The sequence below is a fragment of the Cryomorphaceae bacterium genome (assembly GCA_007695365.1).
In the GTDB taxonomy this organism is placed as follows: Bacteria; Bacteroidota; Bacteroidia; order Flavobacteriales_D; family SKUL01; genus SKUL01.
The window spans coordinates 1-46,838 of record REDV01000096.1 but is presented as its reverse complement, the minus strand read 5'-3'; the positions used below and the strand labels follow the sequence as shown (position 1 = coordinate 46,838).

The 46,838-nt window shown below is 49.6% G+C and carries 41 protein-coding genes and 2 tRNA genes; 19 read left to right on the top strand and 24 right to left on the bottom strand.

The genetic code is table 11. From position 1 onward, the window contains the following. Window positions 1-8: 8 nt before the first annotated feature. The 3 genes from EA392_10320 to EA392_10310 are packed head-to-tail and all read left to right on the top strand — an operon-like array spanning window position 9 to window position 5,257. Window positions 9-2,648 carry a T9SS C-terminal target domain-containing protein gene (locus tag EA392_10320; protein ID TVR38363.1) on the top strand — a complete coding sequence of 880 codons (2,640 nt, stop codon included), beginning with the start codon at window positions 9-11 and terminating at the stop codon, window positions 2,646-2,648. A 2-nt stretch (window positions 2,649-2,650) separates the two neighbouring features. After that, complete coding sequence (locus EA392_10315; protein ID TVR38362.1) at window positions 2,651-3,946, top strand: T9SS C-terminal target domain-containing protein; 1,296 nt, start codon at window positions 2,651-2,653, stop codon at window positions 3,944-3,946. Window positions 3,947-3,949: 3 nt separating this feature from the next. Next, the gene (locus EA392_10310) at window positions 3,950-5,257 is read left to right on the top strand and encodes a T9SS C-terminal target domain-containing protein (GenBank protein ID TVR38361.1); all 1,308 of its coding nucleotides are present in this window, start codon (window positions 3,950-3,952) and stop codon (window positions 5,255-5,257) included. A gap of 83 nt (window positions 5,258-5,340) precedes the next feature. Here the strand turns inward: EA392_10310 and radA are convergent, their stop codons facing one another. From radA to EA392_10290, 4 genes are read right to left on the bottom strand one after another with little or no spacing between them, the layout of a single operon-like run. After that, window positions 5,341-6,690 (bottom strand): DNA repair protein RadA, encoded by a 1,350-nt coding sequence (gene radA, locus EA392_10305; protein ID TVR38360.1) that lies wholly within the window; start codon window positions 6,688-6,690, stop codon window positions 5,341-5,343. Continuing rightward, entirely contained in the window at window positions 6,683-7,198 is a 516-nt protein-coding gene (locus tag EA392_10300; GenBank protein TVR38359.1) for a D-glycero-beta-D-manno-heptose 1-phosphate adenylyltransferase, read from the bottom strand. Before EA392_10300 ends, radA begins: the two co-directional genes overlap by 8 nt. Window position 7,199: 1 nt before the next feature. Then, window positions 7,200-8,201 (bottom strand): UPF0104 family protein, encoded by a 1,002-nt coding sequence (locus tag EA392_10295; protein ID TVR38358.1) that lies wholly within the window; start codon window positions 8,199-8,201, stop codon window positions 7,200-7,202. Next, window positions 8,198-9,037, bottom strand: a complete 840-nt coding sequence (locus EA392_10290) for a pantoate--beta-alanine ligase (GenBank protein ID TVR38357.1) — start codon at window positions 9,035-9,037, stop codon at window positions 8,198-8,200. Before EA392_10290 ends, EA392_10295 begins: the two co-directional genes overlap by 4 nt. 107 nt (window positions 9,038-9,144) lie before the next feature. On the opposite strand from EA392_10290, the gene EA392_10285 reads away from it, so the two are divergent. Genes EA392_10285 through glmS form a run of 3 tightly spaced genes read left to right on the top strand, consistent with a single transcriptional unit; the run spans window position 9,145 to window position 13,192 of the window. Continuing rightward, window positions 9,145-9,972, top strand: coding sequence for a glycogen synthase (locus EA392_10285; GenBank protein TVR38356.1), 828 nt, complete (start codon window positions 9,145-9,147; stop codon window positions 9,970-9,972). Between the two features lie 3 nt (window positions 9,973-9,975). After that, a complete protein-coding gene (locus tag EA392_10280) occupies window positions 9,976-11,334 on the top strand; it encodes a DUF4270 family protein (GenBank protein TVR38355.1) in 1,359 nt (452 codons plus the stop codon). A gap of 7 nt (window positions 11,335-11,341) precedes the next feature. Further along, the gene (glmS, locus tag EA392_10275) at window positions 11,342-13,192 is read left to right on the top strand and encodes a glutamine--fructose-6-phosphate transaminase (isomerizing) (GenBank protein ID TVR38354.1); all 1,851 of its coding nucleotides are present in this window, start codon (window positions 11,342-11,344) and stop codon (window positions 13,190-13,192) included. Here glmS and EA392_10270 read toward each other — a convergent pair. The 3 genes from EA392_10270 to EA392_10260 form a co-directional block, all read right to left on the bottom strand. Further along, complete coding sequence (locus EA392_10270) at window positions 13,179-14,795, bottom strand: PDZ domain-containing protein (GenBank protein TVR38353.1); 1,617 nt, start codon at window positions 14,793-14,795, stop codon at window positions 13,179-13,181. The two genes, glmS and EA392_10270, sit on opposite strands and share 14 nt — an antisense overlap. 8 nt (window positions 14,796-14,803) lie before the next feature. Further along, entirely contained in the window at window positions 14,804-15,253 is a 450-nt protein-coding gene (locus EA392_10265) for a CMP deaminase (GenBank protein TVR38352.1), read from the bottom strand. Between the two features lie 48 nt (window positions 15,254-15,301). Continuing rightward, window positions 15,302-15,384: transfer RNA gene (locus EA392_10260), tRNA-Leu, on the bottom strand. A 126-nt stretch (window positions 15,385-15,510) separates the two neighbouring features. Here EA392_10260 and EA392_10255 point away from each other — a divergent pair. Genes EA392_10255 through EA392_10245 form a run of 3 tightly spaced genes read left to right on the top strand, consistent with a single transcriptional unit; the run spans window position 15,511 to window position 17,705 of the window. After that, window positions 15,511-16,446: a ribose-phosphate pyrophosphokinase gene (locus EA392_10255; protein TVR38365.1), complete on the top strand. Its 936-nt coding sequence runs from the start codon at window positions 15,511-15,513 to the stop codon at window positions 16,444-16,446. A gap of 15 nt (window positions 16,447-16,461) precedes the next feature. Further along, entirely contained in the window at window positions 16,462-17,103 is a 642-nt protein-coding gene (locus EA392_10250) for a 50S ribosomal protein L25/general stress protein Ctc (protein TVR38351.1), read from the top strand. 17 nt (window positions 17,104-17,120) lie between these two features. Next, a complete protein-coding gene (locus tag EA392_10245; protein ID TVR38350.1) occupies window positions 17,121-17,705 on the top strand; it encodes an aminoacyl-tRNA hydrolase in 585 nt (194 codons plus the stop codon). Between the two features lie 156 nt (window positions 17,706-17,861). On the opposite strand, the gene EA392_10240 is transcribed toward EA392_10245, so the two are convergent. After that, on the bottom strand, window positions 17,862-18,791 hold the full coding sequence (locus EA392_10240; protein TVR38364.1) for a sugar kinase: 930 nt from the start codon (window positions 18,789-18,791) through the stop codon (window positions 17,862-17,864). A gap of 142 nt (window positions 18,792-18,933) precedes the next feature. Between EA392_10240 and EA392_10235 the strand changes: the two genes are divergently transcribed. The 3 genes from EA392_10235 to EA392_10225 all read left to right on the top strand — a co-directional run bounded on the left by EA392_10235 (window position 18,934) and on the right by EA392_10225 (window position 23,926). Next, window positions 18,934-19,010: transfer RNA gene (locus EA392_10235), tRNA-Asn, on the top strand. 481 nt (window positions 19,011-19,491) lie between these two features. Then, the gene (locus EA392_10230) at window positions 19,492-23,166 is read left to right on the top strand and encodes a sensor histidine kinase (GenBank protein TVR38349.1); all 3,675 of its coding nucleotides are present in this window, start codon (window positions 19,492-19,494) and stop codon (window positions 23,164-23,166) included. Continuing rightward, the gene (locus EA392_10225; GenBank protein TVR38348.1) at window positions 23,138-23,926 is read left to right on the top strand and encodes an FkbM family methyltransferase; all 789 of its coding nucleotides are present in this window, start codon (window positions 23,138-23,140) and stop codon (window positions 23,924-23,926) included. Before EA392_10230 ends, EA392_10225 begins: the two co-directional genes overlap by 29 nt. On the opposite strand, the gene EA392_10220 is transcribed toward EA392_10225, so the two are convergent. Then, window positions 23,907-24,845: a hypothetical protein gene (locus tag EA392_10220; protein TVR38347.1), complete on the bottom strand. Its 939-nt coding sequence runs from the start codon at window positions 24,843-24,845 to the stop codon at window positions 23,907-23,909. The genes EA392_10225 and EA392_10220 overlap by 20 nt on opposite strands. Before the next feature lie 103 nt (window positions 24,846-24,948). Here EA392_10220 and EA392_10215 point away from each other — a divergent pair, with 103 nt between their 5' ends. From EA392_10215 to EA392_10205, 3 genes are read left to right on the top strand one after another with little or no spacing between them, the layout of a single operon-like run. Beyond that, window positions 24,949-25,626 (top strand): ComF family protein, encoded by a 678-nt coding sequence (locus EA392_10215; GenBank protein ID TVR38346.1) that lies wholly within the window; start codon window positions 24,949-24,951, stop codon window positions 25,624-25,626. Window positions 25,627-25,675: 49 nt separating this feature from the next. Beyond that, window positions 25,676-26,140: a GAF domain-containing protein gene (locus tag EA392_10210; protein TVR38345.1), complete on the top strand. Its 465-nt coding sequence runs from the start codon at window positions 25,676-25,678 to the stop codon at window positions 26,138-26,140. Beyond that, window positions 26,140-27,789: a hypothetical protein gene (locus EA392_10205; GenBank protein ID TVR38344.1), complete on the top strand. Its 1,650-nt coding sequence runs from the start codon at window positions 26,140-26,142 to the stop codon at window positions 27,787-27,789. Before EA392_10210 ends, EA392_10205 begins: the two co-directional genes overlap by 1 nt. Before the next feature lie 172 nt (window positions 27,790-27,961). On the opposite strand, the gene EA392_10200 is transcribed toward EA392_10205, so the two are convergent. Continuing rightward, on the bottom strand, window positions 27,962-28,741 hold the full coding sequence (locus tag EA392_10200) for an amidohydrolase (protein TVR38343.1): 780 nt from the start codon (window positions 28,739-28,741) through the stop codon (window positions 27,962-27,964). After that, window positions 28,738-29,886 carry an aminotransferase class I/II-fold pyridoxal phosphate-dependent enzyme gene (locus tag EA392_10195; GenBank protein TVR38342.1) on the bottom strand — a complete coding sequence of 383 codons (1,149 nt, stop codon included), beginning with the start codon at window positions 29,884-29,886 and terminating at the stop codon, window positions 28,738-28,740. The genes EA392_10200 and EA392_10195 overlap by 4 nt, the downstream gene beginning before the upstream one ends. Window positions 29,887-29,987: 101 nt before the next feature. On the opposite strand from EA392_10195, the gene EA392_10190 reads away from it, so the two are divergent. Beyond that, window positions 29,988-30,683, top strand: coding sequence for a hypothetical protein (locus EA392_10190; protein TVR38341.1), 696 nt, complete (start codon window positions 29,988-29,990; stop codon window positions 30,681-30,683). A gap of 124 nt (window positions 30,684-30,807) precedes the next feature. Further along, window positions 30,808-32,988, top strand: coding sequence for a catalase/peroxidase HPI (gene katG, locus EA392_10185; protein ID TVR38340.1), 2,181 nt, complete (start codon window positions 30,808-30,810; stop codon window positions 32,986-32,988). A 180-nt stretch (window positions 32,989-33,168) separates the two neighbouring features. Here the strand turns inward: katG and EA392_10180 are convergent, their stop codons facing one another. Genes EA392_10180 through EA392_10170 form a run of 3 tightly spaced genes read right to left on the bottom strand, consistent with a single transcriptional unit; the run spans window position 33,169 to window position 36,622 of the window. Continuing rightward, entirely contained in the window at window positions 33,169-33,915 is a 747-nt protein-coding gene (locus EA392_10180) for a succinate dehydrogenase/fumarate reductase iron-sulfur subunit (GenBank protein TVR38339.1), read from the bottom strand. 12 nt (window positions 33,916-33,927) lie between these two features. Next, window positions 33,928-35,931, bottom strand: a complete 2,004-nt coding sequence (locus tag EA392_10175) for a fumarate reductase/succinate dehydrogenase flavoprotein subunit (GenBank protein ID TVR38338.1) — start codon at window positions 35,929-35,931, stop codon at window positions 33,928-33,930. Between the two features lie 16 nt (window positions 35,932-35,947). Next, the gene (locus EA392_10170) at window positions 35,948-36,622 is read right to left on the bottom strand and encodes a succinate dehydrogenase (protein TVR38337.1); all 675 of its coding nucleotides are present in this window, start codon (window positions 36,620-36,622) and stop codon (window positions 35,948-35,950) included. 155 nt (window positions 36,623-36,777) lie between these two features. Here EA392_10170 and EA392_10165 point away from each other — a divergent pair, with 155 nt between their 5' ends. Next, the gene (locus tag EA392_10165; protein ID TVR38336.1) at window positions 36,778-38,067 is read left to right on the top strand and encodes a M24 family metallopeptidase; all 1,290 of its coding nucleotides are present in this window, start codon (window positions 36,778-36,780) and stop codon (window positions 38,065-38,067) included. Here EA392_10165 and EA392_10160 read toward each other — a convergent pair. The 6 genes from EA392_10160 to EA392_10135 form a co-directional block, all read right to left on the bottom strand. Beyond that, window positions 38,064-38,327: a T9SS C-terminal target domain-containing protein gene (locus EA392_10160; protein TVR38335.1), complete on the bottom strand. Its 264-nt coding sequence runs from the start codon at window positions 38,325-38,327 to the stop codon at window positions 38,064-38,066. The two genes, EA392_10165 and EA392_10160, sit on opposite strands and share 4 nt — an antisense overlap. Before the next feature lie 304 nt (window positions 38,328-38,631). Next, complete coding sequence (gene ric, locus EA392_10155; GenBank protein ID TVR38334.1) at window positions 38,632-39,348, bottom strand: iron-sulfur cluster repair di-iron protein; 717 nt, start codon at window positions 39,346-39,348, stop codon at window positions 38,632-38,634. 12 nt (window positions 39,349-39,360) lie between these two features. After that, entirely contained in the window at window positions 39,361-40,269 is a 909-nt protein-coding gene (locus EA392_10150) for a tryptophan 2,3-dioxygenase (protein TVR38333.1), read from the bottom strand. Further along, window positions 40,266-40,706 (bottom strand): hypothetical protein, encoded by a 441-nt coding sequence (locus tag EA392_10145; protein ID TVR38332.1) that lies wholly within the window; start codon window positions 40,704-40,706, stop codon window positions 40,266-40,268. Before EA392_10145 ends, EA392_10150 begins: the two co-directional genes overlap by 4 nt. Beyond that, a complete protein-coding gene (locus tag EA392_10140; protein ID TVR38331.1) occupies window positions 40,703-41,095 on the bottom strand; it encodes a group III truncated hemoglobin in 393 nt (130 codons plus the stop codon). The genes EA392_10145 and EA392_10140 overlap by 4 nt, the downstream gene beginning before the upstream one ends. A gap of 39 nt (window positions 41,096-41,134) precedes the next feature. Next, entirely contained in the window at window positions 41,135-41,569 is a 435-nt protein-coding gene (locus tag EA392_10135; GenBank protein ID TVR38330.1) for an Rrf2 family transcriptional regulator, read from the bottom strand. Window positions 41,570-41,643: 74 nt separating this feature from the next. Here EA392_10135 and EA392_10130 point away from each other — a divergent pair, with 74 nt between their 5' ends. Continuing rightward, window positions 41,644-42,195, top strand: coding sequence for a 5-formyltetrahydrofolate cyclo-ligase (locus EA392_10130; protein TVR38329.1), 552 nt, complete (start codon window positions 41,644-41,646; stop codon window positions 42,193-42,195). A 204-nt stretch (window positions 42,196-42,399) separates the two neighbouring features. Here the strand turns inward: EA392_10130 and EA392_10125 are convergent, their stop codons facing one another. From EA392_10125 to EA392_10110, 4 genes are all read right to left on the bottom strand, one after another. Further along, complete coding sequence (locus EA392_10125; GenBank protein ID TVR38328.1) at window positions 42,400-43,332, bottom strand: alpha/beta hydrolase; 933 nt, start codon at window positions 43,330-43,332, stop codon at window positions 42,400-42,402. Between the two features lie 63 nt (window positions 43,333-43,395). Beyond that, the gene (locus tag EA392_10120) at window positions 43,396-44,295 is read right to left on the bottom strand and encodes a pirin family protein (GenBank protein TVR38327.1); all 900 of its coding nucleotides are present in this window, start codon (window positions 44,293-44,295) and stop codon (window positions 43,396-43,398) included. 82 nt (window positions 44,296-44,377) lie between these two features. Next, window positions 44,378-45,097 (bottom strand): hypothetical protein, encoded by a 720-nt coding sequence (locus EA392_10115; protein ID TVR38326.1) that lies wholly within the window; start codon window positions 45,095-45,097, stop codon window positions 44,378-44,380. 46 nt (window positions 45,098-45,143) lie between these two features. Next, window positions 45,144-46,478: a class A beta-lactamase-related serine hydrolase gene (locus tag EA392_10110; protein ID TVR38325.1), complete on the bottom strand. Its 1,335-nt coding sequence runs from the start codon at window positions 46,476-46,478 to the stop codon at window positions 45,144-45,146. Between the last annotated feature and the right edge of the window lie 360 nt (window positions 46,479-46,838).

The window sequence follows — 46,838 nt, the reverse complement described above, 5'->3', positions numbered from 1 at the left end:
CCACGAATATGGCGCTAGATAATGACGGAGATATTGTGGTATCCGGGCAGTGTGAAATCAATGACTCGACTACGACGTACTATACGGTGAAGTATGTGGAAATGAATGTTGTAAACCCCTATTCCACGTTAACATCCCTTTCCAGTAAGCACATAAAACCAAATAATGGCCAACTTATAACTACTGATTTTAGCGAGGCTTCTGATGTACTGTTTATTAATGACTGTGACTACCCAAAAAATTATGTGTTATCAGACCGGATTTCTTACGTCTTTAGAAATTCTGATGAGAGCGTATATCAATTTTTGCTCGATGGCACCTCAGACACAACAATGTCTATCAATGCAACAGACACCCTTGTTCGAGTTGACATGAAACCGAAGAACCCGAGTCAGTCGAGGAAAATTGTACCATTTAATCAGAAGCGATACTACGAAAGCTATTTCCTTTCTCATTTCGACGAGAAAAGAATTCACTCTTATGAACAAGTTGTCGTATTTGGACTCTGGCGTGATATTGATATGCACATCACTAATGAAGAACCAGGGATGGGCATTTCACTTGTTTGCAAGCCCCAGTTCAAACCAGATGATATAGCATGGTATTACGAAGGTGCGGATTCAGTTGAAATAGTTACACCACACTCGATAATCGTACATACACAAACTGGAAAATTTGGATACGAAGCTAATTTTGCCAGAGAGGTATCAACTAACGGTACGCACAATCAGCTTTCTTGGAAACCAGAGTTTTCAATGTCTGGAAATTATGTAGTCCTTGGTTTAAGTTCGTATGACGTATCAAAGCCACTAATTCTCAGCCTTTCAAAAAGCAATACTTACTCAACTTCAAGCTCCAGCAACGGAAATCTAGAATGGAGCACCTTTTATGGTGGTTCAGACTCGGAGCAATTTAATGTTGTTGCCACTGACGGCATGGGCAATGCATTCATTGGTGGAGAGACCCAAAGTGATAATTTTCCAGTTACCCCTGGGGTTGTGCAATTCGAGTATGAGCTAAACTTGGACGCGTGCATAGTCAAGTTTGATCATGAAACTTTGAACAACGAATGGGCTACTTTTTACGGTGGTACAGGCGTTGACCGAATTAATGGTCTTGCCATTACTTCTGACGATGAAATCATTATGTGCGGCTTCACCAGCTCCTCAGATTTCCCGGTTGAAAATGAATTACAGCCGTATGTGGGGAGTAGTGGGTTTGTAGGAAAGCTCAATTCAACAGGCTCAATAAGAGAATGGGCAACGCCTTTCGGACCTTTTAGCTTCAATACATTTACATCAGTAGCTGTAGACAACGAAAACAACATATACTGCGTGGGGTATTGGATAGGTCAAATAAATGGCTTGAATATTCAGATTTACCCACAAACAGGCACAGATAGTTACACCAATAAAGCCGGTAGTATCCTGAAACTATCCAGTAGCGGCACTCCCCTCTGGTCCACAACTTTTGGACATAGAGCTTATTGCAGGCTTACAGACATTGCTATTGATCAAAACAATAACAAATACATCACAGGTGCAACACGTTTTGAACCCGAAAACCCTGAGCATACTGAGCCAACGATAGGAGTGAACCCCAATTTCATTTCCAATGCACAGTCAGTTTTTAGCGATGGTTTTATCGCAAAGTTCGGAAGTGATGATAATTTGGCTTGGTCCTCATGGTATTGCGGGAACAATTTAGACCAGGGTGAGGGTATAGCTGTAAACAATGATGGTTCAAAAGTTTGTATTGTCGGTGCTACTACAAGCGTCTCTGGATTACCACTACTCAACGCGTTGCCAAATAATTCTTCATACGGAGGTGATGACGGCCAAACCCCTATCGGAAGCACTGATCATCATGGTGATGGATTTATAGCGGAATTTTCTGAAAACGGCACATTCCTTTTCGGCTCATATCTGGGAGGCTCTAATAATGACGCTTGTTTAGCTGTTGCATACGATTGGGCTGATCAAATTTACATAACCGGTTATACTTTAAGCACCAATGTTCAATGGCTAACCAATACTACCGGGGGCATAACAGGGCTGTTTTCTCAAAGTACTAACCAGGGTTTAGCTGACGCATTCATCGTTGCACTGAATCCCTCACGAAACTTGGTTTGGGGAAGTTTTTTTGGTGGAGCCTCATTCGACTACGGGTATGGATTGGCCACCACATCCTCAGAAAAATTGTTCCTTGTAGGGCGAACTTTTAGTTTCGGAGGTCCTGCGTCTCAGCCCTTTCCCTTGTCAAATTATACCCCATCGGCGAATCCTTATTTTCAAAATCAGTTGAACTTAATCAATGAATATGAAGGAGAGAAAAGCGATGGATTTGTTTCTCGGTTTAGTTTATTGCCACTGGCAGCTGTGGTGCGCGTTCGCGAGATTGAGGGTTCAGCCCAGCTCAAAGTCTATCCCAACCCAAATAACGGCCAGTTTATGATTGACCTTGAATTGCTGAATACAGCACCAGGCCAATTGAGTATATACTCCATTGACGGTCGGCTGGTTTTTCAAAGGCAGTTGGGACACAGCAGTCAAAACCATATTGACACCTCGGGTTTACCTTCGGGCACGTACATATTGTCTTTACAACATGAAGAAAACAGGTACTTTGCCAAATTCATAAAGCTCTGAACATGTGGCTTATTAAAAGAATTCTTGTTCTGTGCTTGGCTGGATATATACCTGTGATCGGTTACTGTCAAGATTTTGAGATAATTTATAAAGAAGTAACAACAGTCACGCACGGATTACGACATGCTGTTGTATTGAATGACAGTACCATAATAGCTTTAGGAGGGCATGGATGGGGTTCCGGAAGTATTATTAAATCTACTGATTACGGCCAAAGCTGGGTCAAAACCGACGTACTCCATAACTTGTTTCAATCCACATTTGTAAATGACAGCGTGGGGTATGCCGTTGGTGAAGGAGCGACGGTGATGAAAACCGTTGATGGCGGTGAGAGTTGGGTTTACCAGAACACCAGCATCATTTCGCCTGCTTTCCAAAACAGAGCCGTGGCCTTTGCCGATGAGAACGTAGGGTTTGTAGGGCCCGCCAACGGGCCCGGATTTGCTTTTCTGTACACTTATGATGGTGGAGAGACCTGGCAGAATGCTGAAGCAGGTGCTGTTTATGGTCGTGGCAAAATTCAAGTAGTGGACGATTCTACGGTATATTCTGCAGGTTTTGGGCCACAGATATACAGATCAGACAACTTAGGGCAAAGTTGGGGTGCAATTCTAATGCCAGAGGACTCAGGAGGCGCATGGGATTTGCATTTTTTCGACAGGGACACAGGCCTGGTGTTAATGCGCCAATTCGACATGAACTGCGGGAACAATCACTATTTGGCTAAAACGGTGGATGCAGGAATTACCTGGACAAGTCAATATTTCCCTTGTTCCTACTTCAGTAATCTCTCTTTTCCTTCTAGAAATGTAGGGTATGCCACTGGTGCCATTTCTGCAAGTGGTACCAGGTTCATGTGGCGCACATTTGATGGGGGCGAGAGCTGGCATGAGTTTGAATATCCCGTTGGAGAAAATGCAAGCTCGGGCTGTATAGCTATGGCCATAGCATGCGTGGATGCTGATACATGCTACATGCCCACCAATTGTGGCAACATTGTCAAAATGACCAACGCCACTGAGGGCGCATTAAGCGCGCCGCGGCAGCCGCGAGAGTCAGCCCAGCTCAAAGTCTATCCCAACCCAAACAACGGCCAGTTTATGATTGACCTTGACTTGCTGAATACAGATACAGGCCAGTTGAATATATACTCCATTGACGGTCGGCTGGTTTTTCAAAAGCAGTTGGGACACAGCAGTCAAAACCATATTGACACCTCGGGTTTACCTTCGGGCACGTACATATTGTCTTTACAACATGAAGAAAACAGGTACTTTGCCAAATTCATAAAGCTCTAATTCATGAAGGTGTTTTGGCGTACATTGATGTTATCCGTCCTGATCTATTTACAAATAGATGGTCATGGGCAGGTTTTTCAGGTAATTGGAAGCGACCTTACCAACGTTTCACACCCTCTAAGACACGCTTACATACAGAATGACAGCACTATAGTTGCAGTTGGAGGCTATGGTTGGGGCACCGGGTCAATTATTAAATCAACCGATTACGGTGAAAGCTGGTCTAAAACGGAAGTTCTTCACAACCTCTTCCAAATTACCTTTGTAAACGATAGCTTGGGATATGCTGTTGGTGAGGGAGCGACAATAATGAAAACCTCAGACGCTGGAGAAAATTGGATTTATCAGAACACAAACGTTATTTCTCCTGCTTTCCAACTCAGAACCGTAGCCTTTGCCAACCAAGATACAGGTTTTGTAGGTACAGCGAATGGGCCTGGCTTTGCTTACCTCTACACCTATAATGGTGGCGAAACTTGGATGAATGTAGAAGACGAAGGTTCTGTGTACGGTCGAGCGCGAATACAGGTGGTTAATGACTCAACCGTATATTCATTAGGGTATGGAAATGAGGCTCCTTTGTATAGGTCAAATAATATGGGGCAATATTGGGAGGAGGTTGGTTTTCTGGAGGGTATAGGTGACCCACGGGATATGTATTTCTTTGATAGGGATACTGGTATCGCGGTAATCCGCGAATTCGAAGCAAACTGTGGGAGTAATTTTTACTTTTTAAGTACGAGCGATGCTGGAGTTAGCTGGGACAGCCAATACTATAGTTGCACTTTCGTACGAGGACTATGCTTTCCTAGCAGAATGGTGGGTTTTGCTTTAGGGCTAGCGAACACAACTATAGACGTTCATAACATGTGGTGGACGGTTGACGGGGGTGAAAATTGGGATACCTTCGAATACTCTCTTAATGATGGCATAGGAGGGCTTGCTCTTTCCATTTCATGTGTAGATTCCGATACATGTTATATGCCTACTAATAATGGTAGAATTATCAAAATGACCAATGCTTCGGAGGTTAATGTGAGCACAGCGAAACATTCTAACTTAAGTAACTTTAAAATCCACCCCAACCCGACCGCCGCGCACCTCACCCTCAGCGGCAGCGCCCTACTGCCCGGCAGTGAGCTGAAGGTCTATAACCTGGCCGGGCAACAGGTGTACAGCGAGGTGTTGCAAAACGCACATGAATCCCACATATTGGATGCCCGCCGCTTTGGCCCTGCCGGCATGTACCTGCTGCACCTTAACACCCCCGGCCACACGCCCGTGGTAAAAAAGGTGGTGGTGCAGGAGTAGGGGTAAAAACTGGCTGAATATAGGAGGCAGCGCTTACTGCTATCTTAACCGAGTTAATCAATACAGCCTAAAACAGTCAAAAATTAACCAAACAACAACCTAAAAACCTCATCCACCCGGCCTACTTCTACCACCTGAATATCGGTTTTGGCGAGCGTAGCCTTGTGGTGGCGCGATACGATAATCTGCTCAAAGCCCAGTTTGCCCGCTTCGGCAATACGCTGATCCAGCCGACTTACGGTGCGTACCTCGCCGGTGAGCCCTACTTCGGCCGCCAAGCAAATTTTACGCGGCACCTCGATATTGCTGTTGGAAGACAGTACCGCGGCCACAATGGCAAGGTCGAGCGCAGGGTCCTCCACCCGAAGGCCGCCGGCAATGTTTACAAACACATCTTTCATGGCAAGTTTAAACCCACAGCGCTTTTCGAGCACGGCCAGCAACATGTTGAGGCGTCGTGTGTCAAAACCGGTGGCTGAGCGCTGCGGCGTTCCAAAGGCAGCCGTGCTTACCAGGGCCTGTACCTCTATCAGCAGGGGGCGCGCTCCTTCAACCGTGGCCGCCACGGTAGTACCACTCAATCCATCATCGTGCTGGCCAATGAGTATCTCTGAGGGATTGTGCACCTCGCGCAAACCGCCGGGCGTCATTTCAAAAATGCCCAGCTCGTGCGTGGAGCCAAAGCGGTTCTTTACCGAGCGCAACATGCGGTACACAAAATGACGGTCGCCCTCAAACTGCAACACGGTATCTACCATGTGCTCCAGCACTTTCGGCCCGGCAATGTTGCCGTCTTTGGTGATGTGCCCCACCAAAAAGAGCGGTAAATCCAGTTCCTTGGCAATGGCAATCAGCTCGGCGGTACACTGGCGTATTTGCGACACGCTGCCTGCCGACGACTCTATCAGCCGTGAATGCAGCGTCTGTACCGAGTCAATAATCACCACCTCCGGTTGCATTTCTTCAATGACTTCCAGAATGTTTTGGGTCAGCGTTTCGGCCAGTATGTAACACTGCTCGTTTTGAATGCCAATGCGTTTGGCGCGCTGTTGAATCTGCATTTCGCTCTCCTCACCCGACACATACAACACCTTGCGCTGGGAGTCGAGCGCCACCTGGAGCATCAGGGTTGATTTTCCGATTCCGGGCTCGCCGCCGATCAGCGTAACCGCTCCCGGCATCAGGCCACCGCCCAGCACGCGGTTCAACTCCACGCCGGGCAACTGAATGCGCGGCACATCCTGCACAGTATCCCGACCCAATTGAACGGGTTTTCGGGCCGCCTTTGCAATACCGGCCAACGGGGCACTTTTGGGTTGGAGCAGTTCCTCAACCATCGTATTCCACGATCCGCAACCCGGACATTTTCCCAACCATTTAGGCGACTCATATCCGCACGAGCTACAAAAAAACGCTGTTTTTACCTTAGCCATGCTGTTTGATTTTCCGGATGATACCGGTGCTGGAGTAGCCGTCCAATAAAGGTATGGTCAGTACGTCGCCACCGTTGTTTCGCACCACGTCTGAGCCAACCAGGAAGCGGGGCGATGATGGGTCGGTGCAATGCGGGTCGTAATCGCCGCCCTTTACCAATATATCGGGTCGCAAAGCCTCGATAAGGCGGATGGGGGTGTCTTCATCAAAAGCACACACTGCATCAACCGAGGCCAGCGCCGCCACCAATGCCATGCGGGCCGCGCAGGGCACGATGGGGCGTTCAGGACCTTTCTGAAGGCGTTGCACTGAGGCATCGGAGTTGATGCCCACCACCAGTTTGTCGCCGCATTCAGCTGCACGGGCAAGGTAATCTGCGTGACCCGGGTGAAGCAAATCAAACACACCATTGGTGAACACCACACGCTTGTGAAGGGTGCGCCATTGGTCAACGCGCTCAAGCAGCGAATCGAAATCGAGTATTTTTTTTGCGATAGACCTGTGCATGCTATCTGCTTTTGGCTGTGCGTGTTTTGGGTGTGAGGTAGAGCGATACCAGCCCCAAAGATACAATCATCAGCGACTGCGAAAACCACATAATCCACCCAAGGGCAAAGCCAAAGGCCCCTGCAACGCCGTAGAGCATCAATGCCTTTTGCACGGCCACCGGGTAGGCGCCAATACCGCCGGGAAAGAGAACTATGGCAAAACTACCGAGCACAAATCCGGCAAAAACGCCGTTTACCGACACGTTGGATGTTTCGGGTAGCGTGAAAAAGCACACCCAATACATGGCGATGTACAGGCTCCATATTAGCAAGGTGTGAAAAATAAACCACCCTTTGTTGCGCATGGTGAAAATGGTTTTGAGTCCGGCATAAAATCCCAGTGCCAGCAGGTAGAGCTTGCGCACAATAGCGAACCGCGATCTCCTTCCGAAGCGAAAAAGCAACCATACCATGAAGATTCCGAACGCGGCTCCCACCCAAAACAGCAAACCGAGTTTGGCTTTGAGGCCGCCCTGCAAGGTGTCCAGGTGCTCGCCGAGCAGTTCAAATTGAAGGTAAAAGGTTAATGCGGTAATGCCCAGCAGCACAAACATATCTATTACTCGCTCGGCAAAGATGGTTCCGAAGGTGCGCTCAAAGGCAATGCCCTCACTGCGCGACAAGGCAAGTGCGCGGCTCGCCTCACCCGCTCGTGGCAGCACCATGTTCATCAGGTAGCCCACCATCACTGCGTAAAAACTGTGCTTAAACTGAGGTGTTTTTCCCAAAGGTTGCAGCAGGTATTTCCAACGATACGCCCTGCTGGCGTGGCTCAGCGCGCCCAACGCAATAGCCAGCGCAAACCACTCATAGCGCGCGTAGCGCAGCGCATTAAAGAGGTCTTTTTTCTCTTCGGGGCCCAGTTGCCGGTAAATCAGCACGCACAACAAAATTCCCACTCCGGCGGGTACGGCAAATTTGATCCAGTTGGTCCAGCGGTGCGATGAAGTTGCTTTGCTCAAAACAGTTGCAGGTTATCAATTAGGCGCACATTACCGAGGCGCGCGGCAACCAGGGCTACAGCGTGCGGTGCACCATTAAAATCGCGAATGGGTCGGAGCGTTTCGGGATGGGCGATGTCAAAATACTCAGGCTGCATGCCGTTTTGTTCCAGTAGCTCCATCGCCAGATGGCGGATTTGTTCGGGCGATTCGGAAGGAGCCAGTTCTTGGGCTCGAAGCAGAGCCTTATAAATGGCATTGGCACGGTTTCTCTCTGCATCGCTGAGTCGCACATTTCGCGAACTCATGGCCAATCCATCGGGTTCGCGAAGGGTGGGTACGGTTACAATCTCAACCGGAATATTGAATTGCCGCACCAGTTGGCGAATGACCATCACCTGTTGGAAATCCTTTTCGCCAAAAAAAGCAAGATCAGGCTCAATGATGTTGAACAGGCGCCGCACCACCATGGCCACACCTTTGAAGTGCCCCGGTCGGAACGCCCCCTCGTAGCGGGTTTCTAGTTCGCCAAAATCGTAGGTGGTTTGGTCGGGTTCAGGATATATCTCTTCTACCGTAGGCGTAAAGGCTATGTCGCAACCGGCGTCGGCCAGCACCGTCATATCAGCCTCAAGGTTTCGGGGGTAGTTGTTAAAATCGTCGGCTTCGTTGAACTGCGTGGGGTTCACAAAAACACTGGCTACCAAAATGTCTGCGCGTGTGAGGGCTGCCTGCATCAACGACCGGTGACCGTCGTGCAAGGCACCCATCGTAGGCACCAGAGCAACGGTCTTGTTGCCTTGTTTGGCGTGCAAAAGTGCACTGCGGATGTCTGATACCCGATTGAAAATATCCACGTAAACAGGAGGCTTTCTCGCAAATGAAGCGAACAAAGCTAAGGTGATTCCTTGAATATCCACCGAAAATGTCGTAATTTTGTAGCCTTATTAAATCCCGAGCACTTATGGCAAAAACGAAAGTTCTTTATGTATCGCAGGAGATAACTCCGTACCTGGAAGCCAACGAAATCTCAACAGTATCGCGCATGCTTCCCCAGGGAATGCAGGAAAAAGGCCGTGAAATCCGCGTCTTTATGCCGCGCTACGGTTGCATCAATGAGCGTCGTCACCAGCTGCACGAAGTTATCCGCCTTTCAGGTATGAACCTGATCATCAACGACAACGACCACCCGCTGATTTTGAAAGTAGCCTCCATTCCCTCAGCACGCATGCAGGTGTACTTTATTGACAACGAAGACTTCTTTCAGCGCAAGGCCGTACACTGCGATTCTAAAGGAAAGTTTTTCAACGACAACGACGAGCGCTCCATCTTTTTTGTGCGCGGCGTTATTGAAACTGTGAAGAAACTTGGTTGGGCACCCGATATCATCCACTGCCACGGCTGGATGACTGCCATCATGCCTGCATACCTCAAGAAAATCATCAACGAAGACCCGCATTTCAGCGATTCGAAAGTGGTTTTCTCTGCCTATGGAAGTGGCTTTGAAGGAACACTCGAGAAGGGAATGGTGGATAAATTGCGTCAGGAGGGATTTGCCCCCGAAGACCTGTCACTGCTTAACGAACCTACACACGAAAACCTCACCCGATTTGCTATTGATCACAGCGATGGCGTGGTGAAAGGAACTTCAAGCCTTCAGGGCGAACTGGAAGATTACGTGAATTCTCTCAGCAAACCCGTGCTTGCACACACCGAAAGCGATGCTTTGGTGGCTGCGTGCTCCGAGTTCTACGACCGGGTGCTCGAAGAGAGCGGAGTATTGGTTGAATAGCAAATGTCCGTGAAATTAAACCTGCAACGAATAATGCGGCCGCTATTGGCCGCTTTATTTTTGCTCCCTGTTGTGGCATGCGACAAGGAAGATGGAATTGGCAAAGGAGTACTGCCCCCGGAATTGCTGTTGGGCATACACCGCGTAGATACCCTGACCATAGAAACCTACACGGTTCCGGATGATAGTATTCGCGCCGACGGACTTGACGCAGTGTTGCTCGGCAATCACCACGACCCGAAATTCGGGAGGCTTGTTTCAGGGTTCTACACGCAACTGCGATTGGCTACCAATCAACCTGTTTTCACATCCGGCGTAGCATCCGAAACGGTGCAGATTGATTCAGTGGTACTTGCTCTGTCTTATTCCAATGAACAGTGGGGTAATAATTTCCCGCAGGAATACAAGGTGTATGAACTGGATGAACAGTTGTTTGCCGATACCTTGTACTACAGCAACCGCGTACTCCAGGTAAAGGAAAATGACCTCGTTCAACCCGAAAGCAAAATTCAGCGACCCGGCCCGGGAGTGAATGTAGTGGTTGGTCAGGATACGCTGCCACCCCAACTGCGCATCAAAATTGACCCTGAAATTGGTACACGTATTTTTAATGCGGTTGGCACCAATGACTTGAGCACACAGGGTTTTCCGGCTTTTTTCAAGGGGCTCTATGTTACTGTAGCAGATCAGTTCATTTCTCCGGGCAATGGTGGTGTACATTACTTTAACCTGTTGAGTCCGATTTCAAAAGTAACCCTGTACTACCGCCTCTACAACCGCGACGGCATCGATCAGGGGCAGTATGAAACCCGCGAGTACGATCTGTTGATCAACACCAATGCCGTGTACTACACCCGCAGTGTGCACGATTTTAGTACGGCCATGCCCGAAATTCAGGCGCAATTGGACGGTGATCATAGTTCAGGTGGGCAAAAAACATTTGTGCGGGCAGCTGCCGGACTTAAAACGCGTGTCTTTTTCCCACACCTGGGTAGCATTCGCAATGATACCCTTGCCATCAATAATGCGGAGTTGATTATTCCTTTTCAGGCCGACCACGCCTTTGCGCCACCCAACCGACTGTTTGCTGTGGGGCGAAACGTAGAGGAGAACACGGCTTTTCTGCTTCCCGACATTTTTGAAGGTGACTCACACTTTGGAGGATTTTTGGATGTAATCAACAGCCAATACCGCGTTAATATTACCCGTTGGGCTACACAGGTGGCATTTGGGTCGCGCGAGAACACTGCCATTGAGCTGGTGCCGGACCGCGCCGGAAGTTCTGCCAATCGTGTGATTCTTAACGGACCTCAACATCCCGACAGGCCTATGCGGCTGGTTATTCACTACACCAAATATTAACTGATTTATGTGCGGAATTGTAGGATATATTGGTGAACAGAAGGCAGCTCCGATTCTGCTGAAAGGCCTTCAACGTCTAGAGTACCGGGGTTACGACAGCGCCGGTATTGCCGTTCACGACAGCGAGCAGATCCATCTGGTAAAATGCAAAGGCAAGGTCAGCAATCTGCAACATCGGGTGGATGAAAATCCGCTCATCGGAAACATTGGAATTGGTCATACACGTTGGGCTACCCATGGACCGCCCAACGACGAGAACGCGCACCCGCATGCCACGGCTAACAATGAAATGGTGATTATCCACAATGGAATCATCGAAAATTTTGACACCCTCAAGAAGGGGCTCATCCAGCGAGGCCATGTGTTTCAGAGCGACACCGACACCGAGGTATTGATTCACCTCGTGGACGACATTAAGCGAAACGAGAAGGACATTTCCTTGTTTGAGGCCGTGCGCAAAGCACTCAATGAAGTGGTGGGAGCCTATGCCATTGTAGTCATGTCGCGCGAGAACCCCGATCAACTCATCGCCGCCAAGAAAGGAAGCCCGCTGGTAATAGGTATTGGTAAGCAGCAAGGAGAGTATTTCATTGCCTCCGATGCTACACCGATTATTGAGCACACCAAAAATGTAGTGTACCTCGAAGATGAAGAAATTGCCATTGTTGATCGCGAGACAGGGCTGCAATTGCGGAACATCAAAAACCAGGAGAAAACCCCCTACATTCAGGAGTTGGAAATGCAGCTCGAAGCCCTGGAAAAAGGCGGTTACGAGCATTTTATGCTGAAGGAAATCTACGAGCAGCCCCGCTCCGTGCGCGACAGTATGCGTGGCAGACTGAATGTAAACAAAGGAATAGTGGCTCTCGGCGGAATACGCGAGTATGAGCAAAGGCTTTTTCAGGCCAAGCGCATCATCATTGTGGCTTGCGGTACATCATGGCACGCCGGCTTGGTAGGGGAGTACCTGTTCGAAGACCTTGCGCGCATTCCGGTTGAGGTGGAATACGCCTCTGAGTTTCGCTACCGAAACCCGATTATTTCGGAAGATGATGTGGTGATTGCCATTTCGCAATCGGGAGAAACCGCCGATACTTTGGCCGCGATTGAAATGGCCAAACAACGCGGAGCTACCATTATTGGTATTTGCAACGTTATTGGCTCTACCATTCCGCGCACAACTCACGCGGGCTCCTATACGCACGCAGGGCCGGAGATTGGTGTGGCCTCTACCAAAGCCTTTACCGCACAGGTTACTGTGCTTACGCTGATGGCTTTGTCGGTTGCGCAGGGTAAAGGAACCATTCCCCATTCACGTTTTCAGCGTTTGCTGATTGAGCTGGACGCCATCCCTGAGAAGATTGAGAAAGTGCTTCAACTGGATGACCAGATTCAATACATCGCCGACTATTACAAGAATGCCACCAATGCCCTCTATCTAGGTCGTGGAATTAACTTTCCGGTGGCCCTGGAGGGCGCGCTCAAGTTGAAGGAGATTTCGTACATCCACGCCGAGGGTTATCCCGCCGCCGAAATGAAACACGGCCCCATTGCGCTGATTGACGAGAATATGCCCGTGGTAGTGATTGCCACTCAAGGTGCGTCGTACGACAAAATTGTGAGCAACGTGCAGGAAGTAAAGGCGCGAAAAGGCAAAGTGATTGCCATTGTAACCGAGGGAGATGAACAAGTGAAAGCCCTTGCCGACCACACCATCGAAATTCCGGAAGTGGACGAGGTATTGATGGGTCTGATTTCGGTGATTCCTTTGCAACTGCTTTCGTACCACGTTGCTGTGATGCGGGGTTGTAACGTTGATCAGCCCAGAAACCTGGCCAAGTCGGTTACGGTAGAATAGTTTTTCCTTTCTCGAAAGCTCCCCGCGCCACCTGCAACATGCGGTCGTCTTCTGCAATAATGGGATAATACCCGTCGTTACCCCAGATATTACGGGCAATCAGGGCCTTGAGCCGAAGGGCAATGTACGATTCAGAAATGTGAATATCCGTGGGGTCGGCTTTTAGTCCACGACCATCGGCAAAGTGATAGAGGTCTTGCAGCATTCGCGGATTCACCACAAAGCTTTTCACAAACTCCTCCACCGAACCCGCAGCCAGTAGTCTGTCGCGATGGCTATCAGCGTACTCAAAGGCAAAGTCGTTGAGGATTCCGCGATAACTCAACTCCGTAAAATAATCCGATGCTCCCACCGTGTCAATGGCCACGTACAAATCAGGCACAATACCACCGCCGCCAAATACCCTTCGGCCTGCACGCGTAAGATACACCAGCGAATCGGGGTAGTTGATTTTGGTTGAATCGTATAGTTCACCGGTTTCATATCTTGAGTATATATCTGCTTCGTAATCAATTCCGTTTCCGTAGGGACGCTGAATGCTCCTGCCCGATGGGGTGTAGTAGCGGGCCACTGTAAGGCGAATCGCTGAACTATCCGGAAACTCGTAGTGCTCCTGCACCAGTCCTTTTCCGAACGAGCGGCGACCTACAATTAAACCGCGATCATTGTCCTGCACTGCTCCCGCCAAAATTTCACTGGCCGATGCCGAGCCTTGATCAATCATTACCACAATGGGCAAATTTGTAAGACTTCCGCTGCGGCGGGTTTCATAGGTTTTGCGTGGCTGCGCACGACCTTCGGTGTACACAATCAGCTCTTTGGCCGGAAGCAGTTCTTCGCACATTGCGATGGCGGTGTTCAGGTAGCCGCCACCATTTCCGCGCAGGTCGATGATAAGTTGCTCCATTCCGCTCATTTTGAGTTTCGCAACTCCTTCCATAAATTCCTGATGCGTGGTTTTGGCAAAACGCGTAACACGAATGTAGCCAGTGGCATCATCCAGCATATACGACACTGCCACGCTGTATATAGGAATCTTGCCGCGGGTGATGGTAAAGTCCAGCAAACCGGGAGTTCCCCGGCGTTTAATTTGAATGTGAACCCGGGTGCCGCTTTCGCCGCGCAGGGTGGTCATCACATCGCGGTTGGTAACGCCGATGCCGGCAATGTTTTCGCCGTCCACGGTAACGATGCGGTCGCCCGAACGTATGCCCAGGGCTTCAGAGGGGCCACCTTCCAACGGCGTAACTACAAAAACCGTGTCGTTTTGAATGGTAAATTCTACGCCAATTCCGTCGAAGTTACCTTCCAGCGGTTCAGTGTATTGACGAAGCTCGCGCGCTGAAATGTAGTACGAATGTGGGTCGAGGTGCTGCAACATTTCCTGGATACTGAAATCAATCAGTCCGGCTTTATCCACTGTATCCACGTAGTGCCGCTCAATAAAGTTGATAATCTGCGTGATTTTGTTGCTGCTGTGGTTCACCATTCGGGTGAATGCAGGCGCTTCGGCACCAAAGCGCGACATATCTGCACCGATGTATATTCCGGCGCTTAGCGCGATGGCCAGTAGTAAGGGGAGTAAAATCCAGGTTTTTTTCATCCTCCTTTTCAGGGGTTTTGTATTTGCACTACTTCAACACCGGCCTGACGCAGAAAGTTGAGACCTGCATCGTCTTTGTACCTCTCTATGAAAACCAATCGCTTGATGCCAATCTGATGAATCAATTTGCTGCATTCCTTGCAGGGAGATAACGTAAGGTATAGTGTTGCATTGCGTGCGTCGTTGGTTGAGCGTGCAACCTTGGTGATGGCATTGGCTTCGGCGTGCAGCACGTACCACTTGGTATTGCCGTTGTCATCTTCGCAATCGTTTTCGAAACCGGTGGGCGTGCCGTTGTAGCCATCAGAAATAATCATCCCCTCTTTTACAATGAGCGAGCCTACTTGTTTGCGCTGGCAATGCGAGAGCGTAGCCCACTGCTTCGCCATACGCAGGTAAGCGCGGTCGTAGCGTTCCTGTTTGGCGGAGTCGCTGTATTTTACAAAGCCTTCTTCCATCTTGTATGTGTTTCAAAGAAACGAAAAAAGGCCCCTTATCGGAGGCCTTTGTACCTGGGGTGGGAATCGAACCCACACTCCGAAGAACACGAGTTTGAGTCGTGCGCGTCTACCAATTCCGCCACCCAGGCATAGTGAAGTGGGCTGCAAATTTATTCATTTGTTCGGGATGCCACAACATCCACACGAAAACATTGAAATGCTACTTTGTTTCGCAAAACCAATTTCCTACATTTGCACCCCTCTTAACAGGACCCGTGCTGGATTCAGTAAAAATATTCTCAGGGCGCACATCGCAACATTTGGCTTCTCAAATAGCCGCGCAGTTTGGTGTACAGCTCGGAAACGTGATTGTTTCTGAATTCAGCGACGGCGAATTTCAGCCGTCATACGAGGAGAGCATTCGCGGTAAGGATGTGTTCATCATTCAGAGCACCATGCCTCCGGCCGACAATCTGTTGGAATTGTTGCTGCTGATAGATGCTGCCAAACGCGCTTCGGCCCGGAGAATTGTAGCGGTGATTCCTTACTTTGGATATGCCCGTCAGGACCGAAAAGACAAACCTCGCGTAGCCATCGGTTCAAAAATGATTGCCAATTTGCTCACTGCAGCGGGCGTTACCCGGGTGGTTACGATGGACCTCCACGCTGACCAGATTCAGGGGTTTTTTGAAGTTCCGGTGGACCACCTATTTGCTTCGTCTATTTTTGTGAAGTACCTGGAATCCATAGACCGCGAAAACCTGATTATGGCGGCCCCCGACACCGGTGGAACCAAAAGGGCCAACGCATACGCCAAGCATTTTAACCTGGAAATGGCTATTTGTTACAAGCAGCGAAAAGTTGCCAATCAGGTAGATAGCATGACTGTAATAGGTGACGTTAAAGACCGCCACGTGATGTTGGTTGACGACATCGTTGATACAGCCGGCACCCTCACCAAGGCTGCCGATATGATGCTGGATAAGGGCGCGTTGAGCGTGAGAGCTATGTGTACGCACCCCGTGTTATCGGGTCCGGCATACGAACGTCTGGACCAGTCTAACCTCGCAGAGCTTATTGTTACCGATACCATTCCGCTCAGACATGCGCATCCCAAGATCAAAGTACTGAGCGCGGCACCGCTGTTTGCTGAGGTGATTCGCGGTGTGGTTCAGTACGAAAGCATTAGTTCACACTTTGTAATTTCTTAATCTAAATCAAATAAAATGAAGCAAGTATCATTGAGCGGCTCTCCAAGAGAGGGCGTAGGGAGTACAGATGCTAAGGCGCTTCGCAACCAGGATAGGGTACCTTGTGTGCTGTACGGAGGCGAAAAGCAGGTTCACTTTCACGTGGACTACAACCAAATGAGCAAGCTGGTAATTACTCCGAACGTACACCGAATTGCACTCGACATCGACGGAACGTCTTTCGACGCCCTGATTAAAGAGGTGCAGTTTCACCCTGTAACCGACAGAATTATCCACGTTGATTTTATCCAGCTTTTCAACGACAAAGAGGTAAAGATTCAGCTGCCGTTGCGCGTTTCCGGCTCTGCTATCGGAGTTCGGAACGGGGGGCGTTTGTTTGTGCTTTTCCGCAAACTCAACGTAAAAGGTTTTCCGCCTCAGTTTCCCGAGGCCATTGAGCTGGACATTACCAAACTTCGTATCGGACAGAAAATCCGTGTCAAAGATTTGAACGTAGGTGAGCTTGCTCTGCTACACGATCCAGAAGCCGTGGTGGTGTCTATTAAAACTGCACGTGGTGCGGTGGATACCGGTGATGAGGACGAAGAGGAAGGTGGTGAAGGAGAAGCTGCTGCTGCCGAAGGCGCGGAAGCCAAACCTGAGGCCGCTGCCGAATAAAACGGTTGCCCTGCTGCATGAAATTCCTGATAGCAGGTTTAGGTAATATTGGGCCGGAATACGAAAACACCCGGCACAACATTGGATTCAAAGTGCTGGACACCCTCGTGAGGGAGTCCGGCACTTCTTTTTTAACAGGCGAAACAGCCTTCCGCGCGGGGCGATACGGTGATGTAGCTACCTTGAAGCACCGGGGCCGTATTTACATCCTGCTCAAACCATCCACCTATATGAACCTGAGCGGAAAGGCCGTAAGCTACTGGATGCAACAAGAGAAAATTCCGCTCGATCGTTTGCTTGTGGTGACCGACGACCTTGCCCTGCCATTCGGAACCATTCGCCTGCGTGGGAAGGGTAGCGACGGGGGCCATAACGGACTCAAAAACATCAACCAGATTTTGGGCACCCAGCAATACGCACGGCTCAGGTTTGGAATTGGCAGCGAATTTGGCCGTGGTCAGCAGGTAAATTATGTGCTCAGTGCGTGGAGTGAAGATGAAAAAGCCGCACTGCCTGAGAGATGTAAGCAGGCATCGAATGCAATCCTGGCATTTGGAACTTTGGGGCTTGCGCAAACCATGACGGCCTTTAACAACAAATAGGACCCCTTGCGCGTTTGGAATTTCAAATCGTATTCGCGATTTTTGGACTGTCCGTTTACGGACATTCAATTGTAAACCTTTAAAAGCTCACAGCTTGCATAGAGCAGCCGGTTGCGTGTTAGCCGGCTGTTCTGTTTTGGTGCATGGTATGGTTTGTCAGGCGCCTACCAGCTCGATGTCGAAATCAACGAGATCTACAAACTCCTGAACGCGGCGGTCAATGGTTTCGCGGTCCAGTTCAAGCAAGCGCTCGGGGCCGAATTTTTCGCAGGTAAAGGACGCCATGGCCGAGCCCACCACGATGGCACGCTTCATATTGTCGAAAGAGATGTTTCGCGCTCCGGCGAGGTAGCCGATAAAACCGCCGGCAAAGGTATCGCCTGCTCCGGTGGGATCCACAACCTCTTCGAGCGGGAGTGCTGGGGCAAAAAAGGCGCGGTCTTCATGAAACAGTAGCGCACCGTGTTCTCCTTTTTTGATAATCAGGTAGCGAGGCCCCATTTCCATAATCTTTCGGGCGGCCTTCACCAGCGAATATTCATTGGATAGTTGGCGCGCCTCTTCGTCGTTGATGGTGAGCACATCCACTTTTTTCAGCACTTCGTTCAGTTTATCGAGCGCAATGTCCATCCAGAAATTCATGGTGTCGAGCACCACAAGCCGCGGACGCTCGCGCAGTTGCTCAAGTACCGAAAGCTGAACCGCAGGGTCGAGGTTGCCAAGCATCAAGAAGTCGCAGCCCTGGTATGATTCAGGCACCACCGGCTTAAAATCGGCCAATACGTTGAGCTGGGTGTCGAGCGTATCGCGCGCATTCATGTCGTAGTGGTACTTGCCCGACCAGAAGAAGGATTTCTCGCCTTGTTTAACCTGGAGGCCTTCCTGGTTGATGCCGCGCTTCTCCATTTCTTGCAGTACCTCCTTCGGAAAATCGTCACCAATAACAGAAACCAAGCCTGATTGCTGAATGTAATAGGATGCGGCGATGCTTATATAGGTGGCGGCTCCGCCAATGACGCGCTCTTGTTTGCCGAATGGCGTTTCAATGGAATCGAAGGCTACAGTGCCAACACTTACGAGATTCATGGGCTGTTGTTTGTTGCAAAGATAGCGGTTCATGCTGGTTGAAAAGCGCATAGCACGATTAGTTATTTTTTTCGGGTAAGTATGTTGTGTAGTTTCGTTCAAAGATTTATTTTTGTGCCCGCTCTACGGAGCACTATTTTATTCCTCCTTAGCTCAGTTGGTTAGAGCATCTGACTGTTAATCAGAGGGTCCCTGGTTCGAGCCCAGGAGGGGGAGCAAAAGATCTCGAATAGCACCAGCAATGAGGTCCCTGAAGCTTATTTCTTCGGGGACTTTTTGTTTTGTTCCCCGAGTGGGCGAGAAGTCTATGCCGGCCCAGAGGCCCTTCGAGTGACGAGTTAGGGCGTCGGTGCCGGTAAGCCCAGGAGGGGGAGCAAAAGATCTCGAATAGCACCAGCAATGAGGTCCCTGAAGCTTATTTCTTCGGGGACTTTTTGTTTTGTTCCCCGAGTGGGCGAGAAGTTTACCCCAACTTATTCAATAGGAGGAGTGTTAAGCAGCAAATTACTTGAATTAGTTGGGGTAACCCCGATTAGAAAATCAGCTTTTTGCGCGCATCACAGAAAGCGCAAAAAGCATGATTCACTTTATCGGATATGAACCGAGCGGTCGGTTCATATTTGGGGGCTATGCAGTTTTCTTCCTCTTCACGCCCCACCACCTAAATTCTTTACCTTAGTCGGCACTTGAAAATTAGCGCGTGAGAGATTCACTTGTGGTTGGAATAATAGGGCTGCTGCTCATGAGCTTAGGTTGGTGGGTAGGGCTTCCCTTTGGCAAGGAGCGAAGTTTGGAGGCAGTTGCACAGCATGTTTCAGGTGTGCTTCAGCAAAAAAGTTCCGAAACGCGAAACGAAATTTCGCTGCTAAGCGCCAGGTTCAGTGAATGGGGTGTACACCCAACAGCTGTTCAATACTCGGATTATTACGCGGGTCTGTTTGACAAAACGGGCATTTTGCTCGCAGTATATGAAAATGACGAATTGGTTTTCTGGTCGGACAACCGCGTGGCTTTTGATTACCTTTTTGGCCCGGGAATTCCGGATGAGCAATACCTGCAACTTGACAACGGCTGGTATGGTTTGCGGAAAGTGGTGAAGGACGGACGCGAATATTATGCGCTGTTCCTGATCAAGTCGTCCTACCCATATAACAACGATCACCTGCAGGATGAATTCGCCCCCGATTTTGCCCTGCCCCCGGTTTACTTTTTAAGTTTGAGTCCGCGCGTAAATTCTGTACCTGTTCAGGTGGGAACCGAAACGGTTTTCCACATCCACCAGCACGCACCCTTGCCCGAGCAACTTCGATGGTTTAACCTGCTGATGGTAATTGCCGGACTGTGGCTCTTTCTACGCACATGTCCAATCCTCTTCAGTCGGAAAATGCCCGTGCGACTCGCTGTGCTACTGTTTCCTGCAACCCTTTTCCTGATCAGGCTCATTACACTGAGTTACCCGCATGTTTTTTCGGGTTTGCAGGTTTTCAATCCATCGTTATACGCCTCCTCCTTTTTGTTTCCATCGCTTGGTGATCTGTTCATCAATAGCTTACTGCTGCTTTATATCGGTCACTACCTAAAGAAAACGCTCGGAGGTTCCAAACGGCGCATTAAGGGCTTTTTGCCGCTCACACTCATTTTTCTGATGCTTTTTGGCTTGGCGCTTTTTATTACTCCACTCATTATGGGTTTAATAGAAAACTCGCGCATCACCTTTACGCTCTATGAGGTTTTTTCGTTGGACGTGTACACTCTGCTGGCTGTATCGTCTATAGGTTTTTTCTTCTTTGCCTACTTTCAGCTTTCATCTGTTTTACTGCAGTTTACGGGTCCGATACTGCCGGTCCGAAAAAATCTTGTGTGGGCTGCGTTGGCGGCCCTGGCGGTACATATCACGGCTTCGCATCTGATCGGTATTCTCGACTTCAAGGTGATTTTGTGGCCCGTGCCCGCTTTGTTGCTGATTGCTTTGCTCAGGGCCGACCGGGTAATAATCACGCGTCCGCGTGGCACCATCATTTTGCTCTTTTTCTTCTCGCTGCTCACCACGCTGTGGATTTTGAAATACACCGACATCAAGGAGCGCTCCGAGCGCAGGGTGCTTGCCGGTAAGCTCGCCTCCGATGAAGACCCTGTTACGGAACTGCTCTTTGCCTCTGCCGTAACTACCATCCAGGAAAGCCATGCCATACAACGCATGTTTCAACAGCCGCAACGATTTACCAACGCGGCGCTGGCATCGGTCATTGAAGAGCAGTTTACCGACAGGTACTGGAATAAGTACATTTTTAGTATTCACGTTTATTTGCCTGACGGTGCCTATTGGGGAGTGCTTACGGAAACCCGGCCGCCCGATTTGAGGTACTTTGAAGATCTGATATACGAGCTTGGTGAGCCGGTTGAGGGCAGTGCCTACCTCCATCACCTATACAGCTACCCCGACAATTTGAGCTATCTCGCCAAAATTCCGCTTTATGATTCGGAGGGGGCGTTGCAGGCGTGGATTGTGATAGGGCTCGAGTCCACCCTTTTTCCGGGTGAAATCGGTTTTCCGGATTTGTTGATTGAAAGCGACCCGGGACCGCTGCGCAAACTGAGTGGATATTCATTTGCGCGCTACATGGATGGTAAGTTGGTGGGTGCCTCAGGAGAGTATAATTACCGAATCAACACAAGTCTATACGATGACAACCTGAAACCATTTGATTTTGAAGACTACAAAGGCTTCAATCACCTCATCCATCGCCCCGACGAGCGAACCCTCATTGTGGTAAGCAAGGAAATCCCGAGCTTTTTTGACAAGGTGACCATTTTCAGTTATTTGTTTGGACTTTTCGGTCTTTTGCTGCTTGTGGTAACCTACATTCAGGATCCCTCGGTGCTCAATGCCGGCCTTTTTAATCACCTCAACGTAAAAATACAGATGCTGGCCGTGGGAATTATCCTGGTGGCCCTACTTAGCTTCGGTTTTGCCACGCGGTTTTACATTGAAAGCCAGTTTCAGGAGAAGAACTACAGCATTTTGAGCGAGAAGATTCAGTCGGTTTTGATTGAGCTGGAAAACAATCTCAAAAACGAGGATTACCTCACTGAAACCGTTATAGACCGATTGCGGCTTCAGGTAGCGAGACTTTCTTACGTGTTCTTCACTGATATCAACGTGTATGACCCGAATGGCGTATTGATAGCCACCTCACAACCACGGATTTTTGATGCCGGGCTGGTGGCTCCGCGCATGAATGCAGAGGCATTTGTGAAAATTGCCATCAACCAGAAAAGCGACTACATTCATCCTGAAACAATTGGTAATCTGCGCCACCTATCAGCCTATGTGCCGTTCCGAAACCACGCCAACGAAATCCTGGTGTATGTAAACCTACCTTACTTTGCGCAGCAGGAGATTCTGGAAGAGGAACTTACGAGGTTGCTTGTGACGCTGGTAAACCTCTTTGTGTTACTGCTTGCACTCAGCGTTTTCGCCGCATTTTTCATCACCGACTGGATTACTCGCCCATTGCAATTGCTTCAGGAATCCCTCAGTCGTATTGAACTCGGTAAACGCAATGAGCCGATTCACTACCGCGGTAGCGACGTTATCGGTGAGCTGGTGCAGGAATACAATCGAAAAGTGAGTGAATTGGAAATCAACGCCGAACAGTTGGCCCGCTCCGAGCGTGAAAGTGCGTGGCGAGAAATGGCCCGACAAGTTGCCCACGAAATCAAGAATCCGCTCACCCCCATGAAGCTCAAATTGCAAATGCTGCAAAAAGCGGTGGAGAGCGGCGACGAGAACCTGGAGGAGCGCATGCGCCGAACAAGCGAAACCCTCATTGAACAAATCGATGCCCTTACGCAAATCGCCAATGAGTTTTCGAATTTCGCCAAAATGCCTCGCGCAGAGCTATCGGAAGTAAACCTCAATCAGCTCATTGAGAATACTGTAACGCTCTATGACGATGTGCCCGACAGCAAGGTGCAATTCACGCCTTACACGCAAGGAACGCCCATTGTACGCGCCGATTACAACCAGTTAATGAGGGCCATTCAGAATCTCATTAAAAACGGACTTCAGGCGCACGATGACGACCGCGAAGCCGTGGTAGAACTCTCGGTGACGGCTGCTCCCAAGGGTTACCTCATTACAGTGCGCGACCATGGAAAGGGCATCCCGGAAGAGATGCGCAGTCGCATCTTCCAACCCAATTTCACCACCAAATCAACCGGGATGGGTCTCGGGCTCGCCATGGTTAAGAATATTGTGCACAACATCAACGGGAAGATCTGGTTCGAAACCGAGAGCGGCAGAGGAACTTCATTCTTTATTGAACTTCCGGGCGAGCTGAACGATGAAGCCGCAGGAAATGCCCATCTTTGAGCGCTGCATACCTCATTTTATGCCCTTCCAAAAACTCAAACTCAGGCTCAGAGCCCGCAAATATCAGCGCAAAACGGACCCCGGGGGCATTGCCTTTTTGCGCCAAACGTTGCTTCCGGGTCAATGCGCATTTGATATAGGTGCGCACCGCGCAGGGTACCTTTACCATATGATGGATTGCGTGGGTTCATCAGGATATGTACACGCTTTTGAGCCTCAATCTGCGCTGTACGATTATATCAGCCGTGTAAAGCCATTGATGGGCTGGCAAAACCTGAGACTTGAACACCTCGCTCTTTCTGATCGCATAGGAAAAGTCACCTTGCACATTCCAGTGAATAAGGTCAACAAGGGGTCATCGCCGGGGGCGAGTATTGTGGAAGGCGTGGCAAGTGGTGAAATTGCCCTTCGCGAAACTGTGCCCATGGATACCCTGGATGGCTATTGTGAGCGCAACAAGGTCATTCCGGATTTTCTAAAAGTAGATGTGGAAGGTAATGAGCTCAACGTATTTAAAGGAGGTGCGGGGGTTCTACTTGAACACAAACCGGCCATTCTGGTGGAAATTGAAGAGCGGCACATCGGCCGCCAGCAGATGGAAGAAACCTTTCAATGGCTGAGAGATTGTGGCTATGAGGGGCATTTTATCCGGGGGCACGAGCGCCTGCCATTGTCGGCGTTTTCCGTTGAACAGCACCAGGATACGAGGGGAGAAGGCCCTTATTGCAACAATTTTACGTTTACCGCAGGTCGAAAGTAGCCACTCCGATTTTGGTCTCAGACTCGTATAACTCAACGATGTACTGACCCGTGGGCAGTTCTTCGTTTACGGTGTAGTACACACAAACATCCTGTGGCTCGTTTTGGTAATCAATTTCGCGCTTTACGCTGTACATACCTGAAACGCCGTCAAACTTGAAGGTTTTCGGGTCCCCGGAACCATCGTCAAGCACCCGCGCATCCGGACTGATAATTCGCATATAGAGCACTTTTTTGCCCGGTTTGGCAATTTTGTTCTCTCCGAGCCGTCCGCACACTTTTATCATTTCTGCGCGGTTTGCTCTATTGGTGCTCGATTGCTTGCCGCTGCCCCGCACGCGTATGGCTTCGGCCATCACATCAGAAATGGGTAATACCGAGCCTTTGGTCACAATTTTCTCCAGGTCGGTAGCCTTGGTGGCCAGTTGATCGCGCGTTTTACTCACTTTGCTCAGCTCTTTGGAAAGGCTGTCTTTATCGGCCCTTAAGTTAATATTGAGTGTGTTGAGTGAATCGATTGTAACCAGGTAGCCCTTCATGATTTCGCGAAGTGTGCCGGCTTCCTTCTTCAGCTTGTGAATAATCCAGGCGTCGTCCTTGTGCTTCTCTACCTGCTTGAGGAGGTCTTTGATTTGATCCTGTTGTGCCTGTATTTCTGCCTGCATCCGCTCATTTGCAACCGTCACCGTGTCATACTGAATAAGCATTTCCTGCAAATCGCTTTTAAGGGTCAATGTGGTGTTTTCCAGTTGAAGGATTTCTGTGAGTTGCTGGTCTGCCGTTTGCGACTTGTTCATGAGCATAATGCCCAGTACGGCGCTTAATACCAGTAGAATCGCGATGACAATCCACATCCACCGGTTTTTGCTATCTGATTTAGGTTTGCCTGGCGCAGACGGCGTTGATTTTTGGTCGCTCATGAAGCAGCTTCTGAATTTTGGTGCGAAATTGCTAATTTACCCGCAATTGAGTCGGTACAATCCAAAGTCATTCGGCACTTATTAACATTCTTTTTTCACGACCATGCGCGAACTTGTGGCTGTTTTCTTTCCGGACTTGTGTGCCGCCTGTCAAAAACCACTGTTGCTGGGAGAGGAAACCGTTTGCACTTCATGCCTTTCTGCGCTGCCCTATACCGATTATCACCTCTATGCCGACAATCCGGTTGAAAAACTTTTTTGGGGTCGGACGGAGATCCACACAGGAGTGGCCCTGTTTCATTTTCAAAAGGGAAACCGGGTGCAGCACATGTTGCACGAGCTCAAATACCGCGGAAACAAGAATGTGGGTTTGCTGATGGGGCGCATGATGGGCGCGCGTTTAAAAGAAGAAAAACGCATAGGTCATGTGGATTACGTGCTACCCATTCCGCTTCACGATAAAAAATTGAAGATCCGCGGCTACAACCAAAGTGCCCTAATTGCAAGAGGTATTGGCGAAAGTACTGGCTGGAATGTACACGAAGAGCTGGTGGTAAGACCGGTAAACAATCCCACCCAAACCAAAAAATCGCGCTTTGAGCGTTTTCAGAATGTGGAGGGCGTGTTTGCTCTGCGCGACTTCCACCCCAACGGGCCGGCCCATGTGCTGCTGGTGGATGATGTTGTGACCACCGGCTCAACTCTCGAAAGCTGTATCCGGCTTTTTGATGGCATGAAGGATGTTAGAGTCAGCGTGTGTGTAATGGCCTATACCGAGTAAAAGCAGTGTTGCGCATCTTCATCCTATTGGGTGCCCTATCTTTGCCGCAATGAACGAAACAGAAAAAGCCGGACGCTACGAGCGATGTTTGCAGCAAATTGAAGCACTTACCCGCGGTGAATCCGATGTAATTGCCAACCTGGCCAATATAGTGGCCGTGCTTAAAAATGAGCTGGGTTACTTTTGGATTGGCTTCTACATAGTGCGGGAAAAGGAGCTGGTTTTGGGTCCGTTTCAAGGCACGCCGGCCTGTGTAAGAATTGCCCGGGGCAGAGGTGTTTGCGGCACTTGCTGGGATACCGGTACTACGCAATTGGTTCCTGACGTGCATGCCTTTCCAGGGCATATTTCCTGCGATTCCAGGTCGCAGTCGGAAATTGTGGTGCCCGTTAGGAATCATGATGGAGATGTGGTGATGGTGCTCGATCTGGATCACGACCAACCTGCCGCGTTCAGCGAAACCGATCAACGCTATCTGGAAGAACTAACAAGCCTCATGCAGCCTTGGGTTTGATGTCGCGCATATCATTATTGCTTGCGGTAGTCATCGTTGGCTTGCTGCTTCGCTCGTGCGCGCAAATGAAGCCTCCAACAGGCGGCCCAAAGGATGAAGACCCGCCTGAGTTGATTGCCACGGCCCCGCTCAACTACAGCACGCATTTCGCGGCTTCGCGCATCATGATGGAGTTTGATGAATTTGTGCAAATTCGCAATCTCAAAGCTCAGATGGTCATCAACCCCACCATGAAAGAGCGCCCCGACGTTAAACTCAAAGGGAAAAAGGTAATTATTGATCTTAAAAGCCCGCTCAAGCCAGAAACAACTTACGTGATAAATTTCGGAGATGCCATTGTAGATCTGAATGAGGGCAACAAGGCCTCCGGACTGCAATACGTGTTTTCAACCGGTGATTTTCTGGATTCGCTTCAGTTCATTGGCAAAGTAGTGAACGCCTTTACCGAAAAACCAGAGAAGGATGTGTGGGTCATGCTGTACAGCAATCCGGTGGATACCATGCCGTACAAAGGTCTGCCTGACTACCTCGGAAAAACCAACGAAAAAGGTCAGTTTGAAATCAACTTTATTCGCGAAGGCTCATACATGGCTTTTGCATTGCGCGACGAGAACAGCAACTTTAAATACAATGCAGGCGAAGCCATTGCCTTCATTGATTCGCTGGTAACTCCGGGCTTTGCCGACAGTACCAATGTGCCGCACATCATGCGGTTGTTTATGGAGAAGGACACCACGCAGTACATTGATGACCGCATTGCAAAACCCCACGGAGAGTTGATGGTTCTCTTGCATCAGCCGGCAGATTCTGTTTGGGTTACTCCCATTGACCCTGAGCAAAAGTTGATTGTTGAGCATGGAGAAGTTGGCGATACCACGTGGGTGTGGATGACCAATCGCGCCGATTTTCCGGACCTCGATAGAACTAAATTGGTGTTTGAAGCCGCGCCCAACCTCATGGACACTGTGCGGTGGGATTTGCGCAGACGAAAAAATGACGAAGATCCCGTACTTGAAATCAAGGACAATTTACTGTTCAACTTCAACCCATTTTCGCCGGTGCGGCTGAAATTCAATCACCCCATTGAGCAGATAGATACAAGTAGAATAGAATTATTCAGGGATTCTATACCTGTGGATTACGCCTTAAAGAGCACGGAGTCCAGACGCGTGTTTGAAATTCACCACCCCTGGGAGTTCGACACACCGTATCGTGTATTTATTCCCGAAGGCACTTTTACCGATGTATTCAAGTTGGTGAACGATACACTCGATAAAACGGTAAAAACCCGCGAGGAGCGGCATTTCGGAAACCTAAAACTCGACTTGCGCTTTAATCCCGGCGACCCCATTATTCTGGAGCTGGTAAACGACCGCGATGTGGTTATCAAGCGGGTGATACCCGAAGAATCCGGTATCATTGAATTCAACCGGATGAACCCCGGCTCCTTTAGGATGCGAGTGATTTATGACCTGAACGGCAACGGCGAGTGGGATACAGGGAATTTCCGCGAGGGTATGCAGCCCGAGCCGGTGGTGAATTACCCCTCTACGGTTCAGGTGCGCTCTAACTGGGATATGGAGTTGGAGTGGAATCTTAAAAAAGAAGAAGAACCAGAGTCGGAGGACACATCGTTGCCGGAAGAATAGTGCGTGGAGCATTACCGGCAAGGAAGGCTGGGCGGTGGCGGCTATTTCGGTCGGACTGTAGAGGCACCGCCTAAAGATTTGTTTCACATCCATTGGATCAAGTTCGTTTGCCAGGCCTTAGTTTTTTGTCCTGCGATATAGCGGTTGTTTACCTGATCTTCTTTTCGGACTTCTAAACCCTCACCTCAAATTCATCGCCATCTTTAAGCACCGGGAATTTTTTCCGAAAGTCCAGGAGTTCCGCTTTGCTCAATTCGGCATATAAGGCTTGATCACTGTGTGCGGGTGGGCAAACCAAATACTCACCCCTGGGGTCAATAATGGCTGAATCTCCGCTGTAAGAAATGTCCTTGCCGTCGGTGCCTACGCGGTTTACGCCTATCACATAACATTGATTTTCAATGGCTCTGGCGAGTAAAAGTTTGCTCCATGCTGCTGAGCGCGCTTCGGGCCAATTGGCCACATATACAGCCACATCATAGTGCGAGCGATTGCGGCTCCACACCGGAAACCGGAGGTCGTAGCAAACCTGCAGAAAAATCTTCCAGCCTTTTAATTCCACCACGGTATGCGAAGATCCCGCGCTGAAGTGATGGTGCTCTCCGGCCATGGTAAAGCGGTGCCTTTTGTCGTAGTATTCGGTTCTGCCACCCGGTTGCACCCATAAAAAACGGTTGTAGAAATGGCCTGCGTCTTCAATAATCACGCTCCCCCCCACCGCTGCACGGAGTTCATTCGCCATAGCTTTCATCCATTGATGAGTCGGGCCATTCATGGGCTCGGAAAGCCTTTTGGCATCCATTGAAAAACCCGTGGGAAACATCTCAGGCAGGATATAGGCATCTGCTGCGGTGGCTGATCGCATTTTTCCACCGAGAGTCTGATGATTGGCCTCCGGGTTTTCCCAGTGCAAATCCGATTGCAAGGCGGTTATTTTCAGTATATCGTTCATATACTGCCGATTTGATTCAGAAGCTCACCGGCCTTGCGAAGGGTATCATCATCTTTGGCAAAGCAAAAGCGGAGGTAGTGGTCGTTGCGGCCGTCGCTGTAAAAAACCGAAATGGGAATAGAGGCAATACCGCGCTCAATTGTTAGGTGGCGCGCGTAGTCCACATCGCTTTCGTTGGTGATGTTGCTGTAATTGAGCAGCTGAAAATACGTGCCTTGGGCAGGGCTGTGGGCAAAGCGCGTTTCTCCGAGGCTTTCCAGAAACACATCGCGTTTGCGCTGGTAAAACGGCCCCAAACCATCAATCTTTTCATCGTTTTGCATGTATTCGGCCAGAGCGTACTGGGAGGGGGTATGCGATGTAAAAACGATGAACTGATGACACTTTCGAAACTCGGTCATCAGGTTAGCAGGAGCAATGCAATAGCCCATTTTCCAGCCTGTTACATGAAAGGTCTTGCCAAATGATGAAACCACAAATGAGCGCTGACGCAACTCCTCTATGCTCAGCACGCTGCAATGCTTTTCTCCGTCAAACACTATGTGTTCGTACACTTCGTCGCTGAGAATCAAAATGTCGGTGTCGCGAACAATTTCTGCAAGCTGCAGCCAGTCCTCACGCGTAACGAGGCTCCCCGACGGGTTGTGGGGCGTGTTCACCATAATCATTCGGGTGCGCGGAGTAATGGCTTCGCGAAGTTTTTCGAACGGGATGGTAAACCCGGGCGTGTGCAGGGGTACTTCTATCACTTTACCTCCGCTGAGCTCAATGGCCGGCCCGTAACAGTCGTAGGCAGGAGCAAACACAATCACTTCATCGCCCTGTTGCACGGTAGCGGTAATAGCCGTGTAGATGGCCTGCGTGGCTCCTGAAACCACCGTAATATCAGAATCCGGGTTTACGGTTGCTCCGTATCGCTTGTGGGTTTGGGCTGCTATTACCTCCCGTAATTCAAATATGCCCGGCATAGGCGGATATTGGTTCTTGCCGTCGCGCATGTATTTGGCTACCAGCTCTACCAATTCGGGATCGCAAGGAAAGTTTGGAAAACCCTGGGAGAGATTCAGCGCATGGTGCTCATTGGCCAGGGCCGACATCACAGAAAATATACTCGTGCCAACGTGGGGCAATTTTGATTTGATCATGCGTGAAAGATAGGAAGATGTGCAAGCACCAAAAAATGTCTTCAGTTATCTTTTTTAGATGGAGATATCACTTAGATTTGCTTTTATCTACACATTTGCTGATGAACACAAAGCTTATTGCACTGTTCCTGTTTACCCTTACCTTATTTTCTTCCTGCAAAAAAGAAGACCCCGATTCTCCGAATCCGGCTGCCGAATTCAGTTTCAACGCTCCCAGTGAATTGGTCTTTGAACACAGCGATACACAATCTCTCGCTGTTTCTGTAGATGGAAGTAGCGCTAAAGAGTTTGTGGTGCGCCTTTCTGACCTTAACAACGCCTTTTTTGCGGGCATAAGTCAACAGGTGGTGGTAACCGGCGGAGCAACAGCAACGTTTGAGGTTCCTTTTAACCAGCACAACATGCAGCCGGGTGAGTATCCCGCCAAGCTCGAAGTTTCGTTGGCCAACGAAAATGTACCCTCGCAGAGCAAAACCATCAAGTTGGTTTATGCCCCTAATTGTGGCTGGGGCTTTCGCAATCATGCAAACGGGGAAATCACGTATGAAATTAATGGAATCCTCCAGAACAAGGTTATTGGCTGCAGCTACAACAGCGAAGGTAAATTGTTGGTGACGGGGTTGGCCGGTTACGATATGACCCTTGAGTTTGACTGCACAGCGCAAACAGTTTCCATGATTCCGCTTACCCACCTCGGAGAGTACCACACCGCCGCTGGGCAAATTGAAGGCAGTGAAGTAGCACTCCAGATTTTCAGCAATGGCAACCTCCACGGCACGGCAAGGGTAAAACCCTGAGAGCAGCATTGAATATCCTTGGTTGATTTTGAGTTTTGTTGCGATTGCTTTTCCGCGCGGGTGAATTTCTCACCCCGAGAAATTTTGGTTAACTTCCGCGTCCTCACATTAAAACACACCATTCATGGAACACACAAAAGGCAAATGTCCGGTAATGCACGGAGCCAATACACAATCGCAAAACACTGTAACCGACTGGTGGCCGAAGGCGCTCAACCTTGATATTCTTCACCAGCACGATACCAAAACCAATCCGCTAGGAGCCGATTTTAATTACGCGGAAGAATTCAAAAAGCTGGATCTGGAGGCCCTCAAAAGTGATTTAAGAAAATTTATGACCGAAAGTCAGGACTGGTGGCCTGCCGACTGGGGCCATTACGGGGGGCTGATGATTCGAATGGCCTGGCACGCCGCAGGAACCTACCGGATTGCCGATGGTCGCGGTGGCGGCAACAACGGAAACCAGCGTTTTGCTCCGCTCAATAGCTGGCCTGACAATGCCAACCTCGACAAGGCGCGAAGACTGCTTTGGCCCATTAAGAAAAAGTACGGAAACAAAATTTCATGGGCCGATTTGTTCATTCTGGCCGGAAACATGGCATACGAATCCATGGGCTTTAAAACCTTTGGCTTTGCCGGAGGTCGTGAAGATATCTGGCATCCCGAAAAAGACATCAACTGGGGTTCGGAAAAAGAGTGGCTCGCAGAGACCAAAAACCGCTACGGTGATGCAGCCAACCGCGATTCACTCGACAATCCTTTGGCCGCTGTCCAAATGGGACTCATTTACGTGAATCCCGAAGGTGTTGATGGCGAGCCCGACCCTCTCAAAACAGCCCATGACGTGCGCATGACGTTTAAACGAATGGCCATGAACGACGAAGAAACCGTAGCACTTACCGCCGGGGGCCACACAGTTGGTAAAGCACACGGAAATGGCGATGCGTCTATTCTGGGCGAAAGTCCCGAAGGTGCCGATGTCTATGAACAAGGCCTTGGGTGGGCGAACCCTACCGGAAAAGGGCATTCTGAAGACACCGTAACAAGCGGTTTGGAGGGAGCCTGGACTACCTATCCTACGCGTTGGGACAACGGGTATTTCGACCTGCTTCTCAAATACGAATGGGAGTTGAAGAAAAGTCCGGCCGGAGCGTGGCAGTGGGAGCCGGTAAACATTGCCGAGGAAGACAAACCCCTCAATGCGCACAAACCGGGAGAGCGGCAGAATCCAATCATGACCGACGCCGATATGGCCATGAAAATGGACCCGGAATACCGCAAAATTTCCGAGCGCTTTTACAAAGACCCTGAGTACTTCAACGATGTTTTTGCCCGTGCGTGGTTCAAACTTACCCATCGCGACCTCGGCCCGAAAAGCCGTTACCTCGGTGCCGATGTTCCGCAGGAAGACCTTATCTGGCAAGACCCGGTTCCCGCGGTAGATTACACACTTTCTGATGGCGAAATCGAAGACATTAAGCAGAAAATCCTGAGCAGCGGTTTGAGCAGATCAGAGCTGATTTGTACTGCCTGGGATAGCGCCCGAACCTTCAGGTGCTCTGATTACCGGGGAGGTGCCAACGGAGCTAGAATTCGTCTGGCCCCTCAGAAAGACTGGGAAGGGAATGAACCACAAAGGCTTCAGAAGGTACTGAACACCTTGGGTGAAATACAACAAAGTCTTTCCAAAAAGGTGAGTATGGCAGACCTGATTGTGCTCGGCGGAAGTGCAGCGGTTGAGCAGGCAGCCCACGACGCAGGCGTGAAGATAAAAGTGCCATTCAACCCGGGCAGAGGCGACGCTACCGATGAAATGACCGATGCCGGGTCTTTCGAGGTGCTGGAACCTGTACACGATGGCTACCGAAACTGGATGAAGAAAGAGCACAAGGTGAAACCTGAGGAATTGATGGTGGATCGGACCCAACTGATGGGATTAACAGCACCTGAAATGACCGTTCTTGTAGGCGGAATGCGCGTGCTGGCCACCAACCACGGAGGCACCAAACACGGGGTGTTCACCGATCGCCCGGGTACCCTGAGCAATGACTTTTTTGTTCATCTTACGGACATGAATTACCGCTGGAAGCCGGCCGGTGACAACCTCTATCACCTCATTGACCGAAAAACCGGCGATACCCGCTGGACTGCCACCCGCGTAGATTTGGTGTTTGGCTCCAACTCAATACTTCGGGCGTACGCCGAGTTGTATGCACAAGACGACAACAAGGAGAAATTCGTGCACGACTTTGTAAAGGCATGGGTGAAGGTGATGAACGCCGACCGTTTTGACTTAGCCGGATAAAGACCGGGAAAGGAGTACAAGCAGCCTGTTAAAGCGTTTCGAAAAGAAGCGCACATATAAAAACCTGAAAAAGATGGAATCCGGTTCCATCTTTTTCCGGTTTTTCTTGTCTCATTGAATACGTCTTATGGCATTCTTATCTCAGAAAGGCCTTTGAAACGGATTTTTCCGAATGGACTCTTACTTCTTAATCGCCGCACCCAACCACTCGCGGTTCATGCGGGCAATGTTTTCGAGCGAGATGCCTTTGGGGCATTCCACTTCGCAGGCGCCGGTGTTGGAGCAGTTTCCAAATCCTTCCTCATCCATTTGAGCAACCATCTTCGCTACACGCTCTTTGGCTTCTACCTGTCCTTGCGGCAGTAGAGAGAGTTGCGATACCTTGGCAGACACAAACAGCATGGCTGATGAGTTCTTGCAGGTGGCTACGCAGGCTCCGCAGCCAATGCACGTTGCCGCGTCAAAGGCTTTGTCGGCATTTTCTTTGGGAATGGGTGTAGCGTTGGCGTCAATGGTATTTCCGCTGGTATTCACCGAGACAAATCCTCCGGCCTGAATCACCCGGTCAAAAGAGGAGCGATCTACCACCAAATCTTTTACAACCGGGAAAGCAGCTGCGCGCCATGGCTCAATATAAATGGTTTCACCATCTTTAAAGCTCCGCATGTGCAATTGGCAGGTGGTAATGTTACGTCCCGGCCCATGCGCTTCACCGTTGATAAACAGGCTGCACATCCCACAAATACCCTCTCGGCAGTCGTGATCAAATGCTATCGGCTCTTTACCCTCAATTACAAGGCTCTCATTCAGCACATCAAGCATTTCAAGAAACGACTGGTCGGGGGATACGTCCTTCGCTTGGTAGGTTTCCATCCTGCCTTTGTCGTTCTTGTTCTTTTGTCTCCAGATTTTCAGCGTTAAGTTCATAGTATCCGGGGGTTATTTGTAGCTTCTTTGGGTCATTTTTACATTCTCGTACACCAAGGCTTCTTTGTGAAGCCGGGCATCTTTTGGGTCTCCGGTGTACTCCCATGCCGAAACATAAGCGTATTCCTCATCGTTTCGCAGGGCTTCACCTTCTTCGGTTTGTGACTCCTCGCGGAAGTGACCTCCACAAGACTCGTTTCGCTCCAGCGCGTCTTTGCACATCAGCTCGCCCAGTTCAAGGAAATCTGCCACGCGGCCCGCTTTCTCGAGTTCGGGGTTGAGCTCATTGGCATCGCCCGGCACTCGCACTTCGCGCCAGAACTCTTCGCGGAGTGCGCGGATTTCTTCAATGGCTTTTTTGAGTCCTTCGGCGTTTCGGGCCATGCCGCATTCGTCCCACATAATGCGTCCGAGCTTGCGGTGGAAATAATCAACCGTCTTGGTGCCTTTATTGTTCAGGAGCTTCTCAAGGCGTTCTTTTACTTCTTTTTCGGCTGCTTCAAACTCAGGCAGGTCGGTAGAAATTTTTCCGGTTCGGATATCATCTGCAAGGTAATCTCCAATGGTGAAGGGAATCACAAAATATCCATCTGCCAGTCCCTGCATCAAGGCTGAAGCTCCGAGGCGGTTGGCTCCGTGGTCGCTGAAGTTGGCTTCTCCAAGGGCATAACAGCCTGGAATAGTGGTCATCAAATTGTAATCCACCCAGATGCCTCCCATGGTGTAATGCACAGCGGGGTAGATTTTCATCGGAACTTTGTAGGGGTTGTCGTCGGTAATTTTCTCGTACATCTGAAAAAGGTTACCGTACTTGGCAGCAACAACCTGCTCTCCAAGTTCACGCACCAGTTTCTTATCGTTGTGGTCAAGATGACGAACACGCGCCTGCTCTTCACCGTAGCGCATGATGGAGTAGGAGAAATCCAGGTAAACAGCTTCACCGGTGGCATTCACACCGTAACCGGCATCACATCGCTCTTTGGCAGCCCGTGAGGCCACGTCGCGAGGCACGAGGTTTCCAAACGACGGATAACGACGCTCCAGGTAAAAATCGCGGTCTTCATCCGGAATGTCGAGCGGGCTCTTGGTTCCTTTGCGAATGGCTTCGGCGTCTTCTTTCTTTTTGGGTACCCAAATGCGGCCGTCGTTTCGCAGCGATTCCGACATTAGGGTAAGTTTTGACTGATAGCTTCCAGATACCGGAATGCAGGTTGGGTGAATCTGGGTGTAGCACGGATTGGCAAAATATGCCCCGCGTTTGTGGGCTTTCCATGCTGCTGTTACGTTGCTGCCCATGGCGTTGGTAGAGAGGAAGAAAACGTTTCCGTATCCTCCTGTACAGAGCAGTACAGCGTGTGCCGAGTGACGCTCAATCTCGCCGGTAATCAGGTTGCGCGCTATAATACCCCGCGCTTTGCCATCTACCACTACCACATCGAGCATCTCGTGGCGGTTGTACATCTGCACCTGCCCTTTTCCTATTTGCCTGGACAAGGCCGAATAGGCTCCGAGTAATAGCTGCTGACCGGTTTGTCCTTTGGCGTAAAAGGTTCGTGACACCTGCACACCACCAAAAGAGCGGTTGTCGAGCAGCCCGCCGTACTCACGGGCAAAAGGAACACCTTGCGCCACGCATTGATCAATGATGTTGGCAGATACTTCAGCCAGGCGATGCACGTTGGCTTCGCGTGAGCGATAGTCGCCTCCTTTTACAGTGTCGTAGAACAGACGATAGGTGCTATCACCGTCGTTCTGGTAGTTTTTGGCCGCGTTGATTCCTCCCTGTGCGGCAATGGAGTGCGCCCTTCGTGGACTATCCTGAAAGCAAAAGGCCTTCACTTTGTAGCCCATTTCGGCCAAAGAGGCAGCAGCGGATGCTCCGGCGAGACCTGTGCCTACCACTATGACATCAATCAGACGCTTGTTGGCAGGGTTTACCAGACGCACGTTGTTTTTGTGTGATGTCCACTTTTTGTCAATAGGACCTTCGGGTATGTTAGCGTTCAGTTCGGACATGGATATTGAGAATTTTTTAGGACTGGACGAGGAAATTAATCACAGCGATAAAGGCAAAACCTCCACACACTGCTACACTGAAAAATGCACCGACCTTTTTCACAAAGGGGGTGTACTTGGGGTGATTCCAGCCCATGGATTGAAAGGCCGACTGAAATCCGTGCAGCAGGTGAAATGCCAATGCAACCATGGCTGCTACATAGATGGCCGTGTACCACCATTGGTGAAAGGCCGTAACAGTAAGCGTGTACAAATCGCGGTTGCCGTTGGCATCGTTGGGCAATTCGCCCCAGTGGTACTCAAACCAGAAGCTGCGCATGTGCAACACGATGAAAACAAAAATGACTGTTCCGAGCAGACCCATGTTGCGAGAAGCCCAATTGCTGTTGCGTTCGGGTTTTTCATAGGCGTATTTCTGCGGACGAGCCTTGCGGTTTTGCATGGTGAGAATCAAGCCTAAAATGGCGTGCGCAAGAATGGTGGCATACAAGCCGTAGGAGGAAATTTTAATCAGGGGAAAGGTAGTCATGAAGACGGCGTATTCATTAAAGCCCTCTTTGGTTCCCATCCCCGGTATCAGTTGCAGGTTACCGGCCAGATGCACAATCAGAAACACAGACAAAAACAGGCCGGTAAGGGCCATTAGAACTTTCCGTGCGATGGAAGTACTCAAAATTCCTTGGTTGCTCATGTTTGCAATCGAGTTTACAGGTCAATAACAAGGCAAAACTAAATTATGTGCGAGAGGTAGCCAGTTCGTGCCCGTATTTAGAATCCATCTAAATAACAAAACCTGCTCTGGCGACGCAATCCGTTATATTTGCCAAACCGCAAAGCTATTGAAAAATGAAGTATTCTCCATTAGATTCTGCAACCTACAGGCAGCACCGCGATTGTTTCAAAAAACACCTCAAGCCGGGTGCAATTGCCTTGTTTCAATCCAACGATATCATGCCCGCCAGCGCCGACGGTACCATGCCTTTTCGTCAGAGTAGCGACTTGTTGTACCTCTGCGGTGTAGATCAGGAGGAAACGATACTGGTGATGTTTCCGGATGCGCACAACACGCGGCACAGGGAGATTCTTTTTGTGAAGGAAACCAGCGAGGACATTGCCATTTGGGAGGGGGCCAAGCTTACCAAAGAGCAGGCCCGCGAGCTTACCGGAATTACAACCGTGCATTGGGTGAGCGAGTTTTATAAAGTGCTTCCGTCGTTGATGGCGGAGGCTGGATGTGTTTACCTCAACTCCAACGAGCACACCCGCGCCAAAGTGGAAGTAGAAACGCGCGAAGCACGGTTTGGAAAATGGCTTCGCGAGCAGTATCCCCTTCACACCTATGAGCGTTCGGCTCCCATCATGCACCGTGTTCGCTCGGTGAAATCCAATGGTGAAATCCGGCAGATGCAAACCGCCTGTAATATTACTGAGAAAGCTTTCAGGAGGGTGTTGGGGATGATTAAGCCCGGGGTGCACGAATTTGAAATCCAGGCCGAGCTGGCCCATGAATTTTTGATGAATCGCTCGCGCGGTTTTGCCTATGAGCCCATTATTGCGTCGGGCTTTAATGCGTGCGTGCTGCACTACGTGGCCAACAATCAGGAGTGTAAGGCCGGCGACGTGATTTTGATGGATGTAGGAGCGGAGTATGGTAATTATGCCTCGGACATGACCAGGTGCGTGCCTGTAAGCGGCCGTTTCACCGAGCGCCAAAAGGAAGTGTACAACGCGGTGTTAAGGGTGATGCGAGGCGCAATGAACCTGCTTCGTCCGGGCGTTTTTTTGGCGGATTACCACGTGCAGGTAGGTAGGATGATGGAAGAAGAGTTGTTGAAACTCGGGCTGCTGACTGCGGCAGATATTCAAAACCAAAACCCCGACTGGCCCGCGTACAAAAAGTACTTTATGCACGGCACCAGTCATTTTATTGGCTTGGATGTGCATGACGTAGGGCTTTGGTACGAGCCCATTCAGGCGGGAAATGTGTTTACCGTAGAACCGGGCATCTATATCCGCGAAGAGAACCTGGGTATCCGGCTCGAAAATGATATTCTGATTACCGAAAACGGTTTTGTGGATCTCATGGCCAACATCCCCCTGGAGGCCGATGAAATTGAAGCATTGATGAATGCTTAACCTTCAATAGAAAACTTGGTGCTACACACCTTGTCGCCATCCAGAATCAGCAGAATATACTGATCCGGGTACAGGTCGGTAACATCCACCCTGGTTCGATTCTGCTTTATTTCACCGGTTACCAGGATTCTGCCGTTCAGGTCACAGAGATCGAACAGTGCCCGTTCGGTTTGTGGCTGGTATAGTACGGTGAGCGTCTGACTGGTTTCCAACGATACCTCGAGTCTGTGTTGTGTAGTGGTATGTGAAATTGTATTCATAGCTGTTAAAGGTGCGTTTCCTGTTTCTTGTCAGGTGGTATTACGCAGGGATTGCGCCATGGTTTCACGTAGGTGGCAGATTTTCGACAGAAAGCGGGTAAAAGGCGGCCAAAAGTGAGCGAGGCATGCCCATTGCCCGGAGGCACCCCAATCCGTTTCGCAGCCCAGGGGGACTCGAAACTTTTACTTGCCGCAATTCACTTTTTCAGTGTTGCGCAGCGAACTACACAAGATTAACTCTCTATAAAGATTATGCATCTGGTCAATGCCAATGCAAATGTTGGGTTAATCATGAGGCGCCATCTCACTCCTTCTCCAGCTCTATTGTCATCGGAAAAAGAATGTTGTTCTCGAGGTGGATGTGCATGTGCAAATCGTTTTCAAACTCCTGCAGCAGCGCAAATGCTACGCGGTAAGTATTGCACGCATCCTCCGGTGGTTCGTAATTGTTCGTGAGTCGCGCTATTTCGCGGAAGCGCTCGCCCTCGGCATCGTGCTCTTCGTGCATCATGGCAATGGGGTTCTCTACCGTACCGAAATGTGGAGCGGGTAACTGCTCATCGTTTTCATCTGCCGCAGCCAGCTTTTTGATAAACGGAAACAGGATCAGTTCTTCCTTTTTCATGTGTGCAACCAAGGCACCTGACGACTCGGCAAAGTGCTGCTCAACCACGTGCAATTCGGGGTGGTTGTCGCCGTGCACTTTGGCGATTCTGTTGAGATAGGCTTTGATCTCAGGTATTTTGGCCTCCACGTAACGGTGGTGTTTTTTCTCGATGTAATCGACCAGCAAGTCGGGTGGCCACGATTGAAAATCAATGTTGCCGCTGTTCGCTTGTGTCATGGCGTTTTCCAGTTCACCAATGATTTGTTCAGAATTGAGTCCGTGTTTTGCGCAGGCATCTGCTATGGTGCGGTTGCCGTTGCAGCAAAAATCAATATTGTGCGCTTTGAATACGCTGGCAGCGCGGTAATCCCTGGCCACCAGTTCGCCGATGATGTGTTTTTCTGTAATATTCATGATATTTTGTTTTTAAGATTCGTCTCCCCAGGAAGCGACTTCATTTTCAGTCCATAGCTCCGGGAAAAATTTTCGTTGTTGAAATTTGGGGTGTAAATATTTTTTCCATTCGCTTCCGCCGGTGGCTGCCTTTTCTTCACCTTTGCTATCCAGGTAGTGGCGAGCCGTTTGCAGGTGAACCAGTGGCCATTCTACATTGTACATTCGGTCGAATTCTCGCATTTTGTCGGTAAGTTCCGGTGAAGGTGAGGCCATGGCAGCAAACTTTTCCTGAAGGGTATGGCCGCTCACTTTTTGCGCAAGCGATTTCAGATTGCCGAGATATTTTTCTTCAAACTGACGAAGCGTTAGGGTTTTCTTACCGGTTTTGCGATTCAGTCCGGCGTCCTTCCAGTAGATGTGTTCAAAATACTCGTCCATATCCGGGGTGGGGCTGAGGCGCTCTTTTCCGTTTTCGTTGATCAGGTTGACGAGCGGAGTGCAGTAAATTTCAATGTAGCGAAACTGAACACTTTGAAATCCACTGGCAGGAGCCAAGGTGTGCCGAAAGGTGTTGTAGTCGTCGTAATTCATGCCCGACCGCATCACATCAAATGAGTTGATGAGTAGCCCGGTATATCGGTTGAGCCGGTTGATTTTATCTACCCAAATGTCATCGCCCAGATCTTCGAAAACCAGCTGTTCCAACTCATGAACCATCATCTTCAGCACCAGTTCCGTTACCTGGTGGTACATGATAAAGATCATCTCATCTTTAAAATCCGTGCGGGGTTTTTGGAGCGAGAGCAGCGTTTCGGTTTCTACATAATCCCAGTAATTGATGGGTTTGGCTTGCAGCAGACCATTGAGGTAGATATCCGGGTTTTCTCCGAGTTGCTCGTACTTTTCTTCGATAGACTGAATGAGTTTTTCGCGTGTCATGGGGTAGTGTGTTTAAAAAGGGTGAGTCCGAAAATCAAAAGGGCAATGACTTTTAGTGCTTCCATAGCCACGTATATAAAATGCTTGTTCGACGATGGGACTTTCAATCCCTGAATGTGCATTTCGGCGCGGGCATCGAGCGCGGGAAGCAACCATGCCGTTTGAATGGCAAGCAACAAAAGCGGCAGCACGAAAAACAGGTGAGACCATTTGGGAGTGTAACCTGCAAACAGCATGTTGACCAAAATGGCAACCGCAAATACCCATTCCATTTTGTTGAGGGCATGAAATACCAATCGACCAATTCCCAAGCCGAGGGGGACCGTGATTCCCGGTGCCCGAAACTTGAGCCAGGCCTCCATAAAGCTGATGGCACAAACGAAACCAATCCACAGAAAAACAGCCGCTAATGCCACGGGATATTTTACAGTGATCATAGTGGTGTTTTATTGGGGTTGTTCTTAATATGATCGATTTTGAATTGAAACATCTGCGCCATTTTTTCGGCCCGCCAAAAGGCTTCGTCTGCCTTGTCACCGGAAAATAGTTCACTTACAGTTTCGGAGAACAGGCTTATCCAGCGGTCGAAGTGCTTCTTTTCAATAGGCAATTTGCTGTGTGGAGGAAACGGACTACCGTAATAGGTATGTTCGCCCAGTAAAACCGTTTGCCAGAAGCGGTACATCTTTTCCAGGTGTTCGGGCCAGCGATCCTGAACTATTTTTTCGAAAACCGGTCCGATCAGGTCGTCCTCGCGCACGCGGTCGTAAAATGTATTCACCAATTGCTTGATGTCGGCCAGGGATGTAATGTCGGTTTTCGGCATTTTAAAGGACGATTTTGTCCGATTTAGTTTCAAATTTTTTTACTGTCTCAAAAAGGTTTGCCCCTGGTTTAAGCCATTGGCCAGTTCGCGAATGGAAGTGGTTTCGAGCATGCGTTGTAATTCATCGCGCACCAGTTTAAACTGATCGTGCACAGGGCAAGGCTTCTGCGCATCGCAGGCTTTTAATCCCAATCCGCAACCTCTGTAAATCTGGTCGCCGTCAATGGCCGAAACAATGTGGCTCAATCGCGCATCGTACAGTTGCTGCGCATTCATTTCAAAACCACCCATCGGACCTTTCACCGAGTGAATCACACCGGCGTGAACCAACTGCTGCAGAATCTTCGCCGTAAAAGCCACCGGAGAGTCGATGGATTCGGCAATGCCTTTCAGGCTTACCCGCTTTTCATTCTGCGATTGCTGTGCGATGTGCAGCGTAGCCCGGATTCCGTATTCACATGCTTTTGAAAACATTCCTTTCTTTTGTTGGCGCAAATTTACGGAATATTTCCAATAAAGGATATATTTGTCCGAATTGAATTTTTGAAATGGATATCACTGCCGAAAAGAAGGAATTGAGAACCGAAATGCTGGAGCGCCGGGCGCGAATCAATCCTGATGTAAAGCGCACATACGACGCATGGATATGCGAGGAATTGTACCAGCACATTGAAAAAGAGAACTATCGAACTGTTCACGCTTACATTCCACTGCCGGCCGAAATCAACATTACACCACTTCTGGAAAAACTGTTGGCAGAGGATGTGTGCGTGGTTTGCCCCCGCGCATTACCGGCCCGTAAACTCGAAAACCGCGTGCTGCATTCGCTTGATGAATTGGAGATCGGCAAAATGGGCACTCGACATCCTGCCGAAGCGGATATCTACGAAGGACCGGTTGATTTTGTGATTGTTCCGGGGCTGGCTTTTGACCGCAGCCGCTACCGCCTGGGATACGGTGGAGGTTATTACGATAATTTTTTAATAGCGCAATCCAAAGCGCAAAAAACAGGTATTTTCTATCCTTTTCAGGAAGTGGAAAAGGTGCCGCGAGAAGCGCACGATGTGCAGTTGGATGAGGTGTTATTCAAGGAATTTTGACTGAACAGTAAAGGCTTCTTGATTACCAGGGACTTCTCCACTGCAACCTCTCTGCGCTCGCTGCGCTGCGCTACTTTCGGTTTTCGGTCGAAGTGACAAGAGGTGTTTAGAGGATAAATTTCGAATGCGACCTGTTGTCACCTCGACCGGAGCGCGGAGGAACGGAGCGCGAAGTGGAGAAGTCTCAAGAGGATTGCAAGTTGATCACTCAACAGCTTTCAACCACTCCACCACATCTTCCATCACCGTATTCCAATGCATCGTACCCTCGTTGTCAAAAAAGTTGTGATCCCAACCCGCATAGGGTTTAAGCTGCAGGTTCTCCTTACCTGCTGAAATAAAATGCAACGGCAGCAAATCACAGTTTTCGGCGCTGATGTCTTCGGTGCCATATCCTACCCATAACGGGATATCCGTTTTCAACAGGAACGGCAAATAGTCAATGGAAAAACTTACCCACGCGTTGTTTCCCGATGCATAGTCATCGGGATCTTGCTGAATGTGTTGCCAACGACCATAGTGGTCTGCCAATCTCTGCTGGTATTGTTCTCCGGAAATTTTACTGGATTTCAACGCGTGTCGGTCGCTTCGGATTCTTTCGTCATAACGTCCAAAGGCATTGAAGGCGAGCAAAGCGACAGATTTCACATCCGGGTTTTCTGATGCCACCACCGCAGCAATTTTTGCTCCCTGCGAATGGCCCGCCATATGCACCTGACCATTTATATGATTCAGAGAAACTATTTCGTCAATCACCCGGTGCGTACGTTCCACATAATTTTCAAGCACATTGTTTCGGAGATATTCAGGATCATAAGAGTTCGGCTCATCGTGATCAATCACGAAACAAGAATTTTCATCCAATGCGCTAATCACAGCCTCTACCGGAGTATTGGGCATGGCAATGACAAAAAGGTGGAATTTCTCTGCTACTTTCTGGTAATCAAACGGTAACACCACATGCTTGTACTCGTCGGTGCCGATAATCAACGGAACCGGTTGTGAGCCTTGCAGAAAAATAAGCGCTGGCAGAACCGCTGAGGTATCGGCCCCCACCTGGATGAACTGTATCGATCCTTTTTTTCCGGGAATTTCAAATTGCAGACAGTCCGTTCCGGAAACCGGAGTTTGCGCCATAAGCGTTGAGGTAGCCCCAAAAAGTAAAATCATAGTGAATGCCCGATACACAGTCCTCATCATTTACGATTTACTCCGCAAACCACGCGGCAATTCGGGCAATGGAATGTAATCGGTTTCGCCATCTATGGTTCCGAATTCCTGATTTTTCCATTGTTCACGGGCTTCTTCGATGCGCTCGTGCCGGCTCGAAACAAAATTCCAGTGAATGTGGCGCTCCTCGGGAAAAGGTTCTCCACCGAAAATGTACAGCGTAGTATGCGGTGCCAGCTCCAGTTTGCACAGCGAACCATCGTTCGACACGAGAATCTGCCGCGATTCGTACTCATTTCCATGTGCAAAAACACTGCCCTCCAATATGTAGAGGCCTGCTTCGCCATAGAGTTTGTTTTCGAGGTGCAGTGCGCGTCGTTCTGCTCCGTTTCTAATTTCAATCATATAGAGTTTGCTGTACACCGGCACCGGCGATTTCTTACCCAGGGCTTCTCCGGCCACCAGTCGAAAATCCAAACCATTTTTGCTCCATGATGGCAGATCGGCTTTCTCTACATGGGTAAAATTGGGTTCGATTTCTTCGAGGTCTTTCGGCAACGCCACCCATATTTGCAATCCGTGCATGCGCACCGGTTTCTCCCGAAGCTTATCGGGCGTACGCTCGGAGTGGACGATTCCCCTTCCGGCGGTCATCCAGTTTACTGCTCCGGGAGTGATTTCCTGCACGGTACCCAAGGTGTCGCGGTGCATGATGTGGCCCTCCATCAGAAAAGTAAGTGTAGAAAGTCCGATGTGCGGATGGGGCGGCACGTCGAAATTTTCATCAGCGGGCAATTCAACCGGCCCCATGTGGTCAATGTAAATAAACGGCCCTACCATGCGTTTTTGCCGGAAGGGCAACAGACGTCCCACCATAAACGGCCCGATGTTCGCCGCGCGTTCTTCGATGATTAAATCAATGTTGGACAAAAGGCTGCAATTTGTTGCACAAAGTACTGAACTTTCGGGTGAGAGCGCGTTTTTGAGAGGCGTTACCGAAGTAATCCCCCCCTTAATTTCCACGTCCAAACCTATACTTTAACCCGAGGTTTCCGCTCAATCCGTAGTGGTATAGATAGCGGTGTGCGTAGTGGTCGGGTGTGGTATGAGAGGTAAAGCTGTGCGCATAACTTACATGGGTAGTGATAAACAAAGCGTTGCTGAGAGGAATAGAAACCCCGGCTTCCACGAGTCCGGCAAAATCAAACGTTCGGACGTATTCGGTCAGGTTTACACTTTGTGACGGCATCAAGTCTTCTATGCCGGGGAAGTCATACGCTGCGTGGAGGAGCCTCGATGAAACGACACCGGTATTCAGAAAAAACAAAAGCTTGTTTCCGAAATGCAACCCGACTTTTACCGGCAAAGCCAGGTAGCTGAATTGCCAGGAACTTATGGTGGTTTCGCCAGTAAGGGCTCCCACGTCATCGGTATGTAACATCTTGATGTTGTATCCCCGGGAGGTGTACATCAAATCTGCTTCGATGTGTGCAAAGCGTGCAAAATGAAAGGCATAAGACACTCCGCCTTGCAAAAAGGTTCGGTTTTCCGGGTTATTAACAGGATGATTCCCGGTGATGTTGCTAATCCCGCTGCCTCCTGTAATCCCCACAAAATGCTCTTGCGCATATCCGGATGACGCGAAAAACAAAGCGAAGGTGAAAAACAGTATTCTCACGAAAATGCGGGCGCTTTTTTGAACAGAACCTCTGTCAAATCTACAAAAAACCAATTAATGAGTGTGCTGTAAACTTGCTTTTCAGAAGTGCAGCTATTTCCTACTCCACAATAAACACCCGGTCGGTGGTGCCGTCGCTGTAAATTTTTATCAGCGGGGTATTGGGTGTAAGGGGCACTTCGCGGCCAATCAGGTCTATCACTTTTATCAGCACCTTTTCTGCCTCTTCGGGTTGCTCGTACGTGTGAATGTGTGTGGTGAGGCAATCGGGTGCGTATCCTGAGCCGGAAGGAAGTGAAAGCGCGTAGTCGTAAATTTCGTCGCACAACCATATTGCGTCTCCTTCGCCGTTGGTGAGCACGCAAATCCCGATATTGTTTTCGGGGTCCAGGTACATGTCGGTAGATGAGCCTGCCTCACCGCCGTTGTGGCCCCAGAGCATCGCCGAACCACCGCTGTGATAGAGCTCTTCGAGGTACCAGTTTAAGCCCATGCTGGATTCAAGTCCCGGAAACTGAACGGTCCACATTTCGTTGATGGAGGCGGCACTCAAAATGGGCTCATCGCCAAACTCGCCTCCGTTGAGGTAAGCAATCATAAAATGGGCCATGTCCACCACATTGCTCCTGAGCTGACCGCTGGGGTAATCGGCAAAACCGTAATGATTATAGGGTATGTAGTTTCCGCCTGCAAAGCGATAGGGCCGTGCCACCTGCGCAGAGTCGAAATCGGCCATAAACCACGCAGTGTTGTTCATGCAAAGCGGAACAAAAATATGTTCGTGGCAATACGAGTCAAAAGGCTGTTCCGTAACCCGTTCAACGAGGTATCCATTGAGGGCGGTAGCGATGTTTGAATAGTCAAAAACAGTACCCGGCGCGCTGTTTACAAAGTTTGCTGTGGGGTTGTAGTCGGCGCCATCCTGTGCAAAGTAGCGTTGCATACATTCTTCCAGCGAAATGGTCGGGTCGGGACTGTCGTAGTAATTGTCCATCACGTTGAAATTATCCCGAATGGAGGCCGTGTGCGTCATCAACTGGCGAAAAGTAACCGGGCTGGATGGCGACGCCGGTATTTGCAAATCCCAAGGAAGGTGGTTGTTTACATCGTTGTTGAGGTTGATGGTGTTGTTTTCGTGCAACTGCATGGCAGCCGTGCCGGTAATAACTTTTGAGATGGATGCCAGCAAAAACGATGTGGTATTTTCAACGGGAATATTTTGCTCAATATCGGCCATTCCATACGATTGAATCCATACAATTTGCCCGTCTTTGACGATGACTGCCGATACCCCCGGAAAGCGTTCGAGCTCCATTTCACTGGCAATGATGGCGTCGAGCATGGTGCTTGGATTGGGGTTTTCTTGTGAAAAGCTTGAAAAATAAAACAGTAAAGAGGCGAAAATGAGGCCAATGGTTGGGAGAGAGGGGTTCATGGTGGGGGGGGTGTTTGGGGTGGAAAGATAGCTATCGCCAATCAAAAGTCATAGAGTCACTTGGTCTTCCTGCGCGCTCCTTCGGTTTGTTGTTTTGCGACTCAGTAAGTTGGTAAGACGCTCTAATTTGGGCTATATCATAGACCTCCAGTGATTTACAAGACACTTCCGCCTGTTTTTAGAGACTGCTTCGGAGCCCTTGGTTTACATTCACCCGTCATAGCTGCACGGGTTAAATGTTCCAATTGTCTCATCGTCTCATCGTCTAATTGGCTCATCGGCTCATTATCTAATCACCTAATTATCTCATAAGCAAATCCCCCATCACCACACCCTGAAAGCCCCGTGAAATAAGGAAAA

Excerpts from the sequence above, each read along its gene's own strand:
- EA392_10280 (TVR38355.1), top strand. The coding sequence starts at position 9,976 with ATGTCCGTGAAATTAAACCTGCAACGAATAATGCGGCCGCTATTGGCC.
- EA392_10170 (TVR38337.1), bottom strand. The coding sequence starts at position 36,622 with ATGAGCAACCAAGGAATTTTGAGTACTTCCATCGCACGGAAAGTTCTA.
- EA392_10150 (TVR38333.1), bottom strand. The coding sequence starts at position 40,269 with ATGACACGCGAAAAACTCATTCAGTCTATCGAAGAAAAGTACGAGCAA.
- EA392_10220 (TVR38347.1), bottom strand. The coding sequence starts at position 24,845 with ATGAGCGACCAAAAATCAACGCCGTCTGCGCCAGGCAAACCTAAATCA.
- EA392_10270 (TVR38353.1), bottom strand. The coding sequence starts at position 14,795 with ATGAAAAAAACCTGGATTTTACTCCCCTTACTACTGGCCATCGCGCTA.
- EA392_10160 (TVR38335.1), bottom strand. The coding sequence starts at position 38,327 with ATGAATACAATTTCACATACCACTACACAACACAGACTCGAGGTATCG.
- EA392_10300 (TVR38359.1), bottom strand. The coding sequence starts at position 7,198 with ATGCACAGGTCTATCGCAAAAAAAATACTCGATTTCGATTCGCTGCTT.
- EA392_10265 (TVR38352.1), bottom strand. The coding sequence starts at position 15,253 with ATGGAAGAAGGCTTTGTAAAATACAGCGACTCCGCCAAACAGGAACGC.
- EA392_10145 (TVR38332.1), bottom strand. The coding sequence starts at position 40,706 with ATGATCACTGTAAAATATCCCGTGGCATTAGCGGCTGTTTTTCTGTGG.
- EA392_10205 (TVR38344.1), top strand. The coding sequence starts at position 26,140 with ATGTCGCGCATATCATTATTGCTTGCGGTAGTCATCGTTGGCTTGCTG.
- EA392_10140 (TVR38331.1), bottom strand. The coding sequence starts at position 41,095 with ATGCCGAAAACCGACATTACATCCCTGGCCGACATCAAGCAATTGGTG.
- EA392_10195 (TVR38342.1), bottom strand. The coding sequence starts at position 29,886 with ATGATCAAATCAAAATTGCCCCACGTTGGCACGAGTATATTTTCTGTG.
- EA392_10285 (TVR38356.1), top strand. The coding sequence starts at position 9,145 with ATGGCAAAAACGAAAGTTCTTTATGTATCGCAGGAGATAACTCCGTAC.
- EA392_10245 (TVR38350.1), top strand. The coding sequence starts at position 17,121 with ATGAAATTCCTGATAGCAGGTTTAGGTAATATTGGGCCGGAATACGAA.
- EA392_10110 (TVR38325.1), bottom strand. The coding sequence starts at position 46,478 with ATGAACCCCTCTCTCCCAACCATTGGCCTCATTTTCGCCTCTTTACTG.
- EA392_10190 (TVR38341.1), top strand. The coding sequence starts at position 29,988 with ATGAACACAAAGCTTATTGCACTGTTCCTGTTTACCCTTACCTTATTT.
- EA392_10225 (TVR38348.1), top strand. The coding sequence starts at position 23,138 with ATGAAGCCGCAGGAAATGCCCATCTTTGAGCGCTGCATACCTCATTTT.
- EA392_10250 (TVR38351.1), top strand. The coding sequence starts at position 16,462 with ATGAAGCAAGTATCATTGAGCGGCTCTCCAAGAGAGGGCGTAGGGAGT.
- EA392_10210 (TVR38345.1), top strand. The coding sequence starts at position 25,676 with ATGAACGAAACAGAAAAAGCCGGACGCTACGAGCGATGTTTGCAGCAA.
- EA392_10215 (TVR38346.1), top strand. The coding sequence starts at position 24,949 with ATGCGCGAACTTGTGGCTGTTTTCTTTCCGGACTTGTGTGCCGCCTGT.
- EA392_10240 (TVR38364.1), bottom strand. The coding sequence starts at position 18,791 with ATGAATCTCGTAAGTGTTGGCACTGTAGCCTTCGATTCCATTGAAACG.
- EA392_10315 (TVR38362.1), top strand. The coding sequence starts at position 2,651 with ATGTGGCTTATTAAAAGAATTCTTGTTCTGTGCTTGGCTGGATATATA.
- glmS (TVR38354.1), top strand. The coding sequence starts at position 11,342 with ATGTGCGGAATTGTAGGATATATTGGTGAACAGAAGGCAGCTCCGATT.
- EA392_10320 (TVR38363.1), top strand. The coding sequence starts at position 9 with ATGGCGCTAGATAATGACGGAGATATTGTGGTATCCGGGCAGTGTGAA.
- EA392_10310 (TVR38361.1), top strand. The coding sequence starts at position 3,950 with ATGAAGGTGTTTTGGCGTACATTGATGTTATCCGTCCTGATCTATTTA.
- radA (TVR38360.1), bottom strand. The coding sequence starts at position 6,690 with ATGGCTAAGGTAAAAACAGCGTTTTTTTGTAGCTCGTGCGGATATGAG.
- EA392_10125 (TVR38328.1), bottom strand. The coding sequence starts at position 43,332 with ATGGCGCAAACTCCGGTTTCCGGAACGGACTGTCTGCAATTTGAAATT.
- EA392_10200 (TVR38343.1), bottom strand. The coding sequence starts at position 28,741 with ATGAACGATATACTGAAAATAACCGCCTTGCAATCGGATTTGCACTGG.
- EA392_10135 (TVR38330.1), bottom strand. The coding sequence starts at position 41,569 with ATGTTTTCAAAAGCATGTGAATACGGAATCCGGGCTACGCTGCACATC.
- EA392_10130 (TVR38329.1), top strand. The coding sequence starts at position 41,644 with ATGGATATCACTGCCGAAAAGAAGGAATTGAGAACCGAAATGCTGGAG.
- EA392_10180 (TVR38339.1), bottom strand. The coding sequence starts at position 33,915 with ATGAACTTAACGCTGAAAATCTGGAGACAAAAGAACAAGAACGACAAA.
- EA392_10165 (TVR38336.1), top strand. The coding sequence starts at position 36,778 with ATGAAGTATTCTCCATTAGATTCTGCAACCTACAGGCAGCACCGCGAT.
- katG (TVR38340.1), top strand. The coding sequence starts at position 30,808 with ATGGAACACACAAAAGGCAAATGTCCGGTAATGCACGGAGCCAATACA.
- ric (TVR38334.1), bottom strand. The coding sequence starts at position 39,348 with ATGAATATTACAGAAAAACACATCATCGGCGAACTGGTGGCCAGGGAT.
- EA392_10175 (TVR38338.1), bottom strand. The coding sequence starts at position 35,931 with ATGTCCGAACTGAACGCTAACATACCCGAAGGTCCTATTGACAAAAAG.